The organism is Pedobacter sp. V48, from assembly GCF_000523515.1.
In the GTDB taxonomy this organism is placed as follows: Bacteria; Bacteroidota; Bacteroidia; order Sphingobacteriales; family Sphingobacteriaceae; genus Pedobacter.
This window is the reverse complement of sequence record NZ_AWRU01000008.1, coordinates 140,427-198,097: the sequence shown is the minus strand read 5'-3', so window position 1 is coordinate 198,097 and position 57,671 is coordinate 140,427. Positions and strand designations below refer to the sequence as shown.

Annotated in this window: 46 protein-coding genes, 2 pseudogenes and 1 riboswitch (2 of these 49 cut by a window edge); of the genes and pseudogenes, 18 read left to right on the top strand and 30 right to left on the bottom strand. The window is 38.3% G+C overall.

Annotated elements, in window-relative coordinates; genetic code table 11:
- The 9 genes from N824_RS10060 to N824_RS10020 all read right to left on the bottom strand — a co-directional run.
- A protein-coding gene (locus tag N824_RS10060; protein WP_048905019.1) for a DUF6580 family putative transport protein crosses the window boundary here: on the bottom strand, positions 1-240 show its 5' end (the start). Its footprint begins 342 nt before the window's first position; the window shows 240 of its 582 coding nt (coding positions 1-240); the start codon lies at positions 238-240; its stop codon lies beyond the left edge, outside the window.
- An 80-nt stretch (positions 241-320) separates the two neighbouring features.
- Entirely contained in the window at positions 321-1,412 is a 1,092-nt protein-coding gene (locus tag N824_RS10055; RefSeq protein ID WP_052334105.1) for a DUF5074 domain-containing protein, read from the bottom strand.
- 64 nt (positions 1,413-1,476) lie between these two features.
- Complete coding sequence (locus N824_RS10050; protein WP_048905018.1) at positions 1,477-2,580, bottom strand: cell surface protein; 1,104 nt, start codon at positions 2,578-2,580, stop codon at positions 1,477-1,479.
- 29 nt (positions 2,581-2,609) lie between these two features.
- Complete coding sequence (locus N824_RS10045) at positions 2,610-3,725, bottom strand: YncE family protein (RefSeq protein WP_048905017.1); 1,116 nt, start codon at positions 3,723-3,725, stop codon at positions 2,610-2,612.
- Positions 3,726-3,755: 30 nt separating this feature from the next.
- Positions 3,756-4,835, bottom strand: coding sequence for a YncE family protein (locus N824_RS10040; protein ID WP_048905016.1), 1,080 nt, complete (start codon positions 4,833-4,835; stop codon positions 3,756-3,758).
- A gap of 18 nt (positions 4,836-4,853) precedes the next feature.
- Positions 4,854-5,828 (bottom strand): hypothetical protein, encoded by a 975-nt coding sequence (locus tag N824_RS10035; protein WP_048905015.1) that lies wholly within the window; start codon positions 5,826-5,828, stop codon positions 4,854-4,856.
- Between the two features lie 18 nt (positions 5,829-5,846).
- A complete protein-coding gene (locus tag N824_RS10030; RefSeq protein ID WP_048905014.1) occupies positions 5,847-6,998 on the bottom strand; it encodes a YncE family protein in 1,152 nt (383 codons plus the stop codon).
- 5 nt (positions 6,999-7,003) lie between these two features.
- The gene (locus tag N824_RS10025) at positions 7,004-9,061 is read right to left on the bottom strand and encodes a TonB-dependent receptor (RefSeq protein WP_048905013.1); all 2,058 of its coding nucleotides are present in this window, start codon (positions 9,059-9,061) and stop codon (positions 7,004-7,006) included.
- 96 nt (positions 9,062-9,157) lie between these two features.
- Positions 9,158-9,364, bottom strand: a riboswitch (cobalamin riboswitch).
- A gap of 37 nt (positions 9,365-9,401) precedes the next feature.
- The gene (locus N824_RS10020) at positions 9,402-10,085 is read right to left on the bottom strand and encodes a response regulator transcription factor (RefSeq protein WP_048905060.1); all 684 of its coding nucleotides are present in this window, start codon (positions 10,083-10,085) and stop codon (positions 9,402-9,404) included.
- A 200-nt stretch (positions 10,086-10,285) separates the two neighbouring features.
- On the opposite strand from N824_RS10020, the gene N824_RS10015 reads away from it, so the two are divergent.
- Positions 10,286-11,533: a serine hydrolase gene (locus N824_RS10015; RefSeq protein WP_048905012.1), complete on the top strand. Its 1,248-nt coding sequence runs from the start codon at positions 10,286-10,288 to the stop codon at positions 11,531-11,533.
- Here N824_RS10015 and N824_RS10010 read toward each other — a convergent pair.
- A pseudogene (locus N824_RS10010) lies at positions 11,534-12,415 on the bottom strand (polyphosphate kinase 2 family protein). It lies immediately after the preceding gene.
- Between the two features lie 168 nt (positions 12,416-12,583).
- Here N824_RS10010 and N824_RS10005 point away from each other — a divergent pair.
- The 4 genes and pseudogenes from N824_RS10005 to N824_RS09990 all read left to right on the top strand — a co-directional run bounded on the left by N824_RS10005 (position 12,584) and on the right by N824_RS09990 (position 21,837).
- The gene (locus tag N824_RS10005; RefSeq protein WP_235207060.1) at positions 12,584-14,155 is read left to right on the top strand and encodes a family 43 glycosylhydrolase; all 1,572 of its coding nucleotides are present in this window, start codon (positions 12,584-12,586) and stop codon (positions 14,153-14,155) included.
- A gap of 95 nt (positions 14,156-14,250) precedes the next feature.
- Positions 14,251-15,900: pseudogene (locus N824_RS10000) on the top strand (ArnT family glycosyltransferase).
- Between the two features lie 314 nt (positions 15,901-16,214).
- Positions 16,215-18,677: a penicillin-binding protein 1A gene (locus N824_RS09995; RefSeq protein ID WP_048905009.1), complete on the top strand. Its 2,463-nt coding sequence runs from the start codon at positions 16,215-16,217 to the stop codon at positions 18,675-18,677.
- Positions 18,678-18,717: 40 nt separating this feature from the next.
- Positions 18,718-21,837: a basic secretory protein-like protein gene (locus tag N824_RS09990; protein WP_048905008.1), complete on the top strand. Its 3,120-nt coding sequence runs from the start codon at positions 18,718-18,720 to the stop codon at positions 21,835-21,837.
- A 63-nt stretch (positions 21,838-21,900) separates the two neighbouring features.
- Here N824_RS09990 and N824_RS09985 read toward each other — a convergent pair whose 3' ends face one another.
- A complete protein-coding gene (locus N824_RS09985) occupies positions 21,901-22,251 on the bottom strand; it encodes a GIY-YIG nuclease family protein (RefSeq protein ID WP_048905007.1) in 351 nt (116 codons plus the stop codon).
- A gap of 135 nt (positions 22,252-22,386) precedes the next feature.
- On the opposite strand from N824_RS09985, the gene N824_RS09980 reads away from it, so the two are divergent.
- From N824_RS09980 to bioD, 3 genes are read left to right on the top strand one after another with little or no spacing between them, the layout of a single operon-like run.
- Positions 22,387-23,163 carry a LexA family transcriptional regulator gene (locus N824_RS09980; protein WP_048905006.1) on the top strand — a complete coding sequence of 259 codons (777 nt, stop codon included), beginning with the start codon at positions 22,387-22,389 and terminating at the stop codon, positions 23,161-23,163.
- Between the two features lie 21 nt (positions 23,164-23,184).
- Complete coding sequence (locus tag N824_RS09975) at positions 23,185-24,321, top strand: 8-amino-7-oxononanoate synthase (RefSeq protein WP_048905005.1); 1,137 nt, start codon at positions 23,185-23,187, stop codon at positions 24,319-24,321.
- Positions 24,314-24,925: a dethiobiotin synthase gene (bioD, locus tag N824_RS09970; RefSeq protein ID WP_048905004.1), complete on the top strand. Its 612-nt coding sequence runs from the start codon at positions 24,314-24,316 to the stop codon at positions 24,923-24,925. Before N824_RS09975 ends, bioD begins: the two co-directional genes overlap by 8 nt.
- Positions 24,926-24,983: 58 nt before the next feature.
- On the opposite strand, the gene rplT is transcribed toward bioD, so the two are convergent.
- From rplT to N824_RS09930, 8 genes are all read right to left on the bottom strand, one after another.
- A complete protein-coding gene (rplT, locus tag N824_RS09965; RefSeq protein ID WP_048905003.1) occupies positions 24,984-25,328 on the bottom strand; it encodes a 50S ribosomal protein L20 in 345 nt (114 codons plus the stop codon).
- A gap of 74 nt (positions 25,329-25,402) precedes the next feature.
- On the bottom strand, positions 25,403-25,603 hold the full coding sequence (rpmI, locus tag N824_RS09960; RefSeq protein WP_048905002.1) for a 50S ribosomal protein L35: 201 nt from the start codon (positions 25,601-25,603) through the stop codon (positions 25,403-25,405).
- Between the two features lie 27 nt (positions 25,604-25,630).
- Positions 25,631-26,200 carry a translation initiation factor IF-3 gene (gene infC, locus N824_RS09955; RefSeq protein WP_008238148.1) on the bottom strand — a complete coding sequence of 190 codons (570 nt, stop codon included), beginning with the start codon at positions 26,198-26,200 and terminating at the stop codon, positions 25,631-25,633.
- 13 nt (positions 26,201-26,213) lie between these two features.
- Positions 26,214-28,139, bottom strand: a complete 1,926-nt coding sequence (gene thrS / locus N824_RS09950) for a threonine--tRNA ligase (RefSeq protein ID WP_048905001.1) — start codon at positions 28,137-28,139, stop codon at positions 26,214-26,216.
- Positions 28,140-28,215: 76 nt separating this feature from the next.
- Positions 28,216-28,953 (bottom strand): (Fe-S)-binding protein, encoded by a 738-nt coding sequence (locus N824_RS09945; protein ID WP_048905000.1) that lies wholly within the window; start codon positions 28,951-28,953, stop codon positions 28,216-28,218.
- A gap of 123 nt (positions 28,954-29,076) precedes the next feature.
- On the bottom strand, positions 29,077-30,378 hold the full coding sequence (locus N824_RS09940) for an MFS transporter (protein WP_048904999.1): 1,302 nt from the start codon (positions 30,376-30,378) through the stop codon (positions 29,077-29,079).
- 45 nt (positions 30,379-30,423) lie between these two features.
- The gene (locus N824_RS09935) at positions 30,424-31,134 is read right to left on the bottom strand and encodes a head GIN domain-containing protein (RefSeq protein WP_235207058.1); all 711 of its coding nucleotides are present in this window, start codon (positions 31,132-31,134) and stop codon (positions 30,424-30,426) included.
- A gap of 4 nt (positions 31,135-31,138) precedes the next feature.
- Complete coding sequence (locus tag N824_RS09930; RefSeq protein ID WP_048904998.1) at positions 31,139-33,031, bottom strand: ATP-dependent DNA helicase RecQ; 1,893 nt, start codon at positions 33,029-33,031, stop codon at positions 31,139-31,141.
- Between the two features lie 73 nt (positions 33,032-33,104).
- Here N824_RS09930 and N824_RS09925 point away from each other — a divergent pair, with 73 nt between their 5' ends.
- Positions 33,105-36,344: an amidohydrolase family protein gene (locus tag N824_RS09925; RefSeq protein ID WP_048904997.1), complete on the top strand. Its 3,240-nt coding sequence runs from the start codon at positions 33,105-33,107 to the stop codon at positions 36,342-36,344.
- Positions 36,345-36,358: 14 nt separating this feature from the next.
- Here the strand turns inward: N824_RS09925 and N824_RS09920 are convergent, their stop codons facing one another.
- On the bottom strand, positions 36,359-37,606 hold the full coding sequence (locus N824_RS09920; protein ID WP_048904996.1) for a serpin family protein: 1,248 nt from the start codon (positions 37,604-37,606) through the stop codon (positions 36,359-36,361).
- 262 nt (positions 37,607-37,868) lie between these two features.
- On the opposite strand from N824_RS09920, the gene N824_RS09915 reads away from it, so the two are divergent.
- Positions 37,869-38,651, top strand: a complete 783-nt coding sequence (locus N824_RS09915) for a leucyl/phenylalanyl-tRNA--protein transferase (RefSeq protein WP_048904995.1) — start codon at positions 37,869-37,871, stop codon at positions 38,649-38,651.
- Between the two features lie 13 nt (positions 38,652-38,664).
- Here the strand turns inward: N824_RS09915 and N824_RS09910 are convergent, their stop codons facing one another.
- Positions 38,665-39,897 (bottom strand): aminoacetone oxidase family FAD-binding enzyme, encoded by a 1,233-nt coding sequence (locus N824_RS09910; RefSeq protein ID WP_235207056.1) that lies wholly within the window; start codon positions 39,895-39,897, stop codon positions 38,665-38,667.
- A 17-nt stretch (positions 39,898-39,914) separates the two neighbouring features.
- Here N824_RS09910 and N824_RS09905 point away from each other — a divergent pair, with 17 nt between their 5' ends.
- Both N824_RS09905 and purE read left to right on the top strand, forming a co-directional pair.
- Positions 39,915-41,054, top strand: a complete 1,140-nt coding sequence (locus tag N824_RS09905; RefSeq protein ID WP_048904994.1) for a 5-(carboxyamino)imidazole ribonucleotide synthase — start codon at positions 39,915-39,917, stop codon at positions 41,052-41,054.
- Positions 41,054-41,542, top strand: coding sequence for a 5-(carboxyamino)imidazole ribonucleotide mutase (gene purE / locus N824_RS09900; RefSeq protein WP_048904993.1), 489 nt, complete (start codon positions 41,054-41,056; stop codon positions 41,540-41,542). The genes N824_RS09905 and purE overlap by 1 nt, the downstream gene beginning before the upstream one ends.
- Before the next feature lie 62 nt (positions 41,543-41,604).
- Here the strand turns inward: purE and N824_RS09895 are convergent, their stop codons facing one another.
- On the bottom strand, positions 41,605-42,168 hold the full coding sequence (locus N824_RS09895) for a YqgE/AlgH family protein (protein ID WP_048904992.1): 564 nt from the start codon (positions 42,166-42,168) through the stop codon (positions 41,605-41,607).
- A gap of 47 nt (positions 42,169-42,215) precedes the next feature.
- Between N824_RS09895 and pdxH the strand changes: the two genes are divergently transcribed.
- The 3 genes from pdxH (at position 42,216) to ruvB (ending at position 44,914) form a co-directional block, all read left to right on the top strand.
- Positions 42,216-42,866, top strand: coding sequence for a pyridoxamine 5'-phosphate oxidase (gene pdxH / locus N824_RS09890; RefSeq protein ID WP_048904991.1), 651 nt, complete (start codon positions 42,216-42,218; stop codon positions 42,864-42,866).
- 10 nt (positions 42,867-42,876) lie between these two features.
- Positions 42,877-43,770, top strand: coding sequence for a 3-hydroxybutyryl-CoA dehydrogenase (locus N824_RS09885; protein ID WP_048904990.1), 894 nt, complete (start codon positions 42,877-42,879; stop codon positions 43,768-43,770).
- Between the two features lie 121 nt (positions 43,771-43,891).
- The gene (ruvB, locus tag N824_RS09880; protein ID WP_048904989.1) at positions 43,892-44,914 is read left to right on the top strand and encodes a Holliday junction branch migration DNA helicase RuvB; all 1,023 of its coding nucleotides are present in this window, start codon (positions 43,892-43,894) and stop codon (positions 44,912-44,914) included.
- Positions 44,915-44,927: 13 nt separating this feature from the next.
- On the opposite strand, the gene N824_RS09875 is transcribed toward ruvB, so the two are convergent.
- Positions 44,928-45,137 (bottom strand): hypothetical protein, encoded by a 210-nt coding sequence (locus N824_RS09875; protein ID WP_048904988.1) that lies wholly within the window; start codon positions 45,135-45,137, stop codon positions 44,928-44,930.
- A 76-nt stretch (positions 45,138-45,213) separates the two neighbouring features.
- Here N824_RS09875 and queG point away from each other — a divergent pair, with 76 nt between their 5' ends.
- A complete protein-coding gene (queG, locus tag N824_RS09870; RefSeq protein ID WP_048904987.1) occupies positions 45,214-46,155 on the top strand; it encodes a tRNA epoxyqueuosine(34) reductase QueG in 942 nt (313 codons plus the stop codon).
- Positions 46,156-46,201: 46 nt separating this feature from the next.
- Here queG and N824_RS09865 read toward each other — a convergent pair whose 3' ends face one another.
- Positions 46,202-47,206, bottom strand: a complete 1,005-nt coding sequence (locus N824_RS09865; RefSeq protein ID WP_048905056.1) for a 3'-5' exonuclease — start codon at positions 47,204-47,206, stop codon at positions 46,202-46,204.
- Between the two features lie 151 nt (positions 47,207-47,357).
- On the opposite strand from N824_RS09865, the gene N824_RS09860 reads away from it, so the two are divergent.
- Positions 47,358-49,334 carry a DUF3857 domain-containing protein gene (locus N824_RS09860; protein WP_048904986.1) on the top strand — a complete coding sequence of 659 codons (1,977 nt, stop codon included), beginning with the start codon at positions 47,358-47,360 and terminating at the stop codon, positions 49,332-49,334.
- On the top strand, positions 49,335-51,242 hold the full coding sequence (locus N824_RS09855; RefSeq protein ID WP_048904985.1) for a DUF3857 domain-containing protein: 1,908 nt from the start codon (positions 49,335-49,337) through the stop codon (positions 51,240-51,242). It begins immediately after the preceding gene.
- 119 nt (positions 51,243-51,361) lie between these two features.
- Here the strand turns inward: N824_RS09855 and N824_RS09850 are convergent, their stop codons facing one another.
- From N824_RS09850 to N824_RS09825, 6 genes are all read right to left on the bottom strand, one after another.
- Positions 51,362-51,880 (bottom strand): C40 family peptidase, encoded by a 519-nt coding sequence (locus N824_RS09850; RefSeq protein ID WP_235207055.1) that lies wholly within the window; start codon positions 51,878-51,880, stop codon positions 51,362-51,364.
- A gap of 5 nt (positions 51,881-51,885) precedes the next feature.
- Positions 51,886-54,495, bottom strand: a complete 2,610-nt coding sequence (mutS, locus tag N824_RS09845; protein ID WP_048904983.1) for a DNA mismatch repair protein MutS — start codon at positions 54,493-54,495, stop codon at positions 51,886-51,888.
- Between the two features lie 86 nt (positions 54,496-54,581).
- Entirely contained in the window at positions 54,582-55,307 is a 726-nt protein-coding gene (locus N824_RS09840; protein ID WP_048904982.1) for a menaquinone biosynthetic enzyme MqnA/MqnD family protein, read from the bottom strand.
- A 5-nt stretch (positions 55,308-55,312) separates the two neighbouring features.
- A complete protein-coding gene (locus N824_RS09835; protein WP_048904981.1) occupies positions 55,313-55,924 on the bottom strand; it encodes a histidine phosphatase family protein in 612 nt (203 codons plus the stop codon).
- Entirely contained in the window at positions 55,924-57,117 is a 1,194-nt protein-coding gene (gene mqnE, locus N824_RS09830) for an aminofutalosine synthase MqnE (RefSeq protein WP_048904980.1), read from the bottom strand. Before mqnE ends, N824_RS09835 begins: the two co-directional genes overlap by 1 nt.
- 172 nt (positions 57,118-57,289) lie before the next feature.
- Positions 57,290-57,671, bottom strand: partial view of a SusD/RagB family nutrient-binding outer membrane lipoprotein gene (locus tag N824_RS09825; RefSeq protein WP_048904979.1) — the end only. It continues 1,196 nt past the right edge of the window; the window shows 382 of its 1,578 coding nt (coding positions 1,197-1,578); its start codon lies off the right edge, out of view — the gene reads right to left on this strand; it ends in the stop codon at positions 57,290-57,292.

Here is a 57,671-nt window from a genome sequence, read left to right as displayed (position 1 = left end):
GTAACCAGATGTTTTTGCGATGAAAATATCGCTTAACAATAAAAGCAACAACGGAAATCCGAAGGCTTTGTAATTGTTATTAAAATATGCTCCTCCAAATAAGGCTATCGCCCCTACTGCAGAGAAATTTGCAATTTCTTTGAAATTATCTGAAAGTGGCGCAGCAACACGAATGAGGCTGATCACTACAATAATTAGCAAAAGAATGGCAGTACGTGGATTGAATTTAAATTCAGACATATTTTTAAAATTATAACACAAAGTTATATTATTTCTATGGTATAAAAAAACAAGGTATTTATTATGAAAACCGTTATATTTTAATGAAACACGAACATTGCCGGGAAATAATATCCTTCGTAAGGAATCTTTTTAACTAAGTTACCCGATGTGGCATCGTAAAAGTAAATGTTGTTTACGCCATAATTGGTTCCATAACCGTCTTGAACAGTTGTGGTTACAATCTGGTTGGTTTTAGCATAATAACCAAGATTCTTTTTGTAGAATGACTGCTTATCTGGAGTGGTTATAAAAGGCTGGTCAAGTGATGCTTTATTTCCTTCGATATATCTGTATAGCATTTTACCTCCGCCAAATCCTGGCGATTTTAAAAGGTAAACCGTATTTTCTTTAGTAGATGCGAGTATTGGCGATGAGAACCATACGAACCATGTACTTGCAGGTGTAAAAGGCAATTCTACGCTATCAGTAGCTAAGGTTAAAGGATCGGAGTTATAAAGGAATTTTCCTTTTGTATACCAAACTTTATTGTTTGGAGTTTGAGCAAAACCCAGTGTAACATCTTTTATTTTTTTGGCTACAGTAAGATCTGCAGCATTGTAAATTACTGCTCCTTCTGATTGAGAGAGGGTGTAAACGTATTTTCCGGCCTTAAACATGTCTCCTGTTTGGCCACTGGTTCCTGCAAGTTGTGTGGCGGCGTAAGTTTTAAGGTTAACTTTAAAGATACCTTTGCTGCTACTTAAAAGGCCATTGTTTTCGTCGAGACCGACAAAAGCCCGCCAATCGCTTTGAGGTGATGCAGGGATACGGCCAACCTCTTTAAGTGTCTTAGCATCAGCGACTACAACAGGGCCACCTATTTTACTTACTACATATAGGTTTTTATTGAATATGGTTGCAAACTGAATCGTTGAGCTTTTAGGCTCAAAGTCTTTTCCGGGGTTTTCTTTCTGAAAAACGCTGTCTTTTAATGTGCCTGAAACGGCGTCGAAAAAGGTTACTGAACCTGTACCATGACCATACCAGCCCTCGTTGATCACAAAGAATCCGTCTTCGAATTTTCCTTGCTCAGGTTGTTGAATTTCTTGGTCGTTGTCTTTTTTACAAGAAAATAGAGTTCCGGCTAATACTGCAAGTAAAAGCGATTTTTTAAAACTAAAGTTGTTCATTTAATTGTTTTGATTTTTTTGGAGCGGCTTATTATAAAATTGATTTAATTATTAATTGGGGGGATTATTTAGCCAGGTTTAAATCCGCAACACCTAATATTTCGGTCGACAGCTCGCCTAACCAGCCAAGATCTGCCTGGATACCCGTTTGAATTTTGATGAAATCTATGCCGGCAAGGTGTACCACTTTGCCATCTTTATCAATGGCATTGGCAATATCTATATTGTCGCCGCCTACCTTATTATCGGCATATCCAAATTCAAATGGTGCACTGGTAATATATGTTGACGTTTCAGGTTTAATCCCCGAGGAAGGCAGCAATGTGCCTTTAAGTGTGTATTCGCTACCATCTACCCATGATGGAAATGCCAGTGAGGTAGCCCCTGCAATGGTAACTACACCTGTTTTTCCTTTATTGTCTTTCCAGGATACGCTGCCGCCTGTGGTTGGTTTTGTATAAGTTACTTCGTAATCGCGAACGTATCCTTCCTTACCAAATTCACTTCCTTTTAGCTCGTACCACGTATCATCAGGTTTACCGTTTCCATTCTCATCTTGCATTACCCAAATTACACCTGGTTCCGCCCAGTTTGACTGAGCGTTGCCATAAATAACAATGTCGTCTTTCTGATTTTCATTGATCACCGTATGGTCGAAACCGAGCACAATGTATCCACCCCAGGCACCAAGAGATACGATGCCCTCTTTACCCTCGATGCTTTTTGCGCCCTCTAGTGTTCCTAAAGATTTATTGGTGAATTGCCCTGGAGCTGGTAAATATTCAAATACTTTGGTTACGTAATTATTGCTTCCAGGATTTGAAGGCACTGTTGGGATACCTACATTAACTACATACTTATAGTTAAAAGAGCCACTGCTATTTGTAGCAGTGTACTCTATGTTATATATACCTGCTTTTAGTGGGGTAAAATCGTAAGTTGAGGTATTACTGGTAACTTCACCTTCTAATTTCCATTCCTGATCATAAACCTTATCGTTGACATTAAAAGCTGAAAATGCGATCTTTTCATTGACCTTTCCGTTTATTGGGCTATCTTCAATTTTCATTTTAACCACGGGAGCCTGCTCCGCATCCTCGTCTTTTGTACAGGCAGATAGAACACTAATGCTCAATAAGGCGAAAAGTAGGTAATGTTTAATGCTCATAACGGGTTTACTTAAGAAATACAATATCGTTATTTATAGTTGTAATTGAATACAGCACTTTGAGGTAAAGCACCTGTGGCAAATTCAAATTTCTTCTTACCATCAGCACCGAAACAGAAAAACTTACCTGTAGCGGCGTAACCTACAGCGTCTCCAACGTAAACATCATTACTTAGCGGATTTACTGTGATGCCATAAGAGGTCATTACAGCTGTGCCATCTTTGATAAAATCAGCTCCCACCGCACCATTGGATACATTTAAAGTTTTTAAGTAGTTTGTAGGATACGTTCCCTCAACAACTACATAGCCACTATTCCCCGCAATCGTAATTCCAGCAAGGTTAGCATCTAAACCATCAACTTTTTTATCTGTTACGCTACTCAATTTAACCAGTTGAGCTGGAATATCGGCATAATTTCCTTTTACAACGGTAAACAGATCGCCATTTACAGTTGCTGCAATTTTTGTAGAATTAAAACCAACATTGATGTCTAGTTTCTTTGTAAATGTTGTTAGGTCGACCACAGAAACTGATGTGCTATTAGGACTAGGGTAATAAAATTGATCGGAGTTTGTTACATATAATTTGCCATTTACTATTGCCAAACCTTCTAATGCACCACCAACCTGAATTCTTGATTCGATGGCCAGGCTTGCAGTATCAATTTTACTGATGTAACCATCGTAGCCAGACACATATGCTTTGTTTTTATAGAAAGCTACGAAGCGAGGCATAAAATCTTTATTATCATCAAAGAAAGGAATCCTTTTTATTGATTTACCTGTTGCAATGTTAATGACCTCAACATAGGAATCCTGCTTGGTGTCTTTTGCTCCTGTTACAGTGCAATACATTTTACTACCGTATTGTTTTAAATCGCCGGCATCAGTTCCCAAAGGAATTGCATTTTTTAGTTTGAAATAATCTTGTGTTACTTCGTTTTTAGCAATGTCGTAATAAGTAAGCGTACTGTTGTTTGTCCGGCCAAAAGAGCCTTCGCACAATACATACACACCGGCTGTAGAAACCGGCCTATCATTTATTACAGGGAGCCTGTCTTTTTTACAGGATGCTAATCCTAAAACACTACCAAGGATTGCGAACAATGCTGGCTTTCTATAGTTTAGTACTGGTTTATTCATGATTATTGTTTTTATATATTTTTATTAATATCAGTAGTTGAATACTGCGTGTTGTGGTAAAGGGCCAGTTGCAAACTCAAACTTCTTTTTACCATCGGCACCAAAGCAAAATGCTTTTCCGTCTGTTGTACCATTTGCGATGTAAATTTCGTTGCCTACAGGATTAACGGTTATTCCGTAAGCTCCAGAAGTAATGGTATCGTCTGTAATAAACTCCTTACCCACTATACCGGTGCCTACATCAAATGGTTTTATTGATGCTCCCCAATCAAGACTTAAATAGGCAGTATTCCCTGCTATTGCCAATGCCCCTGCGCTGTATTGGTAGTTGCCTGTAACTTCATTTGTTGTACTGTTAATGCGTGTTAAACCTGGTTTGATGTCGGCATAATTACCCCATGAAATTACCAATAAATCTCCATTCCCTGCTGCGGAAATTCTCACGGGATTATGTATAACATCGATATCTTTAGTTTTTGTAAAAGTTCTCAGATCTACAACGGAAACAACATTCTTTTTGCCATCAGGGTGAATCGGATGCTCTGAATTGGTAACATAGATGCTGTTATTTACTACGGCTAGTCCTTCAAGTGCCCCACCCACCGCAACTCTTGAGTTAATAGCTAAAGTTGCTGTGTCTACCCGTGTGATTTTTCCATCATAACCAGACACATAAGCTTTATTTTTGTTAAAAGCAACATAACGTGGCATATATTCGCCGTCAGCATCAAAGAAAGGAATTCTCTTTAATGATTTTCCTGTAGCAACGTCTATCACTTCCAGATAAGAATTTTTACCTCCTTGTATTCCTGAAACTACACAATACATTTTACTGCCGTAGCGCTGTAAATCATTTGCGGTTTCGCCCAATGCATATCCGTTTACTTTTTTAAAGTAATCTTTTTCTGAAGCGCCTGTTTTGATATTGTAGTATGAGATAGCACCATTATTGTTATTCATGGTACCTTCGCACAACATATAAACGCCAATGGTTTCTTTTGGCATTAAAGCTTCAGGTTCATCGCCACCGTTAACTTTATCTTTTTTACAGGCGATGGTTAGCGCCATAAACCCACCTAAAAGGCAAAGTATGAACTTGTTATATTTCATTTTTTAGATAGTTGATTATTACTTCTTTAAATGTAATTTAAGATCTACAGCACCACCAATCTCTGTAGAAATCTCACCAAGCCATCTGGCACGGTCATTCTCTCTATCCGGCTCGTAAGGATTTCCATTTGAATTTTGCGCTGTATAAATTTTAACAAAGTCTATATATTTTAAATTGACTTTATTTCCGCTCTTATCAACAGCCCAATCGAGATCAAAAGAATTATAAGGATCGGTAGTTTCAGTAAGCAGTTTGAAATCTTCAGAACCATTATCTACATAGCCCCATTGAAGCGGTTTATTGGTGATAATATCTCCATCCATAAGCGTATTTTCAAGTAGGGTTCCGGTAAAAGTAAGCTGATCCTGGTTCTTTACCCATTCAGGATAATAATTATTGCTATTGAACATATTTCTTAATATGTCTCCTTCCTTACCCTGGTTGTCCTTCCAATGAATGTCGTCTTTTAAATTTTTGGGATTATAGTAGGTAATGCTATAATTTTTTATGGTTGCAGACTTGCTATATTCGCTTCCAGCTAGTTCAAGCCATTCTCCATCATCTGGCAATCCGTTTCCATTGGAATCGCGCATAACCATAACAATACCTGGTTCAGACCATTCCACGTTTTCGCCATACAATGGATTTCCATAAACTCCAAAATCGGCTCCGGAAATGTTCTCGATAGAATGATCAAATCCAAAAACAATGTATCCTCCGTATCCACCTAAAGACACAAGGCTATTGTAAGCCTGCCCTACGATTTGTTTTGTGGCTTCCATGGTTCCAAAACCTGTATTTATAAACTGGCCAGGGGCAGGTGAATATTCAAATATTTTGCTGATGTATTTGCCACTGGTACCGGTTATTGGGCGAGGTGCGTAAGGCACATCATCATAATAATCTTCGCTTGGCTTAGTACAAGAGCTTAAACACAGTTGAAAAAGTAAAACTGCTGAAAGACCAAGAATTGCGTTGTGATTGAACTTCATTTTTTAATTTAGATATGGTTATTTATATACAAATGCAAAGTGAGCGGGAATATCACCGGTAGTAACCGACCATTTCTTTTTCCCGCTGGGATCAAAACAGTAAAGTGTACCTGGTGAAACATAATTTTTAGCGTCGGTAACCAGAACTTCCTTGGTAATAGGATGTACAGCTATCCCATAAGGAATGGTAATTGATTTCTCTGTTCCGTCAGTAATGAATTTCTGCTTCAGAATTACCTCATCTTTTACATTGAGCATCCCATAGGATAAAGCAAACTTATTGTCGTTATAGCTCCATTCTGATCCATAATAATAGGCGATATCGCCATCTATGGCCAGGTTACTTACGCCAACATCAAAAGTCTTTTTAACCTGGTCTGTCTGTGTATCTATCACAAACATTTTAGAAGGGATATCATAATAATTCCCTCTGGAGGTTACATAAAGATCCCCATATTTATCAGCCTTGATACGATGCAGGTTAATGGCCACATCAATATTTTTGATTATGGTAAATGAATTCAGATCAATCACTGAAACGGTTCTTTCGTAGTTTTTAGGGCTGTACCCTCCCGAGTTGGCAACATATAGTTTTTGCCCTATTATGGCCATTTCCTCCGGCTGTCGGCCTACATCAACTCTTTTTGTTTCTGTTAAAGAAGTGGTATCTATTTCGGCCACAATTCCATTCGGGGCTTTAGGGTCCCCGACCGTACCCAGATAGGCGCTTATATACGCCTTGCCATTATGAAAGGTAACATACCGGCAATTGGTAATGTTAATCTGTTTGATGCGTTTTCCCGTTTTAACATCCATCACCTCAACCTTGTTGGAGATGTTTACCACCACGTATAACTTAGAACCGTAAACACCAATATCATTACCAACATCTCCAAGCCCTTTTATTACTTCGGGGTTAATTTCGCTGTAAATATTTCTTCTATAAATTCCTGTTGTATAATCCAGATAATCCAAAGAGGCCTTATTCATGTTCATATTACCTTCATTTACCAGATAGAATCCTTTAACAGTGGCATTTGGATCTGGTGTAAGCAATGTTTCCTGCTGTTCGGGTATTGGCTTGATATCTTTACGGCAAGACATAACTATGGTGACAGAAGCAACCAGCGTTAGCAGACTTATCGTAGGTATGAACCTGTTTGTTTTCATAGCTTCTAATAATTATACGTTAATGAAAAACGATAATAGCGACCCGGCATTGGATAGTTAGTAACTACCTCATATGCCTGGTTTAGCAGATTATTGACTTCAGCCGTTAATCTGATATCTCTTTTATTAAATTTTGTATTGTAATGAACTGCTACATCATGGGTATACCATGGCATTACATAATTATAAACGTTGTTGGTACTTTGGTTATAGCGCTCACCCGTGTAGAGGTAGCTATAATTCAGCGATATTTTTTTGTAAGTCCCGCTTAGCAAGAACGAGACATTGTGCCACGGTATATAAGGGATTTGATCCTTATAGCTTGGAGACGTTACATCGGCATCAACGGCTTCCTGATAAGTATAACTGATACCTGAGTTAAGCATAAACGCATCACCAATTTGCCAGGCCGACTGAATGTTTACGTCAATACCTTTAATATCTACTAATCCTAAATTCTGTACTGTCCAGATTCCTGAGTTGTTTGGAACGGCAACAATTTTATTTTTTACACGGTTATAGTATACATCCGTCTGCACGGAAATCTGACTGAGGGCCTGGCGTTCGTAGCCTTTGATGTAAGTAAATCCAAGGTCGTATTGTTTGGTATATTCCGGGTCAATAACCCTGTTTCCATAAAATGTAAAATAAAGATCAATCAAGGTTGGCATCCTGAAGATGCTCTTATAAAATGATCGCAATCTGAATTCTTTTTGATCAAAAGGCTGCCAGGAAACCATTACAGTTGGTGTCAGCTCATTTTTGTTTTTTAACGCAGGTCCGCTTTTTACTTTATCATCAACCAATGTACTCAGTAAATTTGCCTGTACATCGAGCTTGTCCAGATGAAATTGTGTAGCCAAAGCGGTAAGCAGGGTATTTCTAGTTGGATAAGCAAATCGATAGAGATCTGCATTAAGATCGTTCAATTGATAATCTGAAGACAACACTACATCCCAGTAATTGTTAATTTTAAACCGGTTAGCCAAAGAAACATAAGCTTCCTGCTCATGGTAGTTGTTTTCTAATAATCCATCTGTGGTAACAATATCCGGATTGAGGTACCTTTTATGATCATTTGAATATTTGGCAGCAACCATAATACTGTAGATTCCAATTTCCTTTTCATAAAAAGCCTGGGCAAAAACATGCTCGTTCCATTGGCGCTGCGAAAAGCCCCATACGTTATTGACTACCGCTCCTGGTAACCCCTGTTCATCCTTATAACCATAAACTTTTATCTTCCATTTGCTGCTATCGGCCATAAAACCGTTTAAAGCAACTTCTAACCGCATACTCTCCATATCGCCATCTCTTCTTACCGCAGTTGTATCATAAACACCGTTGGTAGACCTGAATTTATAACGCCCATTTGCATTTTTATACTCTGCGCTTACAGAACTCGAAATGTGATCTGTGATTTTACTTTGCCATAGTAAAGAAGGATCTATAAGCCCAAATGAACCTCCTTTTATTGAAGCCCTAAGTTTATGGTTCCTTCCATTAGAAAAGTCGGGCTGTTTGGAATTAAGATATAATGAACTACCAGCAGCAAAACCTTTTGCAGATTGAAAAATAGAGCTCTTTTGTCCGTTATATAGTTCTATCTCTTCAATATTATCTAATGAAAATTTACCAAGGTCTACCTGACCATTTTGTGCGTTACCTAATTGCACCCCGTCGTAAAAAACAGCCGTATGGTTTGTGCCCATACTGCGCACATTAATGGTTTTTAAACCCCCAATGCCACCATAATCTTTAAGCTGCACACCCGAAAAGAAACGAACAGCATCAGCTACTGAAAGGCTGTTTAGCTTTTCTAGCTCTGCTCCTGATAATATTTGTAAAGGTGTTGAAGAGGTTTGTCTTTTGGTGATCTTTATTTTTCTGATCTGCACCTCTTTAAGCTGATTAACCTTATTTGCAGAATCTGTAGTCTTGAGTTTTGTTGAATCGGTTTGGGCAAACGACTGAACAGACGTGAACATGCCCAGCCATATAATAGCCAGAAAAGTAAAAAAAATAGAGCCTACGCCTATAACAGCGTTTTTACTTCTTTTCATTTTGTTGTGAGCTTTTTACCCACAGCAAACAGTTAGATCAAGGAAATGAAATACAATAAACAAGCACTCACTCCAAGCTTCAATCCCCGAAAGCTATGAAATATTACCGCTTATGGCAGGTCTTCTGACTTACTTCCGGTAATTCTGCCTTCCCAATCCATAATCCCTTTTAAGGATCAGAAAAAGTGGCCTTGATTTGAACACCGTTATGAAGCTTACAGCTGCGGGACAGTTACGGATTTACACCGTATTCCCTTTTAATCCCGAATAAGCACATCGGGAACCAAAAGCGATGCAAATGTACTTAAATAAATAGCTTGACGCAAGCCTGATTAGTTTTCTATATTAAATCGAATGCTCTTGCATATTGGCAGATCTCGTAATAAGAGTGCGTGTTGAGTTTTTGCTTGATGTTTTTTCTATGTGTTTCGACGGTGCTTGGTGAAATAAAAAGCTTTTCTGCTGTTTCTGAAGAGGATTTGCCTAATGCCATTAAACCCAGTATTTCACGTTCCCGGGAACTTAATTTAGTGAAATGATGGTAATTGTTGCGCAAAAAATTGTTCTCTTCGAGTAAACGTGATGCCTTAACTGCCATATGATGCATCGAATCAATTGGTAAAGCGATTGTTATGACAAGCAATGGCTTGTTTTCCTCGTCCCTGATATAAACCTTTACGCTTGACATATGCCAGTTCCAGTCGCTTGAATTTGAGAAACGAACCTGCTGAAAAAAAGTGCAAAGGTCTTCGTCATTGTTTTGTTCTATCAAACCCAGTATTTTAGGAACATAATCTTTAGCGTCATCGCCGTTGAAATACCTGGTATAATACTCTTCGGCAGTTATTTTGGTAATATCCTCCAGGGAAACGCCAAGCTGCTGGAGCCCTCTTTTAGACATCCAGGCAACAGACCAGTCCCTAAGGTCGTGCAAAATAACAACACCAGGGAGTTCATCTGCTATTGCAGAAATTTTGGTTATAGCATTATCAATCTTACTTTGGATAAGAGCGTTTTTACTCATATTATGAAAGCAACAATAAAGATTGTAATTATCAGTTAAATATACATAGTAATAATATATTAGAGGTAATAAAATACCTAAAACAGGGATTGATTTTGTTGTTTTTTTACCGTTAGTTTGCGCATAAATTAACTGAAAGGAAAAACAGTCCATAATCTCCTTTTATCCTTATATTTATTCCCATTATAATTCTTATTGTGATGATGAAGTTGGTCTCCCTTTTACTTGTTATGGTTAGCCTGAATGCAATGGCTCAGAAAACAGATACTACATTTATAGCGCAATTGATGCGTAAGCACCCGGATCTTTTTGCAGGGGTATTAAACCATCCGCAAAAGAACCAGATCCAGGTTCTTTATACTCAGATAGACAGGGATGCGAAACATAAGCCGGTTTTTAAAACCTATAGCTATAATTTGGACGACCACAGGTACTTTTACCCGGCAAGTACAGTCAAACTGGCAGCCGTAATTTTCGCACTTGAAAAAGTAAATGAACTTAAAATAGCCGGATTTACTACCAAAAGCACTATGATTACAGACAGTTCATATACTGCACAAACCAAAGTCCTCGCTGATAGTACTGCTAAAAATGGACTGCCTTCTATTGAGCATTACATCAAAAAGATATTACTTACCAGCGATAATGATGCATTTAACCGATTGTTTGAGTTTATTGGTCGCGCTGAAATTAACAGCAAACTGAAGAAATACGGTTTTAACAACAGCCGTATCTTAAACCGGTTGGCTATAGGTGATGCGGGCGAACCGGCAAAACACACCAATCCTATTAAATTCTACAACGGAGATAAACTGGTATATAGCCAGGCCGAAAAGTACGATCCTAAAGAATATGTGCTTTCGTTAACAAATACGATTATGGGTACAGGTTATCTCGACAGTACAGATAAACTGGTAAATACGCCTTTTAACCTTGAAAATAAGAATGCTTTTAGCATTTCTGATCAGCAGGCCATGATGAGGAAACTGATATATCCGGAGGCTTTCCCCATTAAGGAGCGGTTTAATTTAATGCCTGCCGATTACAAACTGATCTATACTTACATGAGCAAATTGCCGACTGAAAGCGACTACCCTGCTTATGACCCTAAAGAGTTTTGGCCAACTTATGCTAAAATGCTGTTCTATGGCAGGAATAAGGATGCTCAAATTGATTCGAACATTAGAATATTTAATAAATATGGCGACTCCTACGGTTTCATTATCGACAATTCGTATGTCGTAGATTTCAAAAATAAGATTGAATTTTTTCTTACAGCCGTGGTTCAATCAAATGAGGATGGCATTTTTAACGACAACAAATACGAATATGATACCGTATGCTTTCCTTTTATGAGAAATCTTGGCCAGACGATTTATGCACATGAGCTGGAAAGGAAACGTAAAAGCGTACCTGACCTTAAAAAATTTAGAATGAAGTATAATTAACTATTCTTCATCTAATAATTGTGCCTTTATATCGTCCAGTTTCTTTGCTTCTTCTTTTGCCAGAACCGGGAATTTAAGGTTTAGCTTTTTGAATGTTTCGGCCAGTATATGACTGATTGCCAATCGTGCATACCATTTCTGATCGGCGGGAATAATATACCATGGGGCATTTTCTGTTGAGGTAGCGGTTATTGCTTCCTCATAAGCAGTCATGTATTGTTTCCACAATTTACGCTCTGCGATATCACCTGAAGCAAACTTCCAATTCTTTGCCGGATCATTTATTCTATCCAAAAACCGTTGCTTTTGCTCTTCTTTAGAAACATACAGGAAGATTTTTATGATAACTGTTCCGTTTTCATTTAGGTGTTGTTCAAAATTCCTGATGCTGTCATAACGCTTTTCCCAGAAAGCATTGTCTATCTTTTTTACATCCTGATATCCGGGAATGTTCTCATTAAGTACGTATTCGGGATGTACCTTACAAACCAGCACGTTTTCGTAATGGGAACGGTTATGAATTCCAATCCTCCCCTTTTCAGGCAGAGCCTTATAATGGCGCCATAGAAAATCGTGGTCGTACTCTTCTGAATTTGGAGCCTTAAAACTGTAGACCTGGCAACCTTGTGGGTTCAAACCAGACATCACATGCTGAATGGCGCTATCTTTTCCCGCGGCATCCATCGCTTGAAAAATAATCAATACAGAGCGTGTATTTTCTGCATATAGTGTTTCCTGATCAGCACTTAACTTAAGTTTAATCTCTTCCAGCCTTTCCTTCCCTTMTTCTWKMTCSRRAKTCCCCCTGTAGCGGGTATCATAGTTTTTAAGCGATACTTTTTTTCCGGGTGCTGCCAAATACTGTTCTATTTCATCTTTCATAAGCTACATGTTTAGCTAAATATAGAATAAAACTCAGAAAAAGCGCTGCAGCCTCAGGATGATTTTTATCAAAAAGTACATTTCTTTAATCAAATTGGACAGGTTGCTTAGGTGTTTAATCTTTAAATTTGGTTTGTTCTCCCGATAATAGTTAAACAATTGTGTTTCATGTATAATATGCAGTACTTCTTCAAAAAATCTAATTTAGCTGTGCTAATCCTGCTTACAATCGTCTTGTTATCAGTAAGTGCTCAAGGGCAAACAAAGGCTACTTTTCGAAATTTCAATGATGCTTCTGAACAAGTTACAAAGTTTAGTACGGTTGGAGAAGCCATAGATGCTCATGACGGAGAAATTGCGTTTTTTGAAGGTGTTTATTATTTGTATGGAACGAGTTATGGGTGCGGTTTTCAATGGGGTAAAAAAGAAGCACCTTTTTGTGGATTTAAAACCTATACTTCGACAGACATGTTGCATTGGACAGACAAAGGTTTTTTATTTGATGCCAAGACTCCACTATGGCAGTCGAGGTGTAATGGAAGCACTTATGGCTGTTTTCGCCCGCATGTAATTTTTAACAAAAAGACTTCTTTATATATACTATGGGTCAATGTTTACGACAATGTTTCAGGGTTTCGGGTATTTACCAGTAAAAATCCTGCAGGTCCGTTTACTGAAGTTGCAGAACCAAAATTGGCGGTAAACGCAGACGCTCCTGTCGCTGGATTGAACAATGGTGATCATGATACTTTTGTAGATAAAGATGGGACCGGATATTTGGCCTATACCGATTGGAGATCAAAAGGCACAATCGTGATTGAAAAACTCAGTGATGATTACCTGAGTGGCAGCGGAACGGTTACCAAAGCGATTACACCAGGGCAAACAGAGGCTCCTTCTTTATTTGAAAGAAACGGGATTTATTACCTCACCTACTCAGACCCTAACTGTGGCTATTGCGCCGGAACTGGTACTTCTTACCGAAAGGCAAAAAGGCCCTTAGGACCGTGGTCTGAGGGAATTCAGATCAGTAATAATTCTTGCGGAGGGCAGCCTTCATTTGTTTCACCCATAAAATTAACTTCGGGCATGATCTACCTCTATGGAAGCGATCTATGGAACAATGCTGCAAAAAATGAATCACTTGCTAATTTTTATTGGGCACCTTTAAGTTTTGCGGAGGATGGCTCTATACTTCCGATGGTCTGTCTGAATGAGGTTACGCTTTCGCTGGCAACAGGCAGCAAGGGAAAGCAACAGGCAATTAAGGACGTGGATAATGATACGGGCATTAAAAATTTTAAGGACTTTTGCGACATTAGTCATGAGATTCAACGTGGGCAGGGTTTTAAAGCAAACAGCACAGGAATTCTGAATACCGTTTCGATTACTACATTCCAGAACAATGATCCTGATGCCGATCTGATTATAATGATCTATCAGGCAGACGCTTCTTACTTGCCTGTTGGGAAACCGTTAAAAACCATTAACATCGCTAAAGATTCGGTGAGCTGGTCGCCCTCAAATGTTATCGTTCGTCCAGATATTCGTGTTGTGGCAGGCAACCGCTATGTGTTGGCACTAAAGTCTGCTTCAAAAAAAGGAGCTTATGGGTTCATGTATCATGATGAAGCTACTGAACAAAATGCAGGTGCTTCTTACAGCGCGGATGGGGGTATCCATTATACAATTGAAAAGAATCGTAAAATAAAGCTTTTTACCACCATAAGACGGAAATAAAATCACAATCATAGAACAAGCTGGCTATAACCTTTAACTATTAGGTATTAATAAGTTAATAATCAGCTTATAGCTTAAGGATACTTTAGCTAAGTATGATATCCTTAAAATTACCTGAAGACAGGTGTTATGAAGTGCTAATCTGGGTATTGGTAGCTGTTGGCTTTTTATCCATATTTAATGAAGTGATGGAGCCCGATGGGGCCTTATATGCCAGCATTTCTAAAAATATAATCCTGAGAAACGACTGGCTTAACCTTTATGTACATGGCAAAGACTGGCTGGATAAGCCGCATCTTCCTTTCTGGCTCGCTGCTGCAAGCTTTAAACTTTTTGGGGTATCTGCTTTTGCTTACAAACTCCCTTCCTTTTTAATTAGTTTGATGGGGACATTTTATCTTTATCGTTTTACTACAGATCATTTTAATAGGCAGACTGCGCTAATCAGTGTTATTATATTTCTGACAAGTTTGCACGTATTAATCTCCAATTCTGACGTGAGGGCCGAAGCTTATCTTGCGGCTTTTGTTACAGCGGCCATTTACCATTACGATAAGGCACGTCAAAAATCTTTCTTACATATTGTTGCAGGGTCTTTCTTTGCGGCCTGCGCAGTAATGGTTAAGGGTATTTTTGTCCTGATTCCGGTGTTTGGCGGTTTTATTATTTACTGGGCGCTAACTAAACAATTAAAGGAATKGTTNNWWYCRRGATGRWGGMTTNNMRYTGCACTAATTTTAATTTTTATAACTCCTGAATTATATTCCCTATATGCGCAATTTGACCTGCATCCTGAAAAAACAGTATTTGGGCAGCAAGGGGTATCAGGACTTAGGTTCTTTTTCTGGGATAGCCAATTTGGTCGTTTCTTCAATACTGGCCCAATTAAGGGAAAAGGTGATCTTTCCTTTTTCCTGCACACTACTCTATGGGCATTTTTACCTTGGTCTGTACTGTTTTATGTGGGTATAATCGACTTATTTAAAAAGCGTTATAGAAATGCTCTTCCTCCGGAAACAATTATCATCTGGAGTTCAGCATTTGTTACCTCTTTGTTGTTTTCATTTTCTAAATTCCAGCTCCCTCATTATATACTGGTAATATTCCCCCAGTTTTCGATCATTACTGCCCTATATTTAATAATGATCGGTGAAAAGGGGATCAAAACATTCCTTGTTATACAAAATGTGATCTTCCTGATTGTGGTTTTACTGCTTGGCACGATTGCAGTTTGTTTTAAGTTTCAGTTATATGCTGTGGCGGTTGCGATTTTACTGATTATGGCAATCGGTGCTTTTTTATTATTTAAAGGGGCATCCATTCAAACCATTATCAGTAGAGGTGCAATTTTATCAATTGGAATAATGAGCTTTCTTTATCTGTTCTTTTACCCTTCTGTTTTAAAATACCAGTCGGGCATGGAAGCAGGCAAATGGATTCATAAAAATGATGTAAAAGCGATCCCTGCTGTTTTTAGATATGATCATGCTTTCTCTTTTGATTTTTATGCCAATAGAGAAGTCAAATACCTTTACAATGATACTGATCTTGAAAAAGCAAAAGAGCAAAGAGAAACTGTAATATACACCCACGAATCTGAAATGTCTTATCTTAAAAGCAAATACGATGTGGAAGTACTAAAAAGATTTGAATATTACCACATTACCAAACTGAAAGCAAAGTTTATATTGGCAAAAAACCGCCCCTCGGTTCTGGAGCATTTTTATCTGGTAAAAATTAAATAACAACACAGATGTGATCATCATCGTGATTTCATGAATAATTGGACTCCCAATTTATTATCTTTGTTTATGTTTTGTGATGCATAAAGCCTAAATTCATAGTAATTCCAGATTCTGAGAACTGGCATTTGTGTTCTTATTTTCCTGATTAACAATTGTTTTATAAATCTTTTTTCACTCTCAATTATACGCTAAATAGAATAAAGCAACTTCAAATATCAAATCAACCAGTTTATTAATTAATTGTGTTTATTTGCATTGCAAGTTTTAACACTATTTAACACTAACAGTTTTACGTTTTTTTTCATCTTTATCACATGTTTAAAGAAATTCGCAATAAGTACATCCGTTATTCGAGCATAGTTCTTTTTTGTATCATTATCTTCTTTTGTGCGTTGCAACTTAACTTTTTATGGTTATTTGGTTATTCTCCTTCCTCTAAAGATATAAAAGCCCCTACCCTTCGTGTAGGCTCAGAATTATACACGGCCGACGGTAAATTAATTGGTCGCTATTACAAAGAAAACCGTACCCCGGTAAATTTCAATGAAATAGCACCCAGTGTAATTAATGCACTTGTAGCAACTGAAGACGTACGCTTTTACAGCCACATGGGAATCGATTTTCGTTCCCTATTATCAAGCGGGATATCTACAGCTACCGGTGATAAAAGAGGTGCCAGTACCATTACTCAGCAATTGGCTAAAAACCTTTATCGCACACGTTACAATAAATCGCAAGGACTATTAAGTCATATCCCACTATTGCGCACGCTTATACCTAAGCTTAAAGAATGGCTTACGGCTGTCAAACTGGAATCTAATTATTCCAAAAACGACATCATAACCATGTACCTGAATACCGTTTCTTTTGGGAATAATGCTTATGGAATAAAAACAGCGGCAAGAATATACTTCGACAAGCAGACAAATGAACTGGATATACCGGAATCGGCCTTATTGGTAGGTATGTTAAAAGGTACCAGCTTATACAACCCCATAAAAAATCCGGATAGAGCATTAGAAAGACGCAACGTGGCTTTGGCTCAAATGAATAAATACAACTACATCAATGCTGCACAGCTGGATAGTTTCAAAAACAAACCAATAAAGCTTAAAGAAGGGCGTATTGATGAAGGCAGTGATGGCGATTCTTACCTAAGGGCTGCAGTGGATAAATACTTGGAAAAATGGTGTGAAGATAATGGTTATGACTTGTATGAGGATGGTCTGAAAATATATACCACCATAGATTCTAAACTGCAAAAATATGCAGAAGAAGCTGTTTCAGAACAAATGAAGGTTATTCAGAAAAGGTTTTATAACGTTTGGGGTAAGGAAGATCCATGGGAAGATTCGGAAAAGAAAAAAGTAGATTATCCTGAGCGTGCAAAGAAAAACTTACCCATATATGCGCTTCTTCAAAAGAAATTCAGCAATTCTCCTGATTCGGTAGAGGCTTATTTCAACAAGAAAAAGAAGATGAAAATCTTTACCTGGAAAGGCGATAGAGATACACTCTTTTCAACCATGGATTCCATCAGATATTATGGTAAGATAATGAATACCGGAATGATGACCATGGATCCCTTTAATGGAAAGATTAAAGTTTGGGTTGGCGGTATTGACCATAAGTTTTTTAAATATGACCATGTAAATCAATCTAAAAGACAAGCGGGTTCTACCTTTAAGCCATTTGCTTATTTAGCAGCGTTGGAATCAGGAATGAGTCCGTGCGATAAGTTTACAGACAAACCTGTCCGCATCTCTTATCAGGAAAATGGAAAGACAGAATATTGGGAGCCAAGAAATGCAGACTGGAGCAATAGCTATCGTGAAATGTCGCTACGCTGGGCCATGGCAAAATCAGTAAACACTATTACTGCTCAGGTCACCGAAAAAGTAGGTGCCGAAAACGTGGTAAAATGGGCACATGAATGTGGCATTGACAGCCACCTGGCTTCTGTACCTTCCGTGAGCCTTGGGCCAAATGATGTAACTGTATATGAAATGGTTAAAGCGTATGGAACATTCTTAAATGGAGGAATCAAAACAGAGCCTATCCTTATTGAAAAGGTTACTGATCTGGATGGCAATGTGATTGAAGAATTTAAGCCAAAAACAAAAAGAACACTTACCGAAGAAATAGCCTGGTTAATGCTATACATGCTTAGGGGTGGTATGGAAGAACCTGGTGGAACCTCGCAAGCACTTTGGGAATGGGATCTATGGAAAAACAACAACCAGATTGGCGGCAAAACAGGAACCTCATCTGATTATGTTGATGCCTGGTATATGGGAGTTACTAAGGATCTGGTTACGGGTGTTTGGGTTGGCTGCGACGAGCGTACGGCCCACTTTAAAAACGGTGAAACCGGTGAAGGTTCAAGAACTGCCCTGCCTATTTTTGCGAAATTCATGGAAAAGGTTTACAAGGATCAAAGTACCGGCTATACAATGGGTCCTTTCCCTAAATCGAAGGTTAAAATTACCAGAGATATAGACTGCCCTACGCCTAGATACACTGTTGACACAACAAGTACCGACAGTATGGCTGTAGATTCAACGAATTTTGAGGTTCCTGCAACTGAAGAAGCACAACCTGTTCAACAGGATGTTGTAGTTCCTAAACCTGAAGAAAATAAAACACCTGAACCTACTAAGCCACAGCCAGCTACAGAAGCTCCCCTAACTAAAAAAGAAGAGCGTCAGTTAAAGAGAAAACAGCGTCAGGAAGAAAAGGAAAAAGAAAAAGAGAGAAAGAAAAACGAACAACAGTAGTTTTTAATATTTATAAATTATAACCAATAATAGTCATACTATGATCATGAACTCTACATTTTTGAGAAGGCTAATTCCACTGCTGGTCTTCCTAATGATATCTGTTGTTTCCGTTCAGGCTCAATATTTTGGACAGAATAAGGTGCGGTATAAAAATGAGAAGTTTAAGGTGCTGCAAACTCCACATTTTGAGCTTTATTATTATCTTAAAAATGAAAAGATGATCCAGAAATTCGCGCAGGACGCGGAAACATGGTATAAAATGCATCAGGAGATTTTCAGAGATACATTTCTTAAGAAGAACCCCATCATCCTTTACAACAATCACCCTGATTTTCAGCAGACTACTGCTCTGCAGGGCGAAATTGGGGTGGGTACAGGCGGTGTTACTGAGGCGCTTAAAAACAGGGTAATTATGCCTGTAATGGAGCTGAATAACCAAACCAGACACGTTTTAGGTCACGAGTTGGTTCATGCCTTTCAATATCACATTCTCCTTGAAAAGGATTCTATTGGCCTGGAAAACATCAGTCAGATTCCTTTATGGATGATTGAGGGTATGGCTGAATATTTGTCTGTTGGTAAAACCGACGCTTTTACCTCAATGTGGATGAGGGACGCGTTATTAAACAGAGATATTCCTTCTTTAAAAGACCTTACCAATTCTAACAAATACTTCCCCTATCGTTATGGACAAGCATTCTGGACTTTTGTCGGCTCAGTTTATGGTGATACTACCATTGTTCCTTTGTTTAAAGCTACAGCAAGGTTTGGTTATGAGAATGGATTAAAATATACGTTCGGATATGATGACAATACACTATCCGGATTATGGAAAAATGCAATAGAGTCGCATTATCGTCCAATGTTAAAGTCTGATAGTTCTCAGACCAAGATCAGCGGTACCAAAATTATCGACAACAAGAATGCAGGAAATATGAATGTGGCTCCTGCAATCAGTCCTGATGGAAAATACCTCTGCTTCCTTTCAGAAAAAGACTTATTTGGCATAGATCTCTTTTTAGCGGACGCCAAGACGGGAAAGATAATGCGAAAGTTAAGTAGTCAGGTAGCCAATTCGCATATCGACGACTTTAATTTTCTGGAATCTGCAGGTGCGTGGTCGCCAGACAGTAAGCAGTTTGCCTTTAGTATCTTCAGTAAGGGACGAAATCAGCTAATGGTAATTAATGTTGATAATGGAAGTGTTGCTTTAAGAGCAGATATGTCCAATGTTGAGCAGTTTGGAAACCTTACCTGGTCGCCAAATGGAGATGATATCGCATTCTCCGGAATGGTTGAAGGACAGAGCGATATTTTCACATACAATATTAAAACGAAAACAGTAACTCCGATTACCAATGACGCTTATTCTGATTATGCACCTAGTTATTCTCCAGACGGGAAAAAGCTTGTTTTTTCATCAGACAGAGCTTCAATAATGAAAAACGGCAGCAATGCGGTTCACCCCATTAACCTAACAGTTTATGATATTGAAAGTAAGTCGTTAACAGATATACCTGTTTTCCCAGGTGCGAATAACTTAAATGCACAGTTCTCTGGCGATAGCAAAAGATTATTCTTCTTATCTAACAGAGATGGTTTCAGAAATTTATATGAATACGACCTTGGTGATAATACAGTAAAACAACTTACCGACTACTTTACCGGTATTAGCGGGGTTACTGAGTTTTCACCAGCTATTTCGGTGTCAAGAAACGACGACATCATTTATAGCTACTATCGTTATCAGAGGTATACTTTGTACAACTCTCCTGTCAGCAATTTCAAATCAAAACCAGTTGATGTTAACGAGGTAAATTTCGATGCGGCAATATTACCTCCAATGGAAAACACGGGGGTTGACCTTGTAAATTCTAATCTTGGAAACTTTGAAAAATTTGAAAAGACAGTTGCTGATTCGATGAAACTGGTTCCATACAAACCAAAGTTCAAACTCGATTACCTTGCTAATAGCGGTGTTGGTGTTTCAACAAGCAGATTTGGAACTGGAGTTCAGGGTGGTATTGTTGGGATGTTCAGCGATATTTTAGGTAAAAATCAGATCATAGCCAACTTATCTGTAAATGGCGAAATCTATGATTTTGGTGGTCTTGTAGGGTACATTAATCAGCAAAGCAGAATTAACTGGGGTTTTGCATTGTCACACATCCCATACATTACTGGTTTTAGAGACATCGCGGCAGAACAAATTGATCAGAGTGACGGCAGTAAGCTAGATGTTATAAATGACAGAACAAATCTAATACGGACATTTGAAGATCAGATGCAGTTATTTGGTGCGTATCCTTTTAATAAGGTACATAGATTCGAGCTAGGCGGTGCATTTTCACGTTACAGTTACCGTATAGATCGTATAAGTAACTATTATGATGAAACAGGCTCATATTACCTTGGTTCTGAAAAGAAAAAAATACCAACAGATCAGGCTTCACAGGAATTAGGTATACCATTTAATTCATTTACTATTTTCCAGGCTAATGCATCATTTGTAGGCGACAATTCTATTATGGGAGTTACCTCTCCTCTTGATGGATTTAGATATAGAGTTGGAGCTGAACAATATTTTGGCGATTACAGTTTCTCTGCCATTACGGTTGATTTAAGGAAATATGTGCGCGTTAAACCTTTCACCTTTGCTGCCAGAACTTATAATTACATCAGAATTGGAAGAGATGGTGAGAATCTGTATCCATTGTATGCAGGGTATCCGTACTTAATAAGAGGTTACGAAGCGAACTCTCTGTATAAGAGCAATAATTTAGGAGGAAACTTCGATATCAACCAGTTATCTGGAAGTAAGATTGCCGTGGTGAACTTTGAAGTCCGCCTACCATTTACAGGCCCTAAAAAGTTAGCACAAATACCGTCTAAATTTTTATTTACGGACTTAAACCTATTCTTTGATGCGGGCTTAGCGTGGGACGAAGATTCAAAAGTATCTTTCAAAAGCCAACCTAATGGAGTGTTATTGCCAAACGGCAAACCTGCTGAAAGGGTGCCAGCTTTAAGTGCTGGTGTTTCTGTCAGGGTGAATGTATTTGGCTATTTTGTATTGGAGCCTTATTATGCTTTCCCATTCCAGCGTAAAGATGTTAAAGCAGGTGTATTTGGGTTGACATTTGCCCCTGGTTGGTAAGGTTATTATTTAATAATATGATAAAAAGGTTCAAATAGATATCTATTTGAACCTTTTTTGTTTTTAAGAGTACATATTAAATGGCAGGTTAACCTGATTGATCAGCTTCTTGCTGGAAATGATATGTTCAAAATCCAATCCTATAGTTAAATCTACCCAATCAGGGTTACATGACCTCACAACCCGCTCCTTTTGCATTCTGGTGAATCTGCTCATTATTTTAAATCTGCTTAAAGCCTGTGCTTCCGTTTTAAATTCTTCAAAATACACCAATCTAGTAAGTTGTTGACTGCTATCAAAAAACAAGCAAGGCATTTGCTTGTAGAAATCCAGCGTCTTAATTAAATCAGAACTCATTCCAACGTGTAAACTAGTACGGTTTCTGTCTGTTACAATGTATACGAACTTTTTCATGGCCTTAAGCTTAAATTATTATAAACTAAATTAATTAGTACTCCTTTTGGATATTCAAATAAATAATACTAACTTTATTGGCACAATAATACTAACTATTTTAGTAAAAACAAATAAATTTTAAATTTTTATTTTATGTCAAATATTTCATCCAACCTTAAGTACTTAAGAAAGAAAAAAGGCCACACACAGCAGCAATTCGCTGATGCAATGGGAATTAAAAGATCATTGATTGGTGCTTACGAAGAGGACAGAGCGGAACCAAAATATGATTTACTAAAAAAAATAGCAGAATATTTTGAACTGACTATAGATGAATTTATCAATGAAAATATAAACGACAGCTGGAAACCTAAACCAAAAAGCCAGGGTTCGAACCTTAGGATACTAAGTATATCTGTCGACAAAGACGACAATGAGAACATCGAGATGGTTCCTGTTAAAGCAAGCGCCGGATATTTAAATGGCTTCGCAGATCCACAGTATATTAAAGACCTACCCAAATTTCAATTGCCTCTGCCTTTCCTAAAACAAGGAACGTTCAGAGCCTTCGAAATCGTTGGCGATTCTATGTTACCTATCCAATCGGGAAGCGTAATATTGGGAGAATATATGGACAATTGGAATGATGTAAAAACTGGCGAAACCTATGTTATTGTGAGCAAGAATGAAGGTGTAGTTTATAAAAGAGCTGGCAATCGCTTTAAGGAAAACAAAGAACTGAAGTTAATCTCAGACAATAAAGTATATGATCCTTACACTATAGCAGCAGAAGATATTCTTGAAATCTGGAAAGCAAAAGCTTATATTTCATCTACCCTGCCTGACCCGACACCTGAGCCTACTATTGAAACGCTAACAAATATGATGTCTCAAATGCAGAAATCCATATCACAGCTAAACAAAAACTAATACGCTACAGAACAGCACTAAATGAATAAAGCTGAGCAATTCATAAACGACAGACTACTCAACAGGACAGAAAAAGGCTCATTAAGGAAATTGTCTGCAAAAGTTTTTCCTGTGGATTTTTGCTCTAATGATTATCTGGGCTTTGCAAGATCGCCTCAATTAAAAAATGCAACCCATAAGACTTTATTGCATGTCCCGCATTATGGCAATGGCGCTGCAGGTTCTCGTTTACTAAGTGGCAATCATGCTTTTACTGAACAGACTGAAGCCTTTATTGCTGACTTCCATAACGCAGAACAGGGTCTTATCTTTAATTCGGGATACGATGCCAACGTAGGTCTTATTTCAAGCTTAGCACAGCGTGGTGATACCATTATATCTGATGAATTGATTCATGCCAGTCTTATTGATGGTGCCCGACTAACCTATGCCAACCGATATTCTTTTAAACATAATAATCTTAACGACCTTGAAGCCAAACTAAAAGTTGCAAGGGGAAACGTTTATGTGATTATAGAAAGTGTTTACTCTATGGATGGTGACGTTGCGCCACTTACTGAAATAAATAGCCTGTGTGAAAGATATGAGGCAAACCTGATTGTTGATGAAGCGCATGCTTTGGGTATTTTTGGGAATTATGGACGGGGGTTAGTGCAGCAGGCAGGCCTGGAAGATAAAGTATTTGCACGCATCGTTACTTTTGGCAAGGCATTGGGCTGCCATGGGGCAATTGTATTAGGAAGCATTGCATTACGCAACTACCTCATCAATTTTGCACGTTCTTTCATCTACTCTACAGCAGCTCCTATGCATGCTATTGCAGCTATAAGAAGTGCTTACCAAATGCTAACCGAAACAGATTATAGCTCTTTAGTTGCAGAAAAAATAGCCTTGTATTCACGCTTAATTAATAACTCAGGCATCCAGAATATTCAACAAAGCCCAAGTACAATACAGACCATTATATACAACAGCAACCAAAAAGCTAAATTTGCTGCCGAAGCATTGCAAAATAAAGGTATAGATGTGCGTGCTATCTTAAGCCCTACCGTTGCAGAAGGTAAAGAGCGGCTAAGAATATGCTTACATCTATTTAATACCGATGAAGAAATTAAAATGCTCGTAGACCAACTTATATTATTAAAAGAACATGAATAATGCATATTTCGTTACCGGAATAGGAACCGGTATTGGTAAAACAATTGTAAGCTCAATATTAACAGAAAAACTACAGGCAGATTATTGGAAGCCCATCCAGTCAGGAGATCTGGAAATAAGCGATAGCTTATTTGTTGGAAACCTGATAAGCAATTCCAAAACGGTGATACATCCTGAACGATACAGACTTGGCCAGCCCCTTTCTCCCCACTTGTCGGCCAAAATAGATGGTGTTCACATTACCACTGATTCCATAAAAAAACCGATAACAGATAACAGTCTGATTATTGAAGGTGCGGGAGGTTTAATGGTACCATTGAACGATAAGGAACTTATATGCGACCTAATCAAATCACTTGCTGTAAAGGTTATTGTAGTTTCTCAGAACTACCTTGGCAGCATTAACCATACATTACTTACTCTAGCAGTCCTTAAAGCAAACAAGATCTCAATAGAAGGGCTGATATTCAACGGCACTGCAAATCCGGAGACAGAAGATTACATCCAGAATTATAGTGGGGTTAAGGTAATTGGAAAAATTCCTTTTATGAGTAGAATCGACAAAGAACATATCATCAGTGCCGGTCAACACATTAACTTATAAAATATACGACATAAAAAAAGGGAGCTAATGCTCCCTTTTTTTATAACTTAAGTTATATCTATTTTACTGCGTCAATTACAGCTTTAAAAGCTTCTGGGTGGTTCATAGCTAAGTCAGCTAAAACTTTACGGTTTAAACCGATATTTTTAGTGGCTAATTTACCAATTAATTGAGAGTAAGATATACCGTGTTGACGTGCTCCAGCGTTGATACGTTGAATCCACAATCCACGAAATTCTCTTTTCTTAACTTTACGGTCACGGTATGCATATTGCAAACCTTTTTCTACCGTATTTTTAGCAATGGTGAAAACCTTGCTTCTTGATCCCCAATAGCCTTTGGCTAAATTTAGGACTTTTTTCCTTCTTCTTCTCGAAGCTACTGCGTTTACCGAACGTGGCATGTTTTTGTTGTTTTTGATAAACGGTGTTGCGTATTACAGCAAACTTACTACCGGTTACCTGGTTAAAAATTTAATTATTTACCGATTGCAAGCATACGTTTAACGTTGCCCATATCAGCATCAGACACCATTGATGTTTGACCTAAGTTACGCTTACGTTTTGTCGACATCTTAGTTAAGATGTGGCTTTTGTATGCGTTCTTTCTTGCGATTTTACCTGTTCCAGTAAGCGAAAAACGCTTTTTAGCACTGGAATTGGTTTTCATTTTTGGCATAACCTGTTTTTATTATATGTAATTTATTTATTTCTTAGCAACTTTTGGAGCAAGTGTTAAAAACATACGCTTACCCTCTAATTTAGGTAGCAATTCTACCTTACCTATATCCTCAAGAGCCTGAGCAAATTTCAGAAGAAGAATCTCTCCTTGTTCTTTATAAACGATTGCTCTACCTTTAAAGTGAACATAAGCTCTAACTTTCTCACCATTTTCAAGGAAACTAACAGCATGCTTTAGTTTAAATTGAAAATCGTGATCGTTAGTGTTAGGTCCGAATCTAATCTCCTTAATAACAGTTTGTTTTGCGTTAGCTTTAATCTCTTTCTGCTTTTTCTTTTGCTCGTAAACAAACTTGCTGTAATCGATTATTCTACATACTGGAGGAACTGCATTCGGAGAAATCTCCACTAAATCCAATTCTAACTCATCGGCAAGGGCCAAAGCTTTTGCCAAAGGATAGATCCCCGGTTCAACATTATCTCCAGCTAATCTTACCTCTTGTGCCCTGATAAACTGATTAATATTATGTTCTGCTTCTTTTTTCTTAAAAGGAGGACGTGGTCCCCTATTAAATCCTGGTCTGCCTAATGCCAAATTTGTATCTTATTTAAACTGTTATTTCTTTAATTAATAATTCACTAAACTCTTGCAGGGTCATTTCACCTAAATCTCCTTCGCCATGTTTCCTTACAGAAACCTTTCCTTCAGCCATTTCCTTCTCACCAATAATCAACATATAAGGTATTTTTTTAACCTCTGCGTCTCTGATTTTCCTTCCAATCTTCTCATCACGAAAGTCAATCAGCCCGCGAATATCGGAATTATTTAGTTCATCTGAAACTTTTTTTGCATATTCTTCATACTTTTCTGAGATAGGAAGAATAATAAATTGTTCAGGAGAAAGCCACAATGGGAAATTACCAGCACAATGTTCAATCAAAACCGCGATAAAACGCTCAAGAGACCCAAATGGAGCTCTATGAATCATCACCGGTCTATGTTTTTGATTATCGCTGCCAGTATATTCCAACTCAAAGCGCTCTGGTAAATTATAATCAACCTGAATAGTTCCAAGCTGCCATTTTCTACCTAATGCATCCTTAACCATGAAATCCAATTTCGGGCCATAAAATGCTGCTTCGCCATACTCCACAACTGTTGGTAAGCCTTTTTCTGCAGCTGCTTCAATAATGGCCGTTTCTGCCAGATGCCAGTTCTCATCACTACCAATGTATTTTGCTCTGTTCTCAGGATCTCTTAAAGAAACCTGAGCGATATAATCATTGAAGCCTAATGATTTAAATACATATAGTACAAGATCAATTACTTTCTTAAACTCCTCTTTTACCTGGTCTGGCCGGCAGAATAAATGCGCATCGTCCTGAGTAAATCCACGAACCCTTGTTAGGCCATGCAACTCTCCGCTTTGCTCATAACGATATACGGTCCCAAATTCAGCAAAACGTAAAGGAAGGTCCTTATACGAACGTGGTTTCACTTTATAGATCTCGCAATGGTGCGGACAGTTCATCGGTTTAAGGAAAAACTCCTCTCCTTCCTGGGGTGTCTTTATTGGTTGAAATGCATCTTTACCGTATTTCTCGTAGTGCCCCGAAGTAATGTATAAATTCTTGTGGCCAATATGTGGAGTTACAACCTGCTCATACCCTGCCTTACCTTGTGCTTTTGTTAGAAACTGCACCAAACGCTCGCGCAATGCTGCACCTTTAGGTAACCACAATGGCAATCCCATCCCTACTTTTTCGGAAAAAGCAAACAGTTCAAGCTCCTTACCTAACTTTCTGTGATCTCTCTTCTTAGCTTCTTCAATCATATGAAGATATTCAGTAAGCTCACTTGCTTTAGGAAATGTAACACCATAAATACGTGTAAGCTGTTTTTTCGTTTCATCACCACGCCAGTAAGCGCCGGCAACGTTCATCAATTTAACAGCTTTAATAAACCCTGTATTAGGGATATGCGGACCACGACAGAGATCGGTAAATTGACCCTGGGTATAAAAAGTAATTTTGCCATCTTCAAGGCCGTCAATAAGATCTAACTTATATTCATCTCCTTTTTCAGTAAAATACTTAACCGCATCAGCTTTTGAAACTGATTCTCTAACAAAAATCTCTTTCTGTTTTGCCAATTCAATGATTTTTGCTTCGATAGCCTTAAAATCATCAGAAGAAAACTCTCTGTCGCCAAAATCTACATCATAGTAAAATCCGGTTTCAATAGCTGGTCCAATACCAAACTTTGTACCTGGGTACAATGCTTCCAATGCCTCAGCCATAATGTGGGCCGATGAATGCCAGAATGTGGCTTTACCCGCAGTATCGTTCCAGGTTAAAAGTTTCAAAGAAGCATCAGACTCTATTGGCCTGGATGAATCCCAAACTTCGCCGTTTACTTCGGCGGCCAAAACATTCCGGGCTAAACCCTCAGAAATTGATAATGCAATTTGATGGGCAGTTGTGCCCTTTTCGTACTGACGGCTAGAGCCATCAGGCAGTGTAATGTTAATCATCTACAACTATGATTTAAAAATTAATAAAATTTGTGTTATAAATCACCTACAATGTGATCCTGAATTACAAAGTTAACTAATATTCCGTACTTTCTAACCATCCATTTGCCAATACATCGGCTAAATGCATCGTTTTAAGCGGAATATTATTTTTGTCGATGTAACCCTGTAAATGCATCAGGCATGATAAATCGGTAGAAATCACATACTCAGCACCTTGCTCCAAAGCATTATTCACCTTCTGCTCAGCCATTGCCGATGAAATGGCATCAAATTTAACAGCAAAAGTACCGCCAAAGCCACAGCACATATCGGTATCCTTCATCTCTACCATTTCCAATCCGTGCACCTTAGACAAAAGTAACCTTGGCTCTTCTTTGATTTTACATTCACGGAGTCCGCTGCATGAATCATGATAAACGGCCTTTCCGTCTAGTTCTGCCCCAAAATAGTCTCTTTTAAGAACGTTTACCAGAAAATCTGAAAGTTCAAAAATATTGGATTGGATATTTCTACATTTATTATGCACAGTACTATTGGTAAACAGGTCGCTATAACCACTTTTAACCATACCAACACATGATGCAGATGGGGCTACTATATAATCTGTTTCCGAAAAATCACTAAGGAATTTAGTGCCTGTTTCCTTTGCCTGCTCCCAATAACCAGCGTTATAGGCAGGCTGACCGCAACAGGTCTGATTAGAATTATAGAACACCTCACAACCAGCCTTCTCCAATAACTTTATGGTATTAAATGCCGTTTCCGGATATAACTGATCTACAAAACAGGGTACAAATAATTCTACTTTCATTAATATTATATTCTCTATTATTTAGGTTAAAAGTGACCATTTTATTTAATATAAAACGAACACTATCACGCATTTATTTTAACGCGATGTGTGCTATAACGTCAAGCATTTATGGTAAGTATTTTATAAAAGAGATTTCTTTTCAACACCTCTTAGCACCACCAAAAATAACAAACCAATTATAAAAAATGATGCCAAAGCTATTATCGAGTTCCGCATATTTCCTGTTACTTCCTCAATGTAAGCAAAACTAAACAAACCAATTACAATGGCCATCTTTTCGGTTACATCATAAAAGCTAAAGAAAGAGGCTGTATCAGGGGTATTGGCAGGCAAATATTTTGAATACGTTGATCTTGACAAGGATTGAATACCTCCCATAATTAAACCAACAATAGCGGCCAGTCCATAAAATTGGTATTCATTGGTGATGTAATATGCACAAACACAAGTGGCAATCCAAATGAGTACCACATAGATCAATACACGAACATTTCCAATTTTCTTTGCAAAATGAGACATCATCATGGCACCCAATATGGCTACCAACTGTATAATTAAAATGGTTACAATAAGTTTAGAAGTTCCCAGCTTTAAAGTCTTTTCTCCAAAACCCGCCGCTGCGAGCATAATGGTTTGTACACCCATTGAATAAAAGAAAAATGCCAGTAAAAACATTTTAAGCACCCTCATATGGCGTAACTGGTTCCAAACTTTAGACAACTCCTGGAAGCCACTCCGTACAACACTTTTATTAATCGACGAGTAATTTGGGCTACCTGCCGGAAGTTTTTTAAACGGGATCTGTGCAAAGGCGATCCACCATATCCCCACCAGCAAGAATGATAACCTTGGCGGGAATGATAAATCTGTAATACCAAACAGTTGAGGTTTCAACACAAAAACAAAACAAATGATCTGAAGCAAAACACTACCTACATAACCATAAGCAAAGCCTTTTGCGCTTACCGCATCTTGCTGATCTACGGTAGCTATTTCCGGCAGATATGAATTATTAAACAACACCCCTCCTATGTACCCCATGGCAGCTATAGCAAAACAGATAATGCCCAGCTCCAGTGTATCAAGCTTAAAAAAGTACAACCCCATGCAGGCAATACCGCCTATGTAGGTAAAGATTTTCATGAAAATCTTTTTGTTACCCCTGTAATCTGCAATCGACGAAAGGATAGGCAACAACAAAGCCATTATCAGATAGGCCACAGATAGCGCATAGTTCGACAGGGCTGTATTGGTAAAAGTTCTTCCAAAAAAAGAAACTTTATCACCATGTTCCTGGGTGGTAGTTATTATGGTATAATAAGCAGGAAAAATGGTAGAAGTAATAACTAGATTATATGCTGAATTAGCCCAGTCAAAGAACGCCCAGGAGCGGATAACTTTTTTATCGTTTTTTTGTTCCATGTATTAAATGAGCCACTAAAGTAACTAAAAAAATAGCATTCGGTATTAATTTACTTTCTCCAATTTGGTAGCTCCTGATTTTTTCTCATCAACGTTTTTCGGGTTCCCTTTATAATATACCTCGCTTGAACCTGAAGTTTTAATTTTCAGATCGTTCAGGACATTTATGTTGGCCTTTCCGGTTCCATCGATATTGATATCGTAAATACCTGCTACAAAATCAAATGCATTAACAGTGGATGTTCCTTTAGCTGTTAAATTGTGTACACCGGTCTGGCCAGTCAGGGCAAGCTTACCAATCCCATCAATCCTGGTAATTAGTTTAGATGCACTCAAGTCCAGGGAAACATCAGATGTACCTTCAAGTTTTAAATCAACATCTGTTGCATAAATACGACCCTCACTAACAACTTTCACTGCCCCTACAGTATTTAGCTTTTTCAATTCACCAATCCCTGCATAAACAACTACAGAGTCTGTACCGCAATATATTCCATCGTCTAGTTTCACCCTAAGTTCGCCACTGCTCACATCAGTCCTTACCATGTTAACAATACTAGAATCTGCATCAATTTTTATAGCATAAGAACTATCTTGTTTGATCACAAGTTTAATAGCTCCGGTAATTTTTATCTGATCAAAATTCTTTACAACAGCATCCTTAACAACATGTTTACCAGAATCCTGTATACATTCAGAGGAACATCCTGCTAAAAGAGCAGGCATAGCACAAACAATAGCGATAATCTTTCTCATAATATTAAAGGTAATAATTTTTCCCGTCCGTTTTAATTTTCCCGGCATCAAGCAACTCTCTTATCCGGTCTAGTATCTCATTTTCAGCGCCAACTTTTATGGCGTTCACCAGGTCGTCCAATGCATGCGCCTGACTCTGTAATAAAGTAACAATCTCAAAATCTATCTTATCAGATAACTGCTCCAGATCTTCAGCTTTTTTCTCTGCAAGGCAGATGTCGCATACCCCACATTTATCAGAATCAGGCTCGTCAAAATAAGTCAGCAGCTGGATGCTTCTGCATTCCGCTTTTCCGGCATAAGCCAGTACCGCATTTATCTGATCTGTTTGAATTTTCTTTCTCAGTTCAATATACTTAACATCAATGTCTATATGGAGCAAATCAACTCTGGCGCGTATATATTGCAGCTGGGGCTGATCGCTTTGGGGCAGATAAGACAAAATACCCTGATCCTGTAAATTGTTCAGCAGCCGTACCACATCATTAAATGACATCCTTACTATCTTGGCAATATCCGCTTCCTGAATTTTCACATATTGATCAAAAGCACCTCCATATGACCTTAAAATTGCCTTAATAAGCGGATCATACCCCGCATTTTCTATCTGAAAGCGATAAACATCTTCGTTGCCAATTGTAAACAGCACCCTGGACTGTAAAAAAATATTTTCCGACAAGGTGATATATCCATCACGTTCCAAAAATTTAAGGGCGGCAATTGTTTTTACCACGCCCACATTAAACCGTTTACAGAAATCGGCAATATCGAAGTTAAAACTTAAGCCTTCACCAGCACCAAATGCCAGTTGAAAGTAATTGCCCAAATAATGATATATCTTTTTAATCTCGTCTAACGTAGGAAAACTATTGGCGTACTTAGCCTGCAGGGCCATCTGATCTGACTTATTGGACAATAAAACGCCATATGATCTTTTACCATCCCTGCCTGCCCTGCCAGCTTCCTGATAATATGCTTCTAAACTTTCGGGTAAATCCAGGTGAACTACAAAACGAACATCAGGTTTATCTATTCCCATTCCAAAAGCATTGGTGGCCACCATTACGCGAATGATGTTCTGCTTCCAGTTTTCCTGCCTTTTAAAGCGTTCTTCCTTTTCAACCCCCGCATGGTAAAAATCAGCAACAACACCATTTCGTTTTAAAAACAATGCTATTTCCGAGGTTTCTCGTCGGTTCCGCACATACACCAGTCCACTACCCTTTACATTTTTAACAATATCTATCAGCTTTCTGTGCTTGTCCTCATCGTTTAAAACCACATAGCTTAGGTTTTTACGGGCGAAACTCTGTACAAAAATCTTCGCATTTTTAAACTGTAATTTCTCTACAATATCATTTCGCACAAACTGAGTGGCGGTAGCTGTTAAAGCCAAAACCGGCACCTTTGGATGAATCTCTCTGATGGCACTAACCAATAGATATGGTGGTCTGAAATCATAACCCCATTGAGAAACGCAATGCGCTTCATCAACTGCTATAAGATTTACATTCATGTAAGAGATGCGTTCTCTAACCAATTCAGAAAGCAACCGCTCCGGAGACAAGTAAAGAAACTTAATATTGCCATAAATGCAATTGTCTAAAAGGATATCGATCTCTCTTTTACCCATGCCTGCATAAATGGCCACTGCATTGATCCCCTTGTCTTTTAACCCCTCAACCTGATCTTTCATTAATGCTACCAGCGGCGAAATAACAATACATATTCCCTCCATAACCATTGCAGGTACCTGAAAGCAAAGCGATTTGCCCCCTCCAGTTGGCAATAATGCTAACGTGTCATTTCCGTTTAAAACCGATGCAATAATTTCATCCTGTGATGGCCTGAAACTATCAAATCCCCAGTATCGTTTTAATATCTCTACTTCACTCATAAAAAGGTTAAGCCCAAAACTATAAAAATGAACTGATATTACTAAATTGCGGGCTAATTAACACCCGTCGCTTATGAGAACATCATTACTACTATTATGTTTCCTTCCTATACTGCATTTCAGCTACGCCCAGGAAAAAAAATGGGATGTTGAAAAATTTCATGGACCTACTAAAACGTTTAATATCAGCACAGATGAGGGTACATGGATGAATTTAGATGTAAGCGCCGATGGTAAAGACATCGTTTTTGATCTTTTGGGTGATATTTATACCATGCCCGTTACAGGTGGCACGGCCGCGCTGTTGAGCGGAGGTGTTGCCTGGGATGTTCAACCGCGCTTTAGTCCGAATGGCAAATACATATCCTACACCAGCGATAAAACCGGAGCGGATAACATTTGGATTATGAACCGCGACGGATCGAATAAAAGACAAATTACCAAAGAAACATTCAGGCTGCTAAACAATGCCACATGGATGCCAAACAGCGACTACCTGATTGCCCGCAAGCATTTTACCGGCAGCCGCTCACTAGGTGCCGGAGAAATGTGGATGTATAGTATATATGGTGGCGACGGTGTACAATTAACCAAAAGAAAAAACGACCAGCAAGATGCGGGTGAGCCTAACGTATCGCCTGATGGCAGATATTTATACTTTAGTGAAGATGTATCGCCGGGCCCTAATTTCGAGTACAGCAAAGATCCAAACGGTGTAATATATGCGATCCGTCAGCTAGACATGACTACCGGCAAATTAACAGATTTGATAGAGCAACCTGGGGGCTCCGCTCGTCCTCAGATCTCGCCCGATGGCAAAATGATGGCTTATGTTAAACGCGTCAGATTAAAATCGGTGCTTGTTGTACAGAATATTAATTCGGGCGAAGAATGGACACTAACAGAAGACCTTACTCACGATCAACAGGAAACATGGGCTATATTTGGTGTCTACCCTAATTTTGCTTGGACTCCCGATTCCAAAAACATCATTTTTTATGCTAAAGGAAAAATCAAAAAGATAGAGCTCAGCTCATTGGTTATTTCCGATATCCCTTTTAAAGTAACAAGCACGCAGACCATACAAGAATCGCTGCATTTCCCGAAACAAGTATTCAGTGCTGAGTTCACCTCAAAAATGATCAGGCAGTTAACCACCTCGCCCGATGGTAAGTTTGTCGTATTTAATGCAGCAGGGTTTTTATATAAAAAAGAGCTGCCAAATGGCACTCCCGAGAGGGTTACCAACGGTATTGATTTTGAATTTGAGCCAGACATTAGTCCGGATGGAAAATTTGTAATTTACACCACATGGAGCGATGAGTTTAAAGGCTCCATTAAAAGAGCTGATCTGAAATCTGGCAAAACAATACCACTTACTGATGAAAAGGGTCTCTATTATTCTCCATCGTACTCTACCAAAGGAGATAAAATTGTTTACCGTAAAGGTGTTGGAAACGATGTTTTAGGATATGCTTATGGCCGTGGTACAGGTATATTTACCATGTCGGCAGATGGATCAGCAAAAACATTGATCTCTGAAAACGGCATAAAACCACAGTTTAACAAAGACGATACCCGCATCTTTTTTCAAGGAAATGAGGATGGCAAAAAGGCATTTAAAAGTGTAGATCTAAATGGCGGTAACCCACGCACACATTACACCTCTACCTATGTTACCCAGTTTTGCCCAAGCCCTGATGGCAAATGGATGGCATTTACGGAGTTATTCAATGTATACATCACCCCTATGGTTACCACGGGATCGCCTTTAGAACTTTCATCAACAAACAAATCCATTCCACTTACTAGGGTAACTAAAGATGCCGGAACTTATTTGCACTGGAGTAATGATGGCAGCAAATTACAATGGACATTAGGGGAGCAATACTTTAGCCGCGAAATTAAAAACAGCTTTAATTTTGTAGAGGGTGCACCACAAACCATTCCGCCGCCAGATTCTACAGGTGTTTCTATTGGCCTGCGTCTTAAAACGGATGTACCGGATGGTATAACTGCTTTAAAAGGAGCCAGAATAATTACCATGAAGAGTGACGAAGTGATTGAAGAAGGAACCATTATAGTAGATCATAATAAAATTGTAGCAGTAGGTAAAGCAAGCGAAGTAAGTGTACCTCAGAACGCTAAAGTGATTGATGTAACAGGAAAAACTATAATGCCAGGTATTATAGATGTACACGCACATTTACGCACCAGTCCGGATGGCATTAGTCCGCAACAAGATTGGTCGTATCTTGCTAATCTTGCTTTCGGTGTAACTACTTCGCACGATCCATCTAGTAATACAGAAATGGTATTTAGCCAATCAGAGATGATCAGATCTGGTCGCATGGTAGGGCCAAGATTATACTCAACCGGTTCTATATTATATGGTGCCGATGGTGATTTCAAGGTAGTCATTAACAGCTTAGACGATGCCTTATCTCACCTTAGAAGATTAAAAGCTGTGGGTGCTTTCTCTGTTAAATCGTACAATCAGCCTCGTCGTGATCAGCGTCAGCAGATTTTAGAAGCCGCCCGACTATTAAAAATGGAAGTAGTTCCAGAAGGTGGTTCTACCTTCTTCACCAACATGAACATGATTTCTGATGGGCATACCGGCATTGAGCACAGCATCCCAGTTGCTCCTGTCTATAAGGATGTAGTTTCATTTTGGAACAATACTAAAGTAGCATACACCCCTACACTTATTGTAAGTTACGGCAGTCAGTGGGGCGAAAACTATTGGTACGACAGAACCAATGTATGGGAAAATGAACGATTAATGGCATTTACGCCTCGCCCGATCGTAGATTCACGTTCAAGAAGGAGAACTACCTCTGAATATGGAGATTACGGCCACATTGAAGTATCAAAAGCGGTTAAGCAAATTGCTGATGGCGGCACTAAAGTAAACTTAGGAGCCCATGGACAAATCCAGGGTCTGGGAGCGCATTGGGAGCTATGGATGCTGGTACAAGGCGGCATGACTCCTTTACAAGCCATCAGATCGGCCACGGTAAACGGCGCTTCTTATCTGGGTATGGATAAAGAAATAGGTTCCTTGGAAAACGGCAAACTTGCTGATCTGGTAATTATGGATGCCAATCCATTGGACGATATCAGAAATTCAGAAAAAATTAAATATGTAATGGTAAACGGTCGCATTTATGACAGCTTATCTATGAATGAAATTGGCGGTCGCGAAAAATTACGTGGCAAACTATGGTTTGAGATGGGCAAAGGTATGGTTTACAGTTTCCCAACGGGAAATGCTGAAACCTGGACCTTTACCGTCCCTAATTGCGAGTAAAATCAAATAACCCGTTACTTATCAAGCAGCGGGTTATTTAAGATACCGGCAAACAAAATCAATCCGGTTTTCATTTCGCGGATAGCGTATAAAAACGGGCGGTTAATAAGCACAGCAGAGGGCTGTTGTACCGAGGTGAGTTCAATTCCTACAGAGGTAACGGCTGCAGCTTCAGTGCCGCTTTCATTTACTTCAATAAAAGTTTTATGTTTCACCTCGTCTATTTGCAAATGCCCTGCTGGATTAATTCTTGTAAAATCGGCAAAGCTATTTTTACCAAAAGCCACTTCCATACCCAGATGTTCTAATTGATCATTTAGTGTAATCTCATAGCTAAATTTGAACTTAGGCATTTTTATTTCGATACCGGTTTTCTTTAAGCCTGCCATCCACCCTTTCCATTTTGCAGAAGTAATTGTTCCTGCAAATTCATTAATTGTAGTATTGGCGCCATTAGGCAATACAATTACCATACTATATTTCTCGTTCCCATAAGGAAGTTCGTAAACATTTGCCTCCTGTGAACTTAAATAATTAACTGAGGCTTGCGCAACCATAAAATCTGTTTGAATCTTATTATTAGCATCCAGATTAAAGTCTGATTTAGCAGTTTTATTTTTATCGAACTTATATTTCCAGTCGCTTTTAAAGTAAACGGCATTAATCAGATACATTACAATATCCTGGCCAATCGCATCAATTATAGTTGGAATCTTTCCATGTGTACTGCTATTTACCCAATTATTAATTTTGTCTTTTGCTGTCGGATTGGCAAAGTCTAACCCCTGAACTTCGGCATTGTAATTATCCGCATTCACTTTAAGAAAAGCAGGTAATGGTGTAAAGTTATTTGTATACCAGATTGAGTTGGCAATTTCTAATGTAGCCTTAGGATCAAGCTGGGGTAATTCAGTTGTTATTTTATGGTAATAACTGTTTACTTCTGCTTCAGTAAAATCTTTAAATTCCATTGTGTTTCTTATGGCTTCCAATGTCGTACCGTTACTTCCGTTGCTGGTCATACCCAATGCTATACTTACACTTAAAGGCGATAGCATCAGGTTTTTACCTGCCAATGGTTTTAACAAAGCTTCTTTAAACAGCTTAAAAGTAAATGCATTATCTGCTTCTACCTTTTGTTGCTCTCTTGCCGTTAGTATTAGGTCTTTTCCCTGATCTATTGGTTTGTTATCCTTTTTACAAGATGTGGTGGTGATCATTAAAGCGGCAATGGCTAAAAGCATCGTGTAATTCTTTTTCATCTGGTTAATGGTTTGGTTTACTTCATTATACGTATAAACCTACCATTTCGCTACAGCCTGTTAGAATTCTCACAATGCTTTTTTTTACAAGCCGTATGAAAATTTTGGTTATTGAGGCGTTAACAGGGCGTTCCTAGGGCCTGGATAGGGCTAAAACCCTACTAAGGCGCTGTCAAGGCCATATTAAAACCTTATTAAATTTTAAGAAGTACATATGATATTATGTCGTATCTATTTATTAGCTTTATTAGTAAAAAAAGCTATGGGGATACTACCAAAACAAGTAGCTGCAATTATTCCGGAAAATGCACGACAATCTGTTAAGCGATCTTTGCAGGGATTCTTTCAATCTGGATTAACAAAAGTATCCGGAGGTAAAAGCAACGCGATGCTTTGGTCTTATGGTCACTTTGAACTGACGCCCTTTACTATATTTCAAGGATTTTCTCAGGGTAAAAACCTTCTACCCAATTTGTATGGCGGTAAACACTCCATTTGGGAAGATCCGGAATTAAGGGGTATTATCCCAATACAGGATTTTAAAGTACAAAAAGATTTATTACGTCGCTTAAAAAAAGAAAAAACATTACCACCAGAAACACAACTACAAATAAAGGTAAATACCAATTTTAAAGAAACAATAATTGGCTGTTCCCGTACAAGTGGCAAAAAGAACAGGGTTTGGCTAACTCCTGATTTTATAAAATCGGCTTTAGAACTGCATGAAATGGGCATAGCACATAGTGTAGAGGCTTATCAAAATGGCATTCTTGTTGGTGGCGTAATTGGCCTTGCTATAAATGGATATTTCACCTCTTTAAGCTTATTTCATACGGTTGACAATGCCAGTAAAATTGCCTTCTATTATTTACTGGTTAAACTTAAAGACGATGGATTCGCTTTACACCTTAGTGGGGCAGCTAACTCCTGGTTTACACAGTATGGAATGGTTAATGTTGAAAAAGAAGAATACAGGATAAACTTAATGAAAGCTGTAGCCACCCCAGCTAAATTCACCGCAACGATTCCTCAGCTATCATTTTAAGAAAAATACTGTCTTACAAATTCTGAGCAATTACATAACCATTTGCCCAGGCCCACTGAAAGTTATAACCACCAAGCCAACCGGTTACATCTATACATTCGCCACCAAAATACAGTCCGGGTATGTTTTTACATTCAAGTGTTTTAGAAGAAAGCTCATTGGTATCAATCCCCCCCCTCATTACTTCAGCTTTATCATACCCCTTATCGCCAGCAGGTTTTACCTTGAACAGGTGGATGGTTTTATGGATCAATTCAAGCTCTGCTTTGGTTAATGATGCAACCTGTTTCTCTATTGGCAAAAACTTGCTCATTGCATCGGTAAGTTTTTTAGGGTAAAACCGGTTAAACAGGGTTGAAAGCAAAGATTTCCCGTTCATTCTTCTTTCCTCTTCAATTAGGTGGGTAATGTCTTTGCCAGGTAACAGATCTATGTTTATTTCTTCTCCTCTTCTCCAATAAGAAGAAATCTGCAAAATAGCTGGCCCGCTAAGTCCCCAATGGGTAAACAAAATGTTTTCTTCAAAAGAGATACGATCGTTGCTTACTTCGCAGAAAACACTGTTTCCGGATAGTTGAGCGTACCAGTCTTCGTCCTTTCCGGTAATGGTTAATGGCACCAGAGCAGGTGCAGTTTCGATAATATTTAAAGCATGTTTTCTGGCAAAACGAAGCGCAAAATCTGTTGCACCCATTTTAGGTATTGGCAAGCCACCCGTGGTTATTACCAGTTTGGGAGCCTTTAAAGTACGTTGCCTCCCTCCTTTTTCATATTTTATGGTAAAGGAGCTATCGTTGAGAAACTCTATTTCTGACACCTGGGCATTGCAGATGATCTGTTGTTCAAAATCAGCACATACAGAGGTAAAAACGTCTACAACATCTTTAGCATTTTTGCCATCCGGAAAAAGCTGACCCAAAGTTTTTTCTTTTCCTGTGATGCCGTAGGTTTCAAAAAAACTGACGGTATCGTCAACAGTCCATTGTGTAAATGCCGATTTGCTGAAATGTTTATTGTTAGATATAAACTGTTCATCAGTAGCAAACAGGTTGGTATAATTACACCTTCCACCACCTGAGATCAGGATTTTAGCTCCCGGTTTATCGCTTTTTTCGAGCAAGATAACCTTTTTACCAAGGTAACCTGCCTGTACGGCGCACATCAAACCACACGCTCCGGCTCCAATAATTATAGCATCTGCATCCATCAATCCGTTTATATTGTTATTTTTGTGCAAAATAAGCATAACTTTTTCATATAGATATGGCAAAACAGATAAGTGATTTAAAATTGGGCATACTTGGAGGCGGACAATTGGGCAGAATGCTAATACAAGAGGCTATCAATTATAACTTAACCACTTTAATTTTAGATCCCGACACAGACGCACCTTGTAAACATATAGCGAACTATTTTGAGTGCGGCTCAATTACTGATTTCGATACCGTTTATAATTTTGGAAAAAAGGCCGACATCATTACTATTGAAATAGAAAAAGTAAATATTGAGGCGCTTGAACAATTGGAAAAAGAAGGAAAACATGTTTATCCACAATCGAGGGTAATTCGTTTAATTCAGGATAAAGGTGTTCAAAAACAGTTTTTTAAAGAAAATGATATTCCTACCGCCCCGTTTCAACTGGTAAACAGTAAGGCAGAAATGTTAAACAGCAACATTCCTTTCCCTTATATGCTTAAACAGCGCAAAGATGGCTACGATGGTAAAGGGGTAATGAAAATAAACCACGCCGCAGACATTGAGAATGCTTTTGAAGGGCCCTGTTTAATTGAGGAACTTGTAGATTTTGAAAAGGAAATTGCTGTTATTGTGGCAAGAAACCCGAACGGAGACGTAAAAACTTTTCCTTTGGTTGAAATGGAATTCAATGCTGAAGCAAACCTGGTTGAATTTCTAATCTCCCCTTCTACCTATCCGGAAGCGATTCAGGAAAGAGCTGAAGTTATTGCTAAAAACATCGCGTCATCATTAAATATTACCGGATTATTGGCTGTTGAAATGTTTATTACCAGGGATGGCAACATTTTGGTAAATGAGCTTGCTCCTCGCCCTCATAATAGCGGCCACCATACTATAGAAGGCAATTATGTATCTCAGTTTGAGCAGCATTTAAGGGCTATCTTTAACTTACCTCTGGGCGACACCCGTGCAATAAACAACGCGGTGATGATTAACCTGCTTGGTGAAAAAAACCATAATGGGGTAGCAAAATACCATGGATTAGAAAAAATCATGGCAATTGATGGTGTATATGTACACTTGTACGGAAAAAAATATACCAAGCCTTTCCGTAAAATGGGTCACATTACTGTTGTTGACCAAAACCGCGAAAGTGCAATAGAAAAAGCAAATTATATTAAAAATACATTAAAAGTTATTTCCTAATGAGCGTACAAGTTGGCATTATAATGGGTAGCAAATCGGATCTTCATATTATGAAGGATGCTGCTGATGTTTTTAAAGAATTCGGGGTCGAATTCGAAATGACAGTTGTTTCTGCTCACCGTACTCCTGAAAGGATGTTTGATTATGCAAAACAGGCTGCTGACCGTGGTTTAAAGGTAATTATTGCCGGTGCCGGTGGTGCAGCACATTTACCTGGAATGGTAGCTTCTATTACTGTTTTACCGGTAATTGGAGTTCCTGTAAAATCTTCAAATTCTATTGACGGATGGGATTCCATCCTTTCTATTTTACAAATGCCTAATGGTATCCCTGTTGCTACTGTTGCACTGAATGCTGCAAAAAATGCTGGTTTGCTTGCTGTTCAGATACTTTCTACTGCTGATGCAAGTCTTGCTGTTAAAATGCAGGCTTACAAGGATGAGCTTAGAAAGAAAGTTGAAGAAAGCGCGGCAGAGCTGGAAGGGTAATACATTCGTATTTTGATACACTCGTCATCCTGAAATAAATTCAGGACGACGAGTGCATTACATTAATTTAAATTAGGATTACTTGGAAAATTACTAACATGCGCATATTTTGGTCCAAGGTTAATGATCACCTCTCTCCATAAGTCTTCTTCATCGTTAGAAAAAACCACATCTGCCTGGTAGGTATCTGATACAATCCATGTATTTTCTTTAAGCTCATCTTTAAGCTGCTCTACGCCCCAGCCAGAATAGCCAATAAAAAACTTGATTTCGCCAGGTTGGATAAATCCATTGCTGATGAGAATTTTTAGTGCTTCAAAATTACCTCCCCAATAAACGCCTTTTGCAATTTCTTCTCCGTCATTAAGCTTATCATAACAACGGTGCATGAAATGAACGGTATCTGTTCCAACAGGACCGCCGATGTAAACCGGAAAATCTGCTTTATCTAATTCGGGAATTAAATCACTTAACACAAGAGCGCTTCTTTGGTTTAAAATAAAACCAACAGTTCCCTCATCCTGATGCTCGGTAATTAAAACCACAGAACGTTTAAAATTAGGATCCATTAAAAATGGTTCAGAAATTAATAATTTACCTACAGATGGCTCTAAGCGACTTAACATTTTAGAAATTTAAAACAAAATTAACTAAACTAACCCTATTTTTGTGTATGGACCTTACTAAAGAAAATATACAAAACCTACGCCAAGATTATCGCTCGGCAAGTCTTTCTGAAAATGATGTTGACCGCAATCCAATTCTTCAATTTAAAAAATGGTTTCAGGAAGCTGTCAGTTCACAGCTATATGAACCCAATGTGATGACGATCGCTACCTCCGATAGGTTTGGAAAGCCCACGGCAAGAATAGTATTATTGAAAGGTATTGATGAGGACGGTTTTGTATTTTACACCAATTACGAGAGTAAAAAGGGCCATGATCTCGTAGAAAACCCGCAAGCTGCCCTTGTTTTCTTTTGGCCTGAGTTAGAACGACAAGTACGTATAGAAGGTGTGGTAAGTAAGGTTAGTGAGGAGACTTCTTCCGAATATTTTCACTCGCGTCCAATAGGCAGTCAAATTGGAGCAATGGCATCTCCTCAGAGTAAAGTAATTAGCGATAGGGAATCGCTAGAGCGTAAAGTTGAGCAACTTACTACCCAATATGCTGATCAAGAAATCCCACGTCCGTTACATTGGGGCGGTTATTTAGTGGAGCCTACTCATATAGAATTCTGGCAAGGCAGACCAAGCAGGCTACATGACAGGATTGTTTACGATTTGGTGGAAGGTTCGTGGATTATCAATAGATTAGCTCCGTAAAAAAACTTAAATGAAAAACATCTCAGTAATAGGATCAGGTACTATGGGCAATGGGATTGCGCATGTTTTTGCGCAATTCGGATATCAGGTAAACCTGATTGACATTAACAAGGAAGCACTTGAAAAGGCAATCAATACGATTGGAAAAAACCTTGATCGACAGGTTGCAAAAGGTACAATTACACAGGCACATAAAGCTGAAACGCTTAAAAATATTACTGTATTTACCGATATGCAGTCGGGTGTTTCAAATGCCGATCTAGTTGTTGAGGCTGCGACTGAAAACCTTGATCTGAAGCTGAAAATATTTAAAGATCTGGATGCTTTTGCAAAACCAGAGGCGATTTTAGCAAGTAACACTTCTTCTATCTCCATTACCAAAATAGCATCTGTTACCAATAGAGGCGCCGACGTTATTGGAATGCATTTTATGAATCCCGTACCGGTGATGAAACTGGTTGAGGTGATTCGCGGTTATGCAACCAGCAACGAAACTACTGCTACCATAATGGATCTTTCCAAAAAGATTGAAAAGGCTCCTGTAGAGGTAAATGACTACCCGGGATTTGTTGCCAATAGAATATTAATGCCCATGATAAATGAGGCCATTTATACACTTTATGAAAACGTTGCAGGTGTTAAAGAGATTGATACGGTAATGAAGTTAGGAATGGCGCATCCGATGGGTCCATTGCAGCTCGCTGATTTTATAGGTCTGGATGTGTGCCTGGCTATATTACGCGTACTGCATGACGGATTTGGGAATCCGAAGTATGCTCCATGTCCATTATTGGTAAATATGGTTACTGCCGGAAATAAAGGAATTAAATCTGGTGAAGGCTTCTATAATTATTCCGAAGGTGTTAAAGAAGCCAAAGTTGCAGCCAAGTTTAGTAGGCAGTAACTGAATTGAATTTCATATATGTAATTTTAAATGTATTTTTGAATCGTATAGATATGATAGTATCTATACTAAAACGTCACGTCATCCTGACCTCGAAGAACATAATATTATACTGTAATAAATGAACGAAAATCTTGATCCTTCTTCTGAAAGCCTATCTCCTATTGAACGTGATATAGAGAAAGTGCTGCGTCCGCAAATTTTTGAGGACTTTACAGGGCAAGAGAAAATTATGGAAAACCTCAAAATATTTGTAAAAGCTGCAAAGTTAAGAGGAGAACCATTAGACCATGTTTTATTGCACGGCCCGCCGGGTTTAGGTAAAACTACACTTTCTCACATCATTGCAAATGAGATGGGTGTAGGCATTAAAATAACTTCGGGACCAGTTTTGGATAAACCGGGTGACCTTGCCGGACTACTTACAAATCTGGATACAGGCGATATTCTGTTTATTGATGAGATTCACAGATTAAGTCCACTGGTTGAAGAGTATTTATACTCCGCAATGGAAGACTATAAGATTGATATCATGCTCGAAAGCGGGCCCAATGCCCGTTCAGTCCAAATAAGTCTAAATCCTTTTACATTAGTAGGGGCAACTACCCGTTCCGGTCTACTAACTGCACCTTTAAGAGCAAGGTTTGGAATTAATTCCAGGCTGGCCTATTACGACGCCAAGTTGCTTACAACCATAGTATTAAGGTCATCTGATATTTTAAAAACGCCAATTACTGAGGAAGGGGCTTATGAAATAGCTCGCAGAAGCCGGGGTACACCGCGTATTGCCAATGCACTATTAAGGCGGACAAGGGATTTTGCCCAGATTAAAGGAAACGGTAAGATTGATACAGAGATTGCGCGCTATGCACTTCATGCCCTAAATGTTGATGAGCATGGTTTGGACGAAATGGACAACAAAATTCTTACCACCATTATAGATAAGTTTAAGGGTGGGCCTGTTGGCTTAAAGACAATTGCTACCGCAGTTGGCGATGACGAAGGAACCATTGAGGAGGTTTATGAACCTTTTCTGATACAAGAAGGGTTTTTAATGCGTACCTCTCGTGGCCGTGAAGCAACCGAAGCAGCATACAAGCATCTGAAAAGAAATTTTCCTGGCCAAACAGGTAAATTGTTCTGATCACTATACTTCATTAGCCTTTAAAAAACAGCCAATAGATTAACAAAGCAACAACAAGAATAGGAATTATCCATTTTAATACTGGAGCCGCCCCGTTTTTATCCTGTTCGTGTACCGCCTGAGGTGAAGGTCCCGGATCATCCTGATGCTTTGAGTAATTCGTCTCAATTGGTTTATGAGGCTTTAGTGGATCCTCTGAATGTTTAACATCTGCATTATCCATAATATTAAGTTTTGGTTATTTAATAAACAATTAAAGAGCTTAAAGGTTTGATTAGCAAAGATTATCTTTGCAGTTCATGAATAGTAGTTCAGCAAGATATAGCAAGATGATTAAGGATGAAGCCCTTCGGTTAGGCTTCATGCAATGCGGTATTGCCAAAGCTGAATTCCTTGAAGAGGAGGCACCAAGGCTTGAGAAATGGTTAAAAAATAATTACCATGGGGAAATGGCCTATATGGAGAATCATTTTGATAAACGACTGGATCCAAGGTTACTGGTAGACGATTCAAAATCTGTGATATCGCTAACACTAAACTATTTCCCGGAAGAGCAGCAGACTGATCCTGATGCACCAAAAATATCCAAGTATGCTTATGGTACTGATTACCATCTGGTAATTAAAGACAAGCTGTTTCAATTGCTCCATTTTATTTCAGAAGAAATTGGTGAGGTCAATGGGCGTGCTTTTGTAGATTCGGCTCCTGTTCTGGATCGTGCATGGGCAAAACGTGCAGGCATTGGATGGATCGGAAAAAACAGTAATTTGATCAGTAAAAAAAGTGGTTCGTTCTTCTTTCTGGCAGAACTTATTGTAGACTTAGACCTGGAATATGATAGTGCTTTTGAGACCGACCATTGCGGAACATGTACCAAATGTATAGATGCCTGCCCTACTGATGCGATCTTATCGCCATTTATTATTGATGCCAAAAAGTGCATTTCTTATTTAACGATCGAGTTAAGAGATGAAATTCCTAATACATTTAATGATAAGATGGAAAACTGGATGTTCGGATGTGATATTTGTCAGGATGTGTGCCCCTGGAACAGATTCTCTGTTCCTCACACTGAGCCTAAGTTTCAGCCTAAAGAAAATCTGCTAAACATGAAACGGCAAGACTGGCTTGACATTACCGAAGATGTGTTCAAGAATATATTTAAGAACTCGGCGGTTAAAAGGACTAAATTTAAGGGACTTACCAGGAATATAGATTTCATAAAAAAACTACCCGAATAGTTACTCCGGGTAGTTCTTAATGGTTTATATTTTTCGAATCTCGTATCTATTTCCCGAACTTCATTTTTAGTTGCTCCAGCATATCATTGGTCACATCAACCGCAGGTTTTTCCTTTTTAGGCTGAGGTTTAAAGGCCGGCTTTGATTGACTTGGGTTAGGCTTATTTGCTACATGCGGTTGTACCTGCTTAGGAGCCTGCGACTGCTGCCCTTGTTGCTGCTGTTTCTCAAGCTTAAGTTTTTCCTTCTTTTTATTCCATCTATCCCAAATTTCACCTAGTTTTTTCTTAGTGTATAAAGGAAAATCGCCTTGTTTCATCCAGGCATAGTAGCTAGGTTCAGTATCAAAAACCTGCTCCACAGTTTTACCTTTGTGTTTTCCAAAATTGAAAATCTCTTCGTTATCTTCGTTAAAAACCATGCGACCTGCAAAATCCACAGGTTTATTCATATTTGTAAAAGTATGAAGCGCTTCTACATTATTCTGAACCGGTTTTGATATATTACCTTGTTTGTCTTCAAATTCTGTGTCCTTATAACGTTCAATTTGAGCCAATAAAACATGATAAGTAGCAGTGATATCTGCTTCTGCAGAATGCGCATTTACAATATCTTTATTGCAGTAGAATTTATAAGCAGCACGTAAGGTACGCTGCTCCATTTGGTGGAATATATTCTGAACATCTACAAACTTTCGGTCAGACATATCAAAATCTACTCCTGCTCTTAGAAATTCTTCAAGTAATACAGGAATATCAAATCTGTTTGAGTTATATCCTGCTAAATCAGCATCGCCAATAAAATCAGAAAGTTCTTGTGCTACATCTTTAAATGTTGGCTCGCTGGCGATATCTTTATCATAAATTCCATGAATTAATGACGATTGTAATGGAATAGGCATTTCAGGATTAATACGAAGCGTTTTAATCAGTTCTGAGCCATCAGGCATAGCTTTTAGTATGGCAATTTCTACTATACGATCGGCACCAACATTAACTCCGGTAGTTTCTAAATCAAAAAAAGCAAGCGGACGATTTAAATATAATTTCATTTCTAACATTTTGTAGCTCTTCAAAAGTCGTAAAAATCATTCATTAAACCTTAACTTATTTGATAATGCATTAAATACGGAAACAAATGGTTTTAATGTATATTTTTATTTCCTTTGCGGTATCAATACTGCTATATAATATCGCTCCATTATGAAACTTCTTTCCATTGCGCTTCTTTTATCGTTTTTTTCGGTTAGTTCTTCTTATGCTCAGGATTTTGAGTATGCAAGAATTACAGGAAGTGATATTGAATTAAAAAACTCCCAACTAGATAGCAATGCCAATGCTATGGTTATCAGAGAATTTGGCACTGCTGCTGTTCAACTGGATAATACAACCGGCAAAACCTACATTGATTTTGAATATCATGTACGCATTAAAATATTTAATAAAGAAGGTTTTAATCATGGAAATATTGTAATTCCATTGAGGATATATCGCGATGAGGAAGATGAAATTAAAGAACTAAAAGCCACTACGATAAATTTTGTAAACGGTCAGCTCGTTAAAACTGAGCTGGATAAGAAAAAAGTATTTAATGAGAAAAAGAACAAATACGTTTTGCTAACAAAATTTACGATGCCCAACCTAATGGACGGAAGCATTATTGAATATAGCTACCGACTGCATTCGCCTTATATCTTCAACTTTAAAACCTGGGAATTTCAATCGGACATACCTAAGTTGCACAGTGAGTATATAGCCAATATTCCTGCCATCTATAATTACAATGTTTCGTTAAGAGGAGCACAGAAACTTGCCAAGCAGAATGCAGAAATAAAGAAGGAATGCCTGATGATTGCAGGAAATAAGATCGACTGCTCAAAAATGACCTATATTATGAAGGACGTTCCAGCATTGATTGAAGAGGATTACATGACTGCCCCAGGTAACTTCAGATCGGCTATTTACTATGAGCTTTCTGATTATGTTATGCTTAATGGTGGCAAAAAAAGCATCACTAAAACCTGGAAAGATGTTGATTATGAATTAAATTCAGACAAATCATTTGGCACTCAAATGAAGCGAAAAGATGTATTTAAAGAGTTGATGCCTCAAATATTGGGCAAAGCCAGCGATGATTTAAGCAAGGCAAAAGCCATTTACAATTACATTGGAAAGAATATAAAAATGAATGGCTTCATCGGCATTTACAGTGAGAACAACATTAAAAGCGCTCTTGAAAAGCATTCAGGAAATACCGGAGATATAAATTTAGCATTAATTGCTGCTTTAAGTGCCGCGGATCTGGATGCTGAAGCCGTAATATTATCAACCCGGGCAAATGGGGTAGTTAACAATCTTTATCCGGTGATCAGCGATTTCAATTATGTGGTTGCAAAGGTTAATATTGGCGATAAAAGCTATTTATTGGATGCAACAGAGCCCCTATTACCATTTGGCCTGCTACCGTTACATTGTATAAATGGAAATGGCAGGGTCATTAATTTAAAGAAACCATCTTACTGGCAGGATTTAAAAGCCAGTCAAAAAGAGTCAACAAAGTATATTCTTAATGCTGAATTAACTGCAGATGGAAAACTAAAGGGCAAACTAACCACTTACTCATTAGGATATGCCGCACTTAAAAAACGCCAGCGCATTGTAGCGGCTAACTCTGTAGATGAATACGTAGAAAAGTTAGACGAACAAATGCCCGGAATAAGCATACTAAAACATTCGATAGAAAATGTGGATAGCCTGGACAACACGCTAGTAGAAGACTACGAGATTGAAATGAAGGTTTTTGACAATTTAAATGCCGATCAATCATACTTTAATCCATTCTTTATTAACCGTATTACTAAAAACCCATTCAATTTAAATGAAAGAACTTATCCAGTTGATATGGGGGCGGCAAGCGAAGAAAGGATCACTATGATCATTAAACTTCCTGCTAATATTTCTATAATTGACAAACCGAAAGATATGTCGATGGCTCTGACAGATAATGGCGGAAAATATCTTGCCTCAACATCAATGCAAGACGATTCCTTTGTTTTCAATGAGATGCTTCAATTCAATAAACCTATTTACGAATCTGAGGAATACTTATCACTAAAAGAATTTTATAGCCGGATTATACAATCACAAAAAACAGATATTGTATTTAAAAAAACCAAGTAAATGCTGAAGAGATTATTACTTCTGATTTTTATTGCTGTTACCTTTAAAGGATACGCTCAGGAGCAACCCGATTATAATGTAGAAAATATTCCTTCTGCATTAAAAAGTCGTGCTAATGCTGTAATCAGATATATGGAGACGACCATAGATATGCGTGCTCCAGAGAATGTTATCCTTAATGTTAAAAAAACCGTTACTGTTCTGAATAAGAATGGAGACCAGGCGGCAGCTTTGGTGCTTTTTTACAACAAAGCCACCTCCATTAAAGGTGTAAAGGGAATTATTATGGATTCTTTTGGAAAGCCAAGCGGGAAGTTTTCTTTAAGTAACTTTCTGGATGAAAGTGCTGTTAGTGATTTTTCTTTGTTTGAAGATGCCCGGATTAAGAGGTATAGTCCTAATGTTTTAACTTATCCTTATACGATCTCGTACGAATATGAAATTAGGTTTAAACAAAATCTTATCATCCCTGATTGGTACGCTACACCCTATTCTGATGTTTCTGTAGAGAACACCAGCTACACGTTTATCTCGAAACCTGATGATAAAATACGTATAAAAGAATACAACTACAAAGGGAATGCAGAGGTAGTAAAATCAGATAAGGTTGTTAGTCGGACGTGGAAGGTGACTAACCTAAACGCGATTAAGCGTGAACCCTATGCTCCTGATCCTGACAATTACCTTACCTACGTGAAAATAGCGCCTGAACAGTTTACTTATTATGGACATAAAGGAAGTTATAGTAACTGGCAGGAATTAGGAAAATGGGTTTATGATGACCTTGTAAAAACGAGACAAACACTATCGCCAGATATTATACAGGAGATGAACAACCTGGTAAAAGGATTAGACAGTGATAAAGAGAAGGCAAAAAAGATCTATGAGTATGTGCAGAAGAAAACAAGATACATTAGTGTTCAGATTGGTATAGGAGGCTTCCAGCCTTTTGAAGCAGCAGAAGTACACCGTGTTTCTTATGGCGACTGTAAAGCCCTGGTAAACTACACACAAAGTTTATTAAAGGCCGTTGGCATAAACAGTCTTTATTGTGTGGTATATGGCGATAGCTATAAAAAAAGTATGGATGCTGAGTTTGCAAGTATGGATCAGGGAAACCATATCATTTTATGTGTACCACTTAAAAGTGATACCACCTGGTTAGAGTGTACCAGTCAGGATAGTCCATTTGGATATTTAGGAAGTTTTACTGACGACCGTGTGGTATTGGCCTGCACAGAAGAAGGTGGTAAATTAATAAAAACACCAGCCTTAACTACTGCTGCGAGCCTACTAAAACGTAAGGCAGAGCTTAATTTAGATAAGGATGGTAATATTAATGGCAAGCTGCACACCGACTTTAGTGGCTCCCAGTATGACAATTATCGTCGTATCATTAGTAAGCCTTCATCTGAGCAGTTAAAATTGCTAAAAGAAGAGTATGACATTGACAATATTGATTTTAGCAATCTTAAACTTGCCCAAAGAAAAGATAGTAATCCTGTTACCTCAGAATCCTTAGATCTAACTATTCAGAAGTATGCACCCCGTACAAATGACAGAATTTATATGGTACTTAATGCATTTAACAAAACCAACTCCATTCCTGAGGTTAGAAACAGAACATTACCCGTATATGTAAACAGAGGTTTTACAGATGAGGATGAAATCATATACAACCTGCCTGAGGGGTATAGTATTGAGGCTAAACCTAACGACAGGGAAATTAAATCGCCATTTGGCAGCTATGCTGTAAAAGTTACAATGGAGGGTAAAAAGTTGATATATAACAGAAAATTTATTTTAAACAATGGAACATATCCTGCTGATAAATATGAAAGCTTTATGCGTTTCTTTAGTGATGTAAGTAGTTCAGATAATAGTAAGGTGATTTTTAAAACAAATTAACTTAGAAATATAATTCCAAGGGCGATTCCGATAATCATGATGAGGTACATCAGAATTTCGGTTGTGGCAAAGCGTTTATACTTATTCCAAAAAGAATCTTGTTTCTGTTCTGACATAGTTTAGTTTCTAAAAGAACCTGCTTTAACCATCGCTTTTTGATAAGCAGGAAGTGTTAAGTCATCAACTACTACCCCACGGGTTGTAGATGCATGAACAAAATAAGTGTCGTTAAGATATATTCCAACATGATCTACCGCACCACCGCCGAAAGAGAAAAAAATAAGATCTCCTTCTTTTAATTGGCTAATATTTTTTTCTTTAATTGTTTCGGCCTGATCACGGGACCTTCTCGGCAGGCTATTGCCATAAATATCTTTCTGCAATAAGAAAGCAAAGCCTGAACAATCTATACCACGTTTATCTAGTCCACCCAAACGATACCTTACCCCTGTCCAGTCGTTAATAAAGCGATACAATTGCTTGCTTTTTAAATGAGACATAGCATAAGCAATCTTAGAGGCTGAATTTGGGTTAGGCTTTACACTTGCTTTTCTTGAACCGCAAGAAGACAACACGATTAACATAAGTACAAATAGTACAGCTTTAATATTGTTTTTCTGCGTATCCAAAATCATCATAGCCTTTATTGTTTTATTATTCGTTGTATTTCATCGAGCTTTAAAAGTGCTTCAACCGGAGTAAGTATATTCACATCCAGGTTATTAAGTGTATCTCTTATCTTGACTAAAACAGGATCATCAATAGCAAACATCTGCAGCTGATAAGCCTGATTCTGAACCTTCTTAATGCTATCTTTAATACTTTGCCCTTCAGTTCTGTCTATTTCAAGTTTTTTAAGGATCTCATTTGCCCTATTAATCAGTTTAGGAGGCATACCAGCCATTTTAGCAACATGTATACCAAAACTGTGTTCACTTCCCCCAGGCACTAGTTTACGCAGGAAGATCACTTTATTTGAGACCTCTTTAATGGATACATTAAAGTTTTTAACGCGACTCATGGTATTTGCAAGTTCATTTAACTCATGATAGTGGGTAGCAAACAATGTTTTTGGGCGTGCGGTTGGATGCGTATGCAAAAATTCTGCGATTGCCCATGCAATAGAAATACCATCGTAAGTACTTGTTCCCCTACCAATTTCGTCAAGCAGAATTAAACTGTTATCTGATATATTGTTTAGGATACTTGCAGTTTCATTCATTTCTACCATGAACGTACTTTCGCCTGAAGAAAGATTATCAGAAGCACCTACACGGGTAAATATCTTATCTATTAGTCCTATGCTTGCTGCTTTTGCAGGCACAAAACAACCCATTTGAGCCATCAGAACAATGAGACCAGTTTGCCTTAATATAGCGGACTTACCAGACATATTGGGACCGGTAATGATGATGATCTGCTGGGTATCGTTATCTAAAAACACATCATTGGTGATGTACTCCTCGCCTACAGGCAACCTTTTTTCTATTACAGGATGCCTTCCGCCTTTAATATCTAATGCTTTTCCTGTAGTAATTTCGGGCTTAACGTAGTGATTTTTAATGGCCAGCTGGGCAAAGCACAATAACACATCTAATTGAGCAATCTGGAAGGCATTTAACTGAATCTGCTTAATGTATGCAGCTACCTGATACACCAATTCACTGTACAAACGAATCTCTATCTGCTGAATTTTTTCTTCAGCACCAAGTATCTGCTCTTCGTATTGCTTTAGTTCGGGTGTAATGTATCTTTCCGCATTTACTAGTGTTTGTTTTCTGATCCAGTCTGCAGGTACTTTATCTTTATGGGTATGGGTAACCTCAAGGTAATAACCGAAAACATTATTAAAAGCTACTTTTAAAGACGGGATACCAGTAGCGGCAGCTTCTCTCTTTTGAATTTCAACCAGGTAATCTTTACCACCAAAGGCTATTTTTCTAAGCCTGTCTAGATTCTCATCAATCCCATCAGCTATTACATTCCCTTTGATTAATAAAGCGGGAGGATCTTCCTGCAATTCTCTTTCCAGCTTTTCTCTGATGGTTAAACATGGGTTTAGCTGATCTGCAAGAACAGACAAGAATGGATTTTTGACCTCTTCTGCTATCTTTTTAACAGATTCTATATGATATAGTGCTTTTTTTAGCTGACAAAGTTCCCTTGGACCTACTTTTTGTAACCCTACTTTAGAAATCAATCTTTCTAAATCACCAATCTGCTTAATATGGGTTAAGAATTCTTCTAAAAGCGCTTCTTTTTTAATCAGGAAGCCCACCACGCCTAAACGCTCCTCGATAGGTTTTAATTCCTTCAATGGCATTATGATCCATTTGTGCAGCAAACGGGCACCCATTGGGGTCGATGTTTGATCAAGCACTTCGAAAAGCGTAATGGCATTATCATTTGTAGAACTAACCAATTCCAGGTTTCTGATGGTAAAGCGATCTAACCACACATATTTATCCTCTTCTAAACGAGAGATGGAAGAAATGTGTTTTAAATTGCGGTGCTCAGTTTCATTTAAATAATGAAGAACAACTCCCGCAGCTACAATACCGGTTTGCAGTTTATCAACACCAAATCCTTTTAAAGAAGTTACTTCAAAGTGTTTGGTTAAAATTTCATTAGCGTAATCACTGGTAAATGCCCAGTCGTCTAGCTGAAAAGTATAAAACTTGTCGCCAAAATTCTCCAGGAACTCTTTTCTTTTGCTTTTCTGAAAAACTACTTCATTTGGCTTAAAACCTTGCAAAAGCTTATCTATGTATTCGGCATCGCCCTGTGCAACCAGGAATTCGCCAGTTGAGATATCTGCAAAAGATACACCTATTGAATTCTTATCGAAATAAACGGCAGCCAGATAATTGTTAGATTTCTGGCTTAATATATTGTCATTGTAAGCTACCCCCGGTGTAACCAGTTCTGTAACCCCTCTTTTAACAATTGTTTTTGTTGTTTTGGGATCTTCCAGCTGGTCGCAAATAGCCACCCTCTGGCCTGCCCTAACTAACTTTGAAAGATAATTATCTAATGAATGATGAGGAAAACCAGCTAATTCCAAAGCACCATTTGGCCCTGTACCTCTTCTGGTAAGTACGATACCTAATATCTGCGCTGTTTTAACTGCATCCTCGCCAAATGTTTCATAGAAATCGCCAACCCTAAATAGTAATAATGCTCCGGGATACTTTGCTTTGATAGCATTGTATTGTTGCATTAACGGGGTTTCTTTAGTATTATCTTTAGCCAAAATGATTCTGTTTACAAAATCGTAAAGATACTATCTTGATGTGTAGGCTTTATGATTTGTTGAAAATTTAAAAAATGTTTATAGGTTTAAAGCCTGGCAATGTAAGAAAGGAATAAGTCCAGTGCTTCTCTTTTCTTTTCGGTAAGATCAAAATCGAGCTTATGAAAAAGGTAATCATTCAAATCAAAATCATCGCGAGCAGGCAAGTCTTTTAACAGCTCTGCACGATGACCTAACCCAAAAGCCAGTGCTTCATTAAATTCATCAATAAAAGATTGAGGAATAGTTTTGTTGGCAACCCAGGCGGCATAAACAAATGGCAGGCCTGTAAAATCCATCCATTGCTGACCCATATCATAAGCAAAAGCATAATCAGCCTTTTTACCAAAAGTTCTGTCGCCTATTAACACTATTGCATCAGTTTTTGCATCGATATCTGTAATAAATTCTACATCCAGTTTCCAGTGAAATTTCAACAATACTTTTGCAAGATTATTTGAGGTACGGGAATGACTATCTAATCTTACCGTTTTAATTTCTGAAACTTCAACATCGCTAAAAATAAACACAGAATTTACTGCGCCAATTGATCCAATACAGTAATCTGCAACGATATTAGCATTAGGTACATGCGGTATGGCAGCAACAGGAATTAACCCTATATCAACCTGGTTATTAATTAGTTTAGCAGCACAATCTGAGGGTATATCTAAACTTAGATCTATCTTATTTAAAATTTCCGAATGCTCAATTCCGTAAATGAAGGGCTTAGTATTTGTATAGGAAACTGCAGATATTTTAATATTACTCAAAGGAATTATTTTAAATGGTCGGTATTATTAAACTCAACGATGTTAAATTCATCGCCAGTAAGTTCAACTTTATAAAGTGTTGTATTTTGGTGTGGAAAATCTCCCATTTCGGACAAAGGTTTATTCATCAGCAAGCACAGCAATAAACGCATTGCACGACCATGCATACAAATCAAGATCAGCTTTTCTTCTTTTTTGGATTTGATAAGGTCTACCGCTTCTTTAAGTCTGGCCAAAACCTGATTAGGGCTTTCTCCACCTTCAAATTGTGCATCATAATCGCCTTCATCCCAGGCCGTAACTATAGCTTTAAACGCTGCTATTGCATTATCATCATTAGGCTTCCCTTCCCACTTGCCCCATGCAAGCTCATCTAAACCTGCTACCTGTTCCCATGGAATTCCGGCATCAATAAATCCCTGAACCGTTTGATGTGTACGTTTTAGTTTTGAAGTATAAATCTTTTCAAAGGGGACATTTTTATACCTGGCATAAAAAGCAGCAGCCTGACTCCGTCCGGTATCATTAAGATCGCTGTTTATTCCCCTGCCCTGTACAATTCCTAGTTTATTTAATTCTGTTTCACCATGCCTGATGATGTATATTTCCTTATCCATTAGTTAATTACGGGTAATTTGTAGTATTGAGGTTTCACTTCATCCTCAAAAACGAAATCAGTGTAATCGGTTACCACATTATATAAAGTATCTCTTTCAATAGGTTGACGTTTCACCTGTTTTATCAGATTAACGAGGTCTTGTGTACTCATTGCAGGAGTTTGCTCTTCGGCACCGGCCATTGAATAGATTTTAGTGGTATCATCCAACGTACCATCTATATCGTCTACTCCAAAATTTAATGAAAGTTGAGCAGTTTGCCTGCTGATCATTGCCCAATAGGCTTTAATATGGTCAAAGTTATCCATGTAAATACGCGCAATTGCGTAGTTCCTCAGATCTTCAATTACAGATACTTCCGGCACATTGCTCATCTGGTTGTGCTGATTCCTGAATTTAAGTGGAATAAAAGTCTGAAAACCTCCTGTCTTATCTTGTAACTGACGTAATTGTTCCATGTGATCTACACGATGTTCATATTTTTCGATATGACCATATAACATTGTTGCATTGGAACGCATCCCCAGCTTATGCCATTCTTCGTGTATGGCAAGCCATTGTTCGCCTGTACATTTATCTTTAGATATCAGCTCTCTTACCTCAGGATGAAAGATCTCTGCCCCTCCTCCTGGAATTGACTCTAACCCGGCCTCTTTCATTAACTTCATACCGGTGGCATAGTCAATTTTAGCTTTTTTAAATATATAATGATATTCTACGGGTGTTAATGCTTTAACATGAAGCTCAGGACGGTGTTTTTTAATTGCAGTAAACAACGCAGAATAAAAGGCAACATCGTATTGAGGTAAAACCCCGCCTACAATATGCACTTCGGTAACAGGTTCGTTGTCATACTTTTTAACCACGTCGAGCATTTCCTCCATCGTTAGGGCCCAGCCCTCTTCTTTCTGCTTAATTAAGCGAGAATATGAACAGAATTTACAGTCATAAACACAAAGGTTAGTCGGCTCTAAATGAAAATTACGGTTGAAATAAGTTTTATCACCGTGCTTTTGCTCTCTTATGTGATTAGCTAAAGTACCAAGGTATCCAAGTTCGGCATGTTCATAAAGGTAAACACCCTCGTCAAAAGTAATCCTTTCTTGATTTTGTACCTTTTGTGCAATTGCTTTAAGTGCCTCAGGCAGATCTGGATCGTTTAAAATCAGAGCTAGTTTTGAAGTAGTATCCATTTATAACGTATAATGAACAAAAGTAACATAAAATCAACAGATAACCCTTTTTTAAGGGATTTTACCTGTCAGTATTATGTCAAGAGCGCTATTTCCTGATCTTCTGGCAATTAGCCGGGTTACAAAAATGGCCGCCATAAGGCAGCCATTTGGAATTGTTATTGGAAAAAGTCTAGAAATTACCTGGAGTGGTAGTATCCCACCATAAGCGTGATGCAATATCGTCTTTACCGGAGCTTAAAAAAGTCGCAGCTTCGGCAACAGCAGCAGTATTACCGGTCCTTTCTGCGGGCACAAATACGAGTCGTTTTATCCATTGGTCGGCTGTTATTACACCCCAATCCGGGCTACTGTCATTTTTAGCAACATGTGGAATTTTAGGATAGCCTGTCCTTCTAAAATCTACCCATGCTTCTAACGTATTGGTAAAAGTAGCCAAGTATTTTTGTGTGATGATTTTTTCCAGTTTCAGTTCATTAGCGTCACCAGCATCCCAGGCTATGGTAATGGTAGAAAGTGCTGTGAAATTATTTTTACTGTCTTTTGGGTCAATA

Excerpts from the sequence above, each read along its gene's own strand:
- N824_RS10055 (WP_052334105.1), bottom strand. The coding sequence starts at position 1,412 with ATGAACAACTTTAGTTTTAAAAAATCGCTTTTACTTGCAGTATTAGCC.
- N824_RS10050 (WP_048905018.1), bottom strand. The coding sequence starts at position 2,580 with ATGAGCATTAAACATTACCTACTTTTCGCCTTATTGAGCATTAGTGTT.
- N824_RS10045 (WP_048905017.1), bottom strand. The coding sequence starts at position 3,725 with ATGAATAAACCAGTACTAAACTATAGAAAGCCAGCATTGTTCGCAATC.
- N824_RS10040 (WP_048905016.1), bottom strand. The coding sequence starts at position 4,835 with ATGAAATATAACAAGTTCATACTTTGCCTTTTAGGTGGGTTTATGGCG.
- N824_RS10035 (WP_048905015.1), bottom strand. The coding sequence starts at position 5,828 with ATGAAGTTCAATCACAACGCAATTCTTGGTCTTTCAGCAGTTTTACTT.
- N824_RS10030 (WP_048905014.1), bottom strand. The coding sequence starts at position 6,998 with ATGAAAACAAACAGGTTCATACCTACGATAAGTCTGCTAACGCTGGTT.
- N824_RS10025 (WP_048905013.1), bottom strand. The coding sequence starts at position 9,061 with ATGAAAAGAAGTAAAAACGCTGTTATAGGCGTAGGCTCTATTTTTTTT.
- N824_RS10020 (WP_048905060.1), bottom strand. The coding sequence starts at position 10,085 with ATGAGTAAAAACGCTCTTATCCAAAGTAAGATTGATAATGCTATAACC.
- N824_RS10015 (WP_048905012.1), top strand. The coding sequence starts at position 10,286 with ATGATGAAGTTGGTCTCCCTTTTACTTGTTATGGTTAGCCTGAATGCA.
- N824_RS10005 (WP_235207060.1), top strand. The coding sequence starts at position 12,584 with ATGTATAATATGCAGTACTTCTTCAAAAAATCTAATTTAGCTGTGCTA.
- N824_RS09995 (WP_048905009.1), top strand. The coding sequence starts at position 16,215 with ATGTTTAAAGAAATTCGCAATAAGTACATCCGTTATTCGAGCATAGTT.
- N824_RS09990 (WP_048905008.1), top strand. The coding sequence starts at position 18,718 with ATGATCATGAACTCTACATTTTTGAGAAGGCTAATTCCACTGCTGGTC.
- N824_RS09985 (WP_048905007.1), bottom strand. The coding sequence starts at position 22,251 with ATGAAAAAGTTCGTATACATTGTAACAGACAGAAACCGTACTAGTTTA.
- N824_RS09980 (WP_048905006.1), top strand. The coding sequence starts at position 22,387 with ATGTCAAATATTTCATCCAACCTTAAGTACTTAAGAAAGAAAAAAGGC.
- N824_RS09975 (WP_048905005.1), top strand. The coding sequence starts at position 23,185 with ATGAATAAAGCTGAGCAATTCATAAACGACAGACTACTCAACAGGACA.
- bioD (WP_048905004.1), top strand. The coding sequence starts at position 24,314 with ATGAATAATGCATATTTCGTTACCGGAATAGGAACCGGTATTGGTAAA.
- rplT (WP_048905003.1), bottom strand. The coding sequence starts at position 25,328 with ATGCCACGTTCGGTAAACGCAGTAGCTTCGAGAAGAAGAAGGAAAAAA.
- rpmI (WP_048905002.1), bottom strand. The coding sequence starts at position 25,603 with ATGCCAAAAATGAAAACCAATTCCAGTGCTAAAAAGCGTTTTTCGCTT.
- thrS (WP_048905001.1), bottom strand. The coding sequence starts at position 28,139 with ATGATTAACATTACACTGCCTGATGGCTCTAGCCGTCAGTACGAAAAG.
- N824_RS09945 (WP_048905000.1), bottom strand. The coding sequence starts at position 28,953 with ATGAAAGTAGAATTATTTGTACCCTGTTTTGTAGATCAGTTATATCCG.
- N824_RS09940 (WP_048904999.1), bottom strand. The coding sequence starts at position 30,378 with ATGGAACAAAAAAACGATAAAAAAGTTATCCGCTCCTGGGCGTTCTTT.
- N824_RS09935 (WP_235207058.1), bottom strand. The coding sequence starts at position 31,134 with ATGAGAAAGATTATCGCTATTGTTTGTGCTATGCCTGCTCTTTTAGCA.
- N824_RS09930 (WP_048904998.1), bottom strand. The coding sequence starts at position 33,031 with ATGAGTGAAGTAGAGATATTAAAACGATACTGGGGATTTGATAGTTTC.
- N824_RS09925 (WP_048904997.1), top strand. The coding sequence starts at position 33,105 with ATGAGAACATCATTACTACTATTATGTTTCCTTCCTATACTGCATTTC.
- N824_RS09920 (WP_048904996.1), bottom strand. The coding sequence starts at position 37,606 with ATGAAAAAGAATTACACGATGCTTTTAGCCATTGCCGCTTTAATGATC.
- N824_RS09915 (WP_048904995.1), top strand. The coding sequence starts at position 37,869 with ATGGGGATACTACCAAAACAAGTAGCTGCAATTATTCCGGAAAATGCA.
- N824_RS09910 (WP_235207056.1), bottom strand. The coding sequence starts at position 39,897 with ATGCTTATTTTGCACAAAAATAACAATATAAACGGATTGATGGATGCA.
- N824_RS09905 (WP_048904994.1), top strand. The coding sequence starts at position 39,915 with ATGGCAAAACAGATAAGTGATTTAAAATTGGGCATACTTGGAGGCGGA.
- purE (WP_048904993.1), top strand. The coding sequence starts at position 41,054 with ATGAGCGTACAAGTTGGCATTATAATGGGTAGCAAATCGGATCTTCAT.
- N824_RS09895 (WP_048904992.1), bottom strand. The coding sequence starts at position 42,168 with ATGTTAAGTCGCTTAGAGCCATCTGTAGGTAAATTATTAATTTCTGAA.
- pdxH (WP_048904991.1), top strand. The coding sequence starts at position 42,216 with ATGGACCTTACTAAAGAAAATATACAAAACCTACGCCAAGATTATCGC.
- N824_RS09885 (WP_048904990.1), top strand. The coding sequence starts at position 42,877 with ATGAAAAACATCTCAGTAATAGGATCAGGTACTATGGGCAATGGGATT.
- ruvB (WP_048904989.1), top strand. The coding sequence starts at position 43,892 with ATGAACGAAAATCTTGATCCTTCTTCTGAAAGCCTATCTCCTATTGAA.
- N824_RS09875 (WP_048904988.1), bottom strand. The coding sequence starts at position 45,137 with ATGGATAATGCAGATGTTAAACATTCAGAGGATCCACTAAAGCCTCAT.
- queG (WP_048904987.1), top strand. The coding sequence starts at position 45,214 with ATGAATAGTAGTTCAGCAAGATATAGCAAGATGATTAAGGATGAAGCC.
- N824_RS09865 (WP_048905056.1), bottom strand. The coding sequence starts at position 47,206 with ATGAAATTATATTTAAATCGTCCGCTTGCTTTTTTTGATTTAGAAACT.
- N824_RS09860 (WP_048904986.1), top strand. The coding sequence starts at position 47,358 with ATGAAACTTCTTTCCATTGCGCTTCTTTTATCGTTTTTTTCGGTTAGT.
- N824_RS09855 (WP_048904985.1), top strand. The coding sequence starts at position 49,335 with ATGCTGAAGAGATTATTACTTCTGATTTTTATTGCTGTTACCTTTAAA.
- N824_RS09850 (WP_235207055.1), bottom strand. The coding sequence starts at position 51,880 with ATGATGATTTTGGATACGCAGAAAAACAATATTAAAGCTGTACTATTT.
- N824_RS09835 (WP_048904981.1), bottom strand. The coding sequence starts at position 55,924 with ATGGATAAGGAAATATACATCATCAGGCATGGTGAAACAGAATTAAAT.
- mqnE (WP_048904980.1), bottom strand. The coding sequence starts at position 57,117 with ATGGATACTACTTCAAAACTAGCTCTGATTTTAAACGATCCAGATCTG.